49 protein-coding genes and 1 riboswitch (2 of these 50 cut by a window edge) are annotated in these 57,671 nt (G+C 62.9%); of the genes, 20 read left to right on the forward strand and 29 right to left on the reverse strand.

The genetic code is table 11. The features are described 5' to 3' along the window. The 3 genes from PCJ49_RS02155 to PCJ49_RS02165 form a co-directional block, all read left to right on the forward strand. A protein-coding gene (locus PCJ49_RS02155) for a class I SAM-dependent methyltransferase (protein ID WP_269909498.1) crosses the window boundary here: on the forward strand, positions 1 to 872 show its 3' portion. 343 nt of this gene lie to the left of the window's left edge; 872 of the gene's 1,215 nt are visible here — the last part of the coding sequence; the start codon falls outside the window, past its left edge; it ends in the stop codon at positions 870 to 872. A 69-nt stretch (positions 873 to 941) separates the two neighbouring features. After that, complete coding sequence (locus tag PCJ49_RS02160; RefSeq protein WP_269909499.1) at positions 942 to 1,277, forward strand: hypothetical protein; 336 nt, start codon at positions 942 to 944, stop codon at positions 1,275 to 1,277. Position 1,278: 1 nt separating this feature from the next. Then, a complete protein-coding gene (locus PCJ49_RS02165) occupies positions 1,279 to 2,847 on the forward strand; it encodes an FAD-binding oxidoreductase (RefSeq protein WP_269909500.1) in 1,569 nt (522 codons plus the stop codon). A gap of 31 nt (positions 2,848 to 2,878) precedes the next feature. Here PCJ49_RS02165 and PCJ49_RS02170 read toward each other — a convergent pair whose 3' ends face one another. The 6 genes from PCJ49_RS02170 to PCJ49_RS02195 form a co-directional block, all read right to left on the reverse strand. Beyond that, positions 2,879 to 3,970: a tryptophan 7-halogenase gene (locus PCJ49_RS02170; protein ID WP_269909501.1), complete on the reverse strand. Its 1,092-nt coding sequence runs from the start codon at positions 3,968 to 3,970 to the stop codon at positions 2,879 to 2,881. A gap of 5 nt (positions 3,971 to 3,975) precedes the next feature. Further along, positions 3,976 to 5,856: a LodA/GoxA family CTQ-dependent oxidase gene (locus PCJ49_RS02175; RefSeq protein ID WP_269909502.1), complete on the reverse strand. Its 1,881-nt coding sequence runs from the start codon at positions 5,854 to 5,856 to the stop codon at positions 3,976 to 3,978. Between the two features lie 115 nt (positions 5,857 to 5,971). After that, entirely contained in the window at positions 5,972 to 7,489 is a 1,518-nt protein-coding gene (locus PCJ49_RS02180; RefSeq protein ID WP_269909503.1) for a radical SAM protein, read from the reverse strand. A gap of 90 nt (positions 7,490 to 7,579) precedes the next feature. Beyond that, positions 7,580 to 9,130, reverse strand: a complete 1,551-nt coding sequence (locus tag PCJ49_RS02185) for a malonyl-CoA synthase (RefSeq protein ID WP_269909504.1) — start codon at positions 9,128 to 9,130, stop codon at positions 7,580 to 7,582. A 2-nt stretch (positions 9,131 to 9,132) separates the two neighbouring features. Further along, the gene (gene mmsB, locus PCJ49_RS02190) at positions 9,133 to 10,020 is read right to left on the reverse strand and encodes a 3-hydroxyisobutyrate dehydrogenase (protein WP_269909505.1); all 888 of its coding nucleotides are present in this window, start codon (positions 10,018 to 10,020) and stop codon (positions 9,133 to 9,135) included. A gap of 192 nt (positions 10,021 to 10,212) precedes the next feature. Next, positions 10,213 to 11,292, reverse strand: coding sequence for an enoyl-CoA hydratase/isomerase family protein (locus tag PCJ49_RS02195; protein ID WP_269909506.1), 1,080 nt, complete (start codon positions 11,290 to 11,292; stop codon positions 10,213 to 10,215). Positions 11,293 to 11,460: 168 nt separating this feature from the next. On the opposite strand from PCJ49_RS02195, the gene PCJ49_RS02200 reads away from it, so the two are divergent. Continuing rightward, positions 11,461 to 12,360, forward strand: coding sequence for a LysR family transcriptional regulator (locus PCJ49_RS02200; RefSeq protein WP_269909507.1), 900 nt, complete (start codon positions 11,461 to 11,463; stop codon positions 12,358 to 12,360). 9 nt (positions 12,361 to 12,369) lie between these two features. Here the strand turns inward: PCJ49_RS02200 and PCJ49_RS02205 are convergent, their stop codons facing one another. The 8 genes from PCJ49_RS02205 to PCJ49_RS02240 form a co-directional block, all read right to left on the reverse strand. Continuing rightward, complete coding sequence (locus PCJ49_RS02205) at positions 12,370 to 12,573, reverse strand: integrase (protein ID WP_153204842.1); 204 nt, start codon at positions 12,571 to 12,573, stop codon at positions 12,370 to 12,372. A gap of 66 nt (positions 12,574 to 12,639) precedes the next feature. Then, on the reverse strand, positions 12,640 to 14,415 hold the full coding sequence (gene atzF / locus PCJ49_RS02210) for an allophanate hydrolase (protein ID WP_269909508.1): 1,776 nt from the start codon (positions 14,413 to 14,415) through the stop codon (positions 12,640 to 12,642). Then, positions 14,415 to 18,044, reverse strand: a complete 3,630-nt coding sequence (uca, locus tag PCJ49_RS02215) for an urea carboxylase (RefSeq protein ID WP_269909509.1) — start codon at positions 18,042 to 18,044, stop codon at positions 14,415 to 14,417. The genes atzF and uca overlap by 1 nt, the downstream gene beginning before the upstream one ends. Positions 18,045 to 18,236: 192 nt before the next feature. Then, the gene (locus tag PCJ49_RS02220) at positions 18,237 to 18,884 is read right to left on the reverse strand and encodes an urea amidolyase associated protein UAAP2 (RefSeq protein ID WP_269909510.1); all 648 of its coding nucleotides are present in this window, start codon (positions 18,882 to 18,884) and stop codon (positions 18,237 to 18,239) included. A gap of 17 nt (positions 18,885 to 18,901) precedes the next feature. Continuing rightward, on the reverse strand, positions 18,902 to 19,717 hold the full coding sequence (locus PCJ49_RS02225; RefSeq protein WP_269909511.1) for an urea amidolyase associated protein UAAP1: 816 nt from the start codon (positions 19,715 to 19,717) through the stop codon (positions 18,902 to 18,904). An 11-nt stretch (positions 19,718 to 19,728) separates the two neighbouring features. After that, positions 19,729 to 20,562, reverse strand: coding sequence for an ABC transporter ATP-binding protein (locus PCJ49_RS02230; RefSeq protein ID WP_269909512.1), 834 nt, complete (start codon positions 20,560 to 20,562; stop codon positions 19,729 to 19,731). Further along, positions 20,559 to 21,380: an ABC transporter permease subunit gene (locus PCJ49_RS02235; RefSeq protein ID WP_269909513.1), complete on the reverse strand. Its 822-nt coding sequence runs from the start codon at positions 21,378 to 21,380 to the stop codon at positions 20,559 to 20,561. The genes PCJ49_RS02230 and PCJ49_RS02235 overlap by 4 nt, the downstream gene beginning before the upstream one ends. A gap of 200 nt (positions 21,381 to 21,580) precedes the next feature. Continuing rightward, complete coding sequence (locus tag PCJ49_RS02240) at positions 21,581 to 22,669, reverse strand: putative urea ABC transporter substrate-binding protein (protein WP_269909514.1); 1,089 nt, start codon at positions 22,667 to 22,669, stop codon at positions 21,581 to 21,583. Between the two features lie 74 nt (positions 22,670 to 22,743). After that, a riboswitch (guanidine-I (ykkC/yxkD leader) is annotated at positions 22,744 to 22,864 on the reverse strand. Between the two features lie 278 nt (positions 22,865 to 23,142). Here PCJ49_RS02240 and PCJ49_RS02245 point away from each other — a divergent pair. Further along, on the forward strand, positions 23,143 to 26,664 hold the full coding sequence (locus PCJ49_RS02245) for a LamG-like jellyroll fold domain-containing protein (RefSeq protein ID WP_269909515.1): 3,522 nt from the start codon (positions 23,143 to 23,145) through the stop codon (positions 26,662 to 26,664). A gap of 154 nt (positions 26,665 to 26,818) precedes the next feature. On the opposite strand, the gene PCJ49_RS02250 is transcribed toward PCJ49_RS02245, so the two are convergent. Both PCJ49_RS02250 and PCJ49_RS02255 read right to left on the reverse strand, forming a co-directional pair. Beyond that, entirely contained in the window at positions 26,819 to 27,355 is a 537-nt protein-coding gene (locus PCJ49_RS02250) for a GNAT family N-acetyltransferase (RefSeq protein ID WP_269909516.1), read from the reverse strand. Positions 27,356 to 27,361: 6 nt separating this feature from the next. After that, on the reverse strand, positions 27,362 to 27,664 hold the full coding sequence (locus tag PCJ49_RS02255; RefSeq protein ID WP_269909517.1) for a helix-turn-helix domain-containing protein: 303 nt from the start codon (positions 27,662 to 27,664) through the stop codon (positions 27,362 to 27,364). Between the two features lie 105 nt (positions 27,665 to 27,769). Between PCJ49_RS02255 and PCJ49_RS02260 the strand changes: the two genes are divergently transcribed. Then, positions 27,770 to 28,861, forward strand: a complete 1,092-nt coding sequence (locus PCJ49_RS02260; protein ID WP_269909518.1) for an NADH:flavin oxidoreductase/NADH oxidase — start codon at positions 27,770 to 27,772, stop codon at positions 28,859 to 28,861. Positions 28,862 to 28,865: 4 nt separating this feature from the next. Here PCJ49_RS02260 and PCJ49_RS02265 read toward each other — a convergent pair whose 3' ends face one another. Next, a complete protein-coding gene (locus tag PCJ49_RS02265) occupies positions 28,866 to 29,597 on the reverse strand; it encodes an alpha/beta fold hydrolase (protein ID WP_269909519.1) in 732 nt (243 codons plus the stop codon). 216 nt (positions 29,598 to 29,813) lie between these two features. Between PCJ49_RS02265 and PCJ49_RS02270 the strand changes: the two genes are divergently transcribed. Both PCJ49_RS02270 and PCJ49_RS02275 read left to right on the forward strand, forming a co-directional pair. After that, complete coding sequence (locus tag PCJ49_RS02270; protein WP_269909520.1) at positions 29,814 to 31,469, forward strand: DEAD/DEAH box helicase; 1,656 nt, start codon at positions 29,814 to 29,816, stop codon at positions 31,467 to 31,469. Positions 31,470 to 31,472: 3 nt separating this feature from the next. Continuing rightward, positions 31,473 to 31,715 carry an Lrp/AsnC ligand binding domain-containing protein gene (locus tag PCJ49_RS02275; RefSeq protein WP_089287085.1) on the forward strand — a complete coding sequence of 81 codons (243 nt, stop codon included), beginning with the start codon at positions 31,473 to 31,475 and terminating at the stop codon, positions 31,713 to 31,715. Positions 31,716 to 31,778: 63 nt separating this feature from the next. Here the strand turns inward: PCJ49_RS02275 and PCJ49_RS02280 are convergent, their stop codons facing one another. From PCJ49_RS02280 to PCJ49_RS02295, 4 genes are all read right to left on the reverse strand, one after another. Next, positions 31,779 to 33,260 carry a PAS domain-containing methyl-accepting chemotaxis protein gene (locus tag PCJ49_RS02280; protein ID WP_269909521.1) on the reverse strand — a complete coding sequence of 494 codons (1,482 nt, stop codon included), beginning with the start codon at positions 33,258 to 33,260 and terminating at the stop codon, positions 31,779 to 31,781. 658 nt (positions 33,261 to 33,918) lie between these two features. Continuing rightward, entirely contained in the window at positions 33,919 to 35,808 is a 1,890-nt protein-coding gene (locus PCJ49_RS02285) for a hydantoinase B/oxoprolinase family protein (RefSeq protein ID WP_269909522.1), read from the reverse strand. 29 nt (positions 35,809 to 35,837) lie between these two features. Further along, positions 35,838 to 37,895: a hydantoinase/oxoprolinase family protein gene (locus PCJ49_RS02290; RefSeq protein ID WP_269909523.1), complete on the reverse strand. Its 2,058-nt coding sequence runs from the start codon at positions 37,893 to 37,895 to the stop codon at positions 35,838 to 35,840. Between the two features lie 121 nt (positions 37,896 to 38,016). Continuing rightward, complete coding sequence (locus tag PCJ49_RS02295) at positions 38,017 to 38,928, reverse strand: hydroxymethylglutaryl-CoA lyase (protein ID WP_269909524.1); 912 nt, start codon at positions 38,926 to 38,928, stop codon at positions 38,017 to 38,019. 268 nt (positions 38,929 to 39,196) lie between these two features. On the opposite strand from PCJ49_RS02295, the gene PCJ49_RS02300 reads away from it, so the two are divergent. From PCJ49_RS02300 to fmt, 6 genes are all read left to right on the forward strand, one after another. Then, positions 39,197 to 40,438 (forward strand): CaiB/BaiF CoA-transferase family protein, encoded by a 1,242-nt coding sequence (locus tag PCJ49_RS02300; protein ID WP_200819838.1) that lies wholly within the window; start codon positions 39,197 to 39,199, stop codon positions 40,436 to 40,438. Between the two features lie 3 nt (positions 40,439 to 40,441). Next, positions 40,442 to 41,077 carry an isochorismatase family protein gene (locus PCJ49_RS02305; protein ID WP_269909525.1) on the forward strand — a complete coding sequence of 212 codons (636 nt, stop codon included), beginning with the start codon at positions 40,442 to 40,444 and terminating at the stop codon, positions 41,075 to 41,077. Further along, on the forward strand, positions 41,077 to 41,712 hold the full coding sequence (locus tag PCJ49_RS02310; RefSeq protein ID WP_269909526.1) for a GntR family transcriptional regulator: 636 nt from the start codon (positions 41,077 to 41,079) through the stop codon (positions 41,710 to 41,712). The genes PCJ49_RS02305 and PCJ49_RS02310 overlap by 1 nt, the downstream gene beginning before the upstream one ends. A gap of 82 nt (positions 41,713 to 41,794) precedes the next feature. Next, the gene (rmuC, locus tag PCJ49_RS02315; RefSeq protein ID WP_269909527.1) at positions 41,795 to 43,339 is read left to right on the forward strand and encodes a DNA recombination protein RmuC; all 1,545 of its coding nucleotides are present in this window, start codon (positions 41,795 to 41,797) and stop codon (positions 43,337 to 43,339) included. Positions 43,340 to 43,442: 103 nt separating this feature from the next. Further along, complete coding sequence (gene def / locus PCJ49_RS02320) at positions 43,443 to 43,952, forward strand: peptide deformylase (protein WP_269909528.1); 510 nt, start codon at positions 43,443 to 43,445, stop codon at positions 43,950 to 43,952. A gap of 42 nt (positions 43,953 to 43,994) precedes the next feature. Beyond that, positions 43,995 to 44,918, forward strand: a complete 924-nt coding sequence (gene fmt / locus PCJ49_RS02325; RefSeq protein ID WP_269909529.1) for a methionyl-tRNA formyltransferase — start codon at positions 43,995 to 43,997, stop codon at positions 44,916 to 44,918. A 6-nt stretch (positions 44,919 to 44,924) separates the two neighbouring features. Here the strand turns inward: fmt and PCJ49_RS02330 are convergent, their stop codons facing one another. Together PCJ49_RS02330 and PCJ49_RS02335 are read right to left on the reverse strand one after the other, a co-directional pair. Continuing rightward, the gene (locus tag PCJ49_RS02330) at positions 44,925 to 45,365 is read right to left on the reverse strand and encodes a thioesterase family protein (RefSeq protein ID WP_269909530.1); all 441 of its coding nucleotides are present in this window, start codon (positions 45,363 to 45,365) and stop codon (positions 44,925 to 44,927) included. A 12-nt stretch (positions 45,366 to 45,377) separates the two neighbouring features. After that, positions 45,378 to 46,193 carry a thioesterase family protein gene (locus PCJ49_RS02335; RefSeq protein ID WP_269909531.1) on the reverse strand — a complete coding sequence of 272 codons (816 nt, stop codon included), beginning with the start codon at positions 46,191 to 46,193 and terminating at the stop codon, positions 45,378 to 45,380. Between the two features lie 158 nt (positions 46,194 to 46,351). On the opposite strand from PCJ49_RS02335, the gene PCJ49_RS02340 reads away from it, so the two are divergent. Beyond that, on the forward strand, positions 46,352 to 47,569 hold the full coding sequence (locus tag PCJ49_RS02340) for a TetR/AcrR family transcriptional regulator (RefSeq protein ID WP_269909532.1): 1,218 nt from the start codon (positions 46,352 to 46,354) through the stop codon (positions 47,567 to 47,569). Here PCJ49_RS02340 and PCJ49_RS02345 read toward each other — a convergent pair whose 3' ends face one another. The 6 genes from PCJ49_RS02345 to PCJ49_RS02370 form a co-directional block, all read right to left on the reverse strand. Further along, on the reverse strand, positions 47,570 to 48,181 hold the full coding sequence (locus tag PCJ49_RS02345) for a 2-hydroxychromene-2-carboxylate isomerase (RefSeq protein WP_269909533.1): 612 nt from the start codon (positions 48,179 to 48,181) through the stop codon (positions 47,570 to 47,572). Between the two features lie 19 nt (positions 48,182 to 48,200). Beyond that, on the reverse strand, positions 48,201 to 48,881 hold the full coding sequence (locus tag PCJ49_RS02350) for an SDR family oxidoreductase (protein ID WP_269909534.1): 681 nt from the start codon (positions 48,879 to 48,881) through the stop codon (positions 48,201 to 48,203). Between the two features lie 54 nt (positions 48,882 to 48,935). Next, positions 48,936 to 49,343: an MAPEG family protein gene (locus PCJ49_RS02355; RefSeq protein WP_269909535.1), complete on the reverse strand. Its 408-nt coding sequence runs from the start codon at positions 49,341 to 49,343 to the stop codon at positions 48,936 to 48,938. Between the two features lie 90 nt (positions 49,344 to 49,433). Next, positions 49,434 to 50,027, reverse strand: coding sequence for a hypothetical protein (locus PCJ49_RS02360; RefSeq protein ID WP_269909536.1), 594 nt, complete (start codon positions 50,025 to 50,027; stop codon positions 49,434 to 49,436). A 180-nt stretch (positions 50,028 to 50,207) separates the two neighbouring features. After that, a complete protein-coding gene (locus tag PCJ49_RS02365; protein ID WP_269909537.1) occupies positions 50,208 to 51,020 on the reverse strand; it encodes an alpha/beta fold hydrolase in 813 nt (270 codons plus the stop codon). 138 nt (positions 51,021 to 51,158) lie between these two features. Then, positions 51,159 to 51,758: a TetR/AcrR family transcriptional regulator gene (locus PCJ49_RS02370; protein ID WP_089287070.1), complete on the reverse strand. Its 600-nt coding sequence runs from the start codon at positions 51,756 to 51,758 to the stop codon at positions 51,159 to 51,161. Positions 51,759 to 51,885: 127 nt separating this feature from the next. On the opposite strand from PCJ49_RS02370, the gene PCJ49_RS02375 reads away from it, so the two are divergent. The 5 genes from PCJ49_RS02375 to PCJ49_RS02395 all read left to right on the forward strand — a co-directional run. Next, complete coding sequence (locus tag PCJ49_RS02375; protein ID WP_269909538.1) at positions 51,886 to 52,260, forward strand: cyclic nucleotide-binding domain-containing protein; 375 nt, start codon at positions 51,886 to 51,888, stop codon at positions 52,258 to 52,260. 152 nt (positions 52,261 to 52,412) lie between these two features. Beyond that, positions 52,413 to 53,459 carry an aromatic ring-hydroxylating dioxygenase subunit alpha gene (locus PCJ49_RS02380; RefSeq protein WP_247878746.1) on the forward strand — a complete coding sequence of 349 codons (1,047 nt, stop codon included), beginning with the start codon at positions 52,413 to 52,415 and terminating at the stop codon, positions 53,457 to 53,459. 9 nt (positions 53,460 to 53,468) lie between these two features. After that, the gene (locus PCJ49_RS02385) at positions 53,469 to 54,203 is read left to right on the forward strand and encodes a GntR family transcriptional regulator (RefSeq protein WP_269909539.1); all 735 of its coding nucleotides are present in this window, start codon (positions 53,469 to 53,471) and stop codon (positions 54,201 to 54,203) included. A 34-nt stretch (positions 54,204 to 54,237) separates the two neighbouring features. Continuing rightward, positions 54,238 to 55,212: a PDR/VanB family oxidoreductase gene (locus tag PCJ49_RS02390; RefSeq protein ID WP_269909540.1), complete on the forward strand. Its 975-nt coding sequence runs from the start codon at positions 54,238 to 54,240 to the stop codon at positions 55,210 to 55,212. 225 nt (positions 55,213 to 55,437) lie between these two features. Then, positions 55,438 to 57,671, forward strand: partial view of a TonB-dependent receptor gene (locus PCJ49_RS02395; protein WP_269909541.1) — the 5' portion only. 508 nt of this gene lie beyond the right edge of the window; the window shows 2,234 of its 2,742 coding nt (coding positions 1-2,234); the start codon lies at positions 55,438 to 55,440; its stop codon lies beyond the right edge, outside the window.

Raw genomic sequence — 57,671 nt, forward strand, 5'->3', positions numbered from 1 at the left:
ACTCTGCCCGTAACAAGGGCCAGTTGCTGATCCCCGACAATTTCGAGGTGCCGAAATATGTCGCCGCCTTGGACATCCATTGTATGCCCGGCGGCTATCCGGGAGAGGAAAAGCCGGAAGAGATCAATGGCGGCGTGCTGTATGACCGCGGCGTCTATCTCTATTCCATGGGCTATACCGGCCCGAACAATGATGATATGGGCCGGTCGGTCTGTAACTATATTAAGCGCCGCCTGAACGGCTTCACGCCCAAGCGCATTCTCGACATGGGCTGCACCGTGGGCCATTCCACCCTGCCCTATAAGGAGCTGTTCCCGGACGCAGAAGTCTGGGGGGTGGATGTGGCGGCCCAGCAGGTGCGCTATGCCCATGCCCGCGCCGGTGCCTTCGGCCTGGATGTCAATTTCGCCCAGATGAACGCGGAGAAGACCAGCTTCCCCGATGGTCATTTCGATCTGGTGGTCAGCCATATTCTGCTGCATGAAACGTCCGGCAAGGCCATGCCGCGCATTTTCGAGGAATGTTTCCGCGTGCTGGCCCCCGGCGGCGTGATGATCCATGCCGATCTGCCGCCGTTCGACCTGATGGACCCGTTCACCCAGTTCATTCTGGATAACGAGACCTATTATAATAACGAGCCCTTCTGGGGGGCGATGCGTGAGGTGGATCAGGTGGGGCTGGCCCGTAAGGTCGGTTTCGCACCGGACAGCGTGCGCTTTGATACCGCCCCGATGGCGGTGATGGAGTTTGCCGCCCAGGCCGCCGGCTATAGCCAGGAAGCGGCTGAAGGCGTGGCTGACCGTGATTTCGTGGCGGGCGAATTTGCCCCCGGCGGCGGCTGGGAAGTGCTGATCGCCCAGAAGCCGGCCTGATCCGGCCGTGGGGCGGCACCAAGGCCGCCCCTGCCCGCCAAGCCCCCGCCCCCCATTCGGATGAAAGCCATGAACCGCAATTCCAAGGGCAAGCGCCCGCAATTTTACGACAACAACGCCAATGACCAGATGATGTCGATGATCATGGTGCTGGCCAGCGAAGTGTCGGTGCTGGCCGACCATATTGACAGCATCGAACGTGTGGCCGCCGCCAACGGGCTGGATCTGGCCGGTGGCATTGCCAAGCTGCAACTGGACCAGCCGGCGCTGGAGGCACGTGAAGCCCGCCGTCAGCAGATGCTGGAGCGCCTGTTCTATCTGATGCGCAAGGAAGCCGCCGAAGCCGCCGCCAACGAGACGGCGGAAGGCTACAGCGCCGTGATCGACGAAATCGCGGTCGCCTGACATGCCGCTCGACACCAGCCCCCTGCTGGCACAACTGGCCGCCATCGTTGGTGATGACGGCCTGATCACCGGCGATGCCATGTCGCCGCGCGCCACCGATGTCTATCGCCGGCTGGAAATGCCGCTGGCTGTGGTCCAGCCGCAAAGCGTGGAGGCCCTGCAGGCGGTGGTGCGTGCCACCGCCGCCGCCGGTATCGCCCTGTCGGTGCGCGGGGGCGGTGCCTCCTACACCGATGGTTATGTGCCGCGGGATGCCGGTCAGGTGCTGGTCGATCTCAGCCGGCTGAACCGCATTCTCAGCATCAATGAAGAAGATGCCTTCGTCACGGTGGAGGCCGGTGTCACCTGGGCGGAATTAAAGGCGGCCCTGGATGCGCGCGGTTTGCGCACCCCGTTCTGGGGCCCCTTCTCCGGCCTGCTGGCCACGGTGGGCGGGTCGGTGTCGCAGAACAGTATCAGCCATGGCTCCGGCGCCTATGGCATTTCGGCGGAATCGGTGCTGTCGCTGGATGTGGTGACGGCCGATGGCAGCCTGCTGTCCACCGGTTCGGCCGCTGTCGGCAGCAGCCCGTTTTCCCGCCATTACGGGCCGGATTTGACCGGCCTGTTCACGGGGGATTGCGGGGCGCTGGGCATCAAGGCGCGGGTGACCCTGGCGCTGCAGCGCCAGCGCGCCGCCCATCGCCCGATTTCCTTCGCGTTTCCCGATTTCGACCATCTGCATGAGGCCATGCGCCTGGTCTCCTTCGATCGGCTGGACGAAAGCGGTTTCGCCCTGGATGGCGCCCTGTCCCAGGGGCAGATCGCCCGGCAGGACCGGGCCGGCGCGCAGTTTGGCATGGCCCTGTCCATCCTGCGCAGCTCACCCTCCCTGGCGTCGGGCATTGTGCAGTTGGGCAAGGCCACCCTTTCCGCCCGGCGCGATCTGGGCAGCGCCCCCTATATGGTGCATTACATCGTCGAAGGGGTGGATGATGGGGAGGTGAAGGGCCGCCTGAACCGGATGCGCGAATTGCTGGGGCCGCTGGGCCGGGAAATTCCCGGCACGGTGCCGGCCGTGGTCCGCTCCATGCCGTTCGCCCCTTTCTACAACACGTTGGGTCCGGCGGGAGAGCGCTGGGTGCCGGTGCATGGTGTGCTGCCACATTCCAACACCAAGCCGTTCGACAAGGCGCTGGCCGCCTTCCTGGCCGAACGGTCGGCAGAGATGAAGCGGCTGGGCGTCTGGACCGGCACCATGTTCTCCGTCCCCAATGCCAGCGGTTTCCTTTATGAGATCGCCATTTATTGGCCGGATGTCATCACCGACTATCACCGGCAGGTGGTGCCCGCCGATTATCTGGAAAAGCTGCCCAAATATCCGGAAAGCCTGGAAGCGCGGGCCTATGTGCACCAGTTGAAGGCCGATCTGGCCGCCCTTTATGGTCAGTTCGGTGCCATCCATTACCAGATCGGCAAGGCCTATCCCTATCTGGATCGGCTTTCCGGCCCCGCCGCCGGGTTGGTGCGCAGCCTGAAGGCGCAGTTGGACCCGCAGGGTCGGATATCGCCCGGCGTGCTGGGGCTTTAAAACAGCCCGTGACGGGGGGATGTGGGGCGGTTCAGCCCATCCCTGCATCCCCCCGTCGCCGTGCCCAGAACGGATTATCCGGCCAGCGCCGTTCCAACCCGTACCAGGCCGATAAATGGGCCCGATACGCGGCCCGGATGCTTTCCATCCGGTCCAGATGCATGGCCATGGCCCCGGCAGGGTCACCGGAAAGGGCGCGGTCGGCCGCCTGACCGACGGCCAGCCCGGTATAAAGCGCGTTGAACAACCCCTGGGACGAAAGCGGATCAAAACAGCCGGCGGCATCCCCACAGGCGAACCAGCCTGGACCCACCGGCTGTGCCAGACGGGCGCCATGGGCGGCGGTGAAGCCGCCCGCCAGATCATCCAGCGCCCCGGCCCTTGTCAGCAAAGGGGCCATCAGCCCCATTTTCGCTGCCCGTGACAACAGCCCGGCCCGGTCACGGACATCACGCGCCGCCGGCAAATCAGCATCGGTATGGAATGCCAGGATACGGCGCTGGCCGGGTAGCGGGGCGCTGTACCACCATCCCTCTTCCTCCGCCTCAATCAAGGTCATGCCGGGATGCTGGCCCTGATCCGGCAGATGCGTCCAGGCACAGGCAAGCCCATCCTCCGCCAGCGGGCGCTGCCCCAGGGCGCGGGCAACAGGGGCCGTCCGCCCACCGGCATCCACCAGGATGCGCGCCGTCACTACCCCGGCCCCTGCCAGTTGTACCTGCCAAACACCGTCTGTCGATACCATACCAGCCAGTTCCGCCGGGGCCAGCAGTCGGGCACCCCGCGCCGTGGCTTCATCGCGCAACAGCGCATCGAAACGGGCGCGATCCAGATGCCAGCCGGGGCCATAGGGATCGCGCAGGGCGTCGCGTTCCACCAGCCGCTGCCCACCCCAGCGGGATAATTGCCCATGACAAGGCGCATGGCCCTGGGCCTGAAAGGCCGCCATGACCCCCAGATCGGCCAGGATACGGCAGGCAGCGGCGGGCAGGCTTTCGCCCACCCGCACCATCGCCCCTTCCCGCCGATCGATCAGCAAAACCGAGCGTCTGCCCGCCAGCGACAAGGCTGTGGCACAACCCGCCGGCCCGGCACCGATGATCAGTACATCGATATCGGCCAACCGCGTCAGTCCCGCCGGCGGTTGCGGCTGCCCCGCACCTTGTCGATATCGGACCAGTCGATGCCTTGGGTTTCAGCACCGGAACGGGCCGCCCCCAGCAGCCCGGCCTTGGGTGCCGCCTCCCGATCCGCCACCTGCATGACGGGCGGCAGGTGGATGCCATCGGTAGGGCCCGGCACGACATCGACCACAGCCACCAGATCGATATTATTGGCCATGGCGTTGATCTGGGCGATGTAGGTGCCGGCCCCCAGCGTGTCATCCCAATCCTGTCGGCTGGCAAAGGCGGACAGACGCTCTTCCGTCGACAGGCTGGTATCCATCACCTTGGCGTAGGCACTGGGCGTCAGAACCTGATTGGGCACGCGGGCCGGCCAGAAGGTGGGCAGATAGGGATCATATGTCTTGTCATAGCCCGAGCGGCAGCTGGCCGTATCGGTCTGCCATGGCACCGCCATCCAGCGGGTAATGGAGCCCGGCCGCTGACCCCAAAGCGGCCCTTGCGGAGTGTCGCAGATTTCCGTGGTCATGACGGGGCCATAATCCGGCTCCGCACTGCCGGCCGGGGCATGGAGGAAGCGGAAGGCCCCCATATACATATTAAGCGACCGTACCGGCCACGTCATTTCACATCCCGGATGGAAGGCATCGGCCAGACAGAATTCCAGCGCCGCGCGGGTCAGGGCTTCCGGCTGTTCGGCCACGGGCAATTCTTCCAGACTCTTAGGCTTATGAGCATCCGGATCATAATCGGCTATGAAATTCCCAGCGGCCCATTGCTGCAGGAAGGTCAGCTGGGTTGGCGTCAGTTCGGTGAACTGACGCGGGGTCTTGCCCTTCAATTCCCCCATCGCGTCGCCATAGATCCAGGGCCAGGGCACGGGTGACCAGCTGTCACGGTCGCTCTGGCGGAACTGGTTATAAAGCTGCCGGCGGTTCTCCGCATTCTCCGCCGACGGATCGGCGAGTTTCACCTTCCAGGCATCGCTGGTGAAATCAAAGGGCGAGCCCCAGCCGAAGCCCCGGTAGAACCCTTCATTCACCCATTGCAGGTCGCTCAATCGTTCAAAGATCGGCAGGATGTCAGCGGTGAAGGAGGGTTGCTTCAGCTTGGGCAGAAAGCCTGATGTAATGGCGATCTGGCGCATCAGGTCCCACATGGTGCGCACGGATTTCTGCTGCGGCCCGTAATTGGGCGGGCATGTCACAATCCAGGCCGGTGCCACGGTCAGGGACCGGCCATCCAGCTTCACGGTCGCCGTGACCGGCCCATCGGCCGTATCATCATGCCAACCATCATTATTGCCATAGGTCACGGCCGGGGCGCCATTATAGGACGCAGATTTGCCATAACCACCCAGCACCACCAGACGCCCGGCCCCATCGGTGCGCAATTCACCCAGATAAACCAGCTTGCCAACAAAATGACCGCTGTCAAAGGCCACCGGCGCATGATCCTTGCCGCTGATGGTACGCGAGCCGGGATCGATCACCAGGGAGGCACGATCCTCCACCTGGGCATTACGGCGATAGGAGGGGGCGGCCAACGCCGCCTCCGGAATATCCAGGGCGATCTGGAATTCGTACCAAGCGGCCTTCTGGTTTGCCAGATGGACGGTCCATTCAATCTCCACCCCTTCGCCAGCGGTCAGTTCCCGCACCGCAACACCCTGGGCGTTCAGGCCATAGATGCGGAACCGTGCGGCTTCCCGCTTCAGCGCCCCGGTGCTGTCACGGTAAAAACCCGGCGGGTGGGGCGGCGGCTCAGGAATTTCCGGCCCATAATACCATTCCGTCGGGCTGTTGCCGACGCGGGCAATGCCAATCGGCGGATAAATCGCCGCGCTGACAATCGTGTCATCCTGGGCGGATAAATGGCTGCTCATGACCGCTTCCTCGCCTTATTCCTACTCCCGTCCAGCGGGTACGCAAGGTTGTGCGAGACTGTTGAAAAATTCAACCATTAATAATGTTAAAAGTTATATGCCTGCGGTGCCAGGGTCACGCCGCCTTGGTGGTGACGCCGCCCCGATCCAGCTGATCCAGCATGTAGCGGATTTGGGCATAGCGGACGAGATAGGCCAGCAGATGCGGCTGTGCTGGTGGATATTCCTGGGCAATGGCAAGCAGGCGCAGCACCATGGCCTTTTCCGCCAAACCGAAACGGGCGATGAATTTCAGCAGGGTCCGCACATCATCCGCAATCGGCATCCGTTGCGGTTCCTGTTTAACCCCACCCTGGAATGCATTGAGAAAGTTCATTATTCTTTTCTCAAATGCCAATGGGGCATAGGCTTGGTGAACCAGATCGCGCACCCCTTCCAGCAGGGCCTGTCGGCTCATATGCAGGGGCTGGATATTGGTGGTGAAGCTGCCGGCGCTCTGCCAATCGGCCCCCACCAGGCGCCCCTCCGCCTTCAGCCGGTCATGCAGCGGCGTGCCGGGTGGGGCCACTAAGGCGCCGGTGCTGAACAGTGGCACCGGCGATGATTGCATGAAGTCATAAAGCGTGCCGAAGATGTCCGGCCTGTCACCATCAAAGCCGACCACCATGCCACCCTGTATGGCAATACCCGCATTCACAATGGCTTGCAGGGCGATATTTGTGTCCTGATAGAGGTTCTGACGTTTACCGGCACCGCGCAAACTTTCCTCATTTACAGTTTCAATGCCGATGAAAACCGTATCCAGCCCGGCGCTGACGCAGGCTTTCATCAGGGTTGCGTCGCGGGCCAGATCCAGCGATGCCTGGGTCATGAAGCGTAATTGTTCATGCGGTGCCCGCCCCACCTGCCATTCACGCAGCACATCCAATATGGCGTGGGCGTGCTGGCGATAGACGGTGAAATTATCATCGGCCAGGAAGATGCTGCGATAGCCATGGCGGGACAGCATATCCAGTTCGGCCCGCACCTGGGCGGCATCCTTGTGCCGCTGCTTGCGCCCCAGATACTGGATCACGTCGCAGAAATCACACTGGAACGGGCATCCGCGGGAGGTTTGCAGCGTCCCCATCAAGGCCCCGTCATTGTGATAGAGATCCCAGCGCGGTACGGGGGAGGAACGCAGGTCGGGTTTGCCGCCCTGGTAATGCGGGCGGGGCGTGCCGGCGGCCAGATCGGCGAACAGGCCGGCGGCAATATCCTCAATCTCCCCGGTCACCAGCACATCGGCATGGGGGCGGATATCGTCGGTGGAGAGCGAGGCATAAGAACCGCCGATCATCACCGTCCGCCCCCGCGCCCGGAAAAGGGCGGCCAGTTCGATCATCCGGTTGCGCTGCGTCACCTTGCCGGTAATCGCCACGGTATCACACCAGCCGGCGGCCTCCTCAATATCCAACGGCTGGATCATCTCATCCACCAGCCGGATTTCCCAGTCCGACGGCACAAAGGCGGCAACGGTGGTGATGGCAAGGTCTGCCACCGGCGTGCGAGCGGCCAAGCCGGCGGCGGCAAACACCTCCCCGGAATGATAACCGGGGCTTTCCGTGGCCGGATTGATGATCAGGATACGCATATAGCCCGCCGATAAACGCTTATGTCGGCCAGCAAACCATATTGGCAGCGGCAGGGCACGTCGCGTGGGGTATGGCGGGCCGGGTGCAGACTATGCGGGGCCGGTGAAGCTGGCCTTGTGCTGTTCCCGCAGGGCCGCCTTCTGCACCTTGCCCATCTGGTTGCGGGGCAGTTCCTCCACAAACCAGACGCGTTTGGGCACCTTGAAATTGGCCAGTGCTTCCTTTGCCTGGGCGATCAGGCTGACTTCCGTCACATCGTCACGGCCCGGCTTTTTCTGTATGATGGCGGCCACCGCCTCCCCGAAATCCGGGTGCGGCAGGCCGATGACGGCACTTTCCACCACGCCATCAAGCCCATCCAGAAACGTCTCCACCTCCTTGGGGTAGACGTTGAAGCCGCCGCAGATGATCAAATCCTTGGCACGGCCAACAATATGCACATAGCCGCGCTCATCCAGCTTGCCGACATCACCGGTGATGAAGAAACCATCGGCCCGCATATCCTCAGCCGTCTTCTCAGGTTTTTTCCAATAGCCCTTGAAAAGATTGGGCCCTTTGAATTCAATCTGGCCAATCGTGCCGGTGGGCACGGCCTGCCCTTGATCATCGGTGATGCGCAGTTCCACCCCCGGCAGGGGGAAGCCCACTGTGCCCGGCACGCGGTCGCCCGCCAGCGGGTTGGAGGTGATCATCCCCCCTTCCGTCATGCCATAGCGCTCCAGAATGGCATGACCGGTGCGATCGCTGAATTCCCGGTGCGTATCGGCCAGCAGTGGGGCCGACCCGCTGATGAACAGGCGCATATGCGCCACCAGATCGCGGGTGAAACCGGGATGGGCGAGCAGACGGGTATAGAAGGTGGGCACGCCCATCAGAACCGTGGCCTGCGGCAGCAGATCGACCAGCCGATCGGCATCAAACTTACCCAGGAACAGCATGGAACCGCCGTTCAACAACGTGGTGTTGGTGGCAACGAACAGCCCATGCACATGGAAAATCGGCAGCGCGTGCAGCAGCACGTCACCCGGCTGGAAACCCCAAAGCTGATGCAGGGTCAGGGCGTTGCTGGCCAGATTGCCATGGCTGGTCATCGCCCCCTTTGACCGCCCGGTGGTGCCAGACGTGTACAAGATCGCCGCCAGATCATCCGCCGCCATCGGCACGGTATCGAAATGATGGCTGAGATTCAGGGCCATATCCGGCAGGCTGCCATCGGCCGCAATGCCTAAGGTGGCCACTGCCGGCACATGATAGCGGGCGGCCAGTTCCCGCATCCCGGCCTCATCCTCCGGTCGGCAGACGAACAAAGCCGGTTCGGCATCTTCCAGAAAATAGGCGATTTCTGCCTTCTGATAGGCACTGTTCAGCGGCAGATAGATGGCACCCAGTCGCAGGGTGGCGAGGTAAAGGAACAGGTTTTCGGCACTTTTTTCCACCTGCACCGCCACCCGGTCACCCCGCTTCACCCCCAATTGCACCATGGCATGGGCGAAGCGGGCGGAGATGGAGACCAGATCGGCGTATGTGTACCAGACGCCCTGGCGCGGCCCGTCCATCAGGGTGATGAAACGGGCCTGCATATCGGCGGGAAAGCGGCTTTCGATCAGGTGATAGAGGTTGCCGCTTTTCACGCCGTCCATGGTCATTTCCCCTGCAGCATTTTCACGATGGCGGAGAAGTCGAGCCCGCCATGGCCCGCCGCCGAAAATAGCTGATACAGCGCCGCCGCCTGCGCGCCAAGGGGGGTTGATGCGCCAGCACTGGCGGCGGCCTGCTGCGCCAGCTTCAAATCCTTCAACATCATATCGACCGCGAAACCAGGCTGATATTCCCGGTTGGCAGGCGATGTCGGCACCGGCCCCGGCACCGGGCAGTAGGAGGTCAGCGACCAGCATTGGCCCGACGATTTGCTGGAAATATCGAACAGCTTCTGCCGATCCAGGCCCAGCTTGTCGGCCAGGGCAAACGCCTCTGACACGGCGATCATGGAAATGCCCAGCACCATGTTATTGCAGATTTTCGCCGCCTGCCCGGTGCCGGGACCGCCGGCATGAACGATGGTCTTGCCCATCAGTTCCAGATAGGGCTTGGCCTTGTCAAAGGCCGCATCCGACCCGCCCACCATGAAGGTCAGCGTCCCCGCCGCCGCCCCGCCGGTGCCGCCGGAAACCGGGGCATCCAGCATCAGGTGCCCTGCTTTTTCCGCCTGGGCCGCCACGGCGCGGGCGCTGTCCACATCCACGGTGGAACTGTCGATGAACAGGGTGCCGGGTTTGGCGCTCTCGATCACCCCGCCGGCATTACCATAAACGGCGCGTACATGCGGGCCGGCGGGCAGCATGGTGACAATCACATCGGCCAGGGATGCGGCCGGCCCTGCGGCCGGCCCGGTCTCAATCCCCGCTTCTGCGGCGGCGGCCAGATTGGCGGGGGCGAGATCGACACCGATCACCCGATGCCCCCCCTTCAACAGGTTCTTGGCCATCGGCAGGCCCATATTGCCAAGCCCGATGAAAGCAATCGTCGCCATGGTCTTCCTCCCGATCAGGTTATTATGTGAAGGGTGGGGCTGTCTGATTCAGTTTGAACCATCCTATCCCGTCACCCCGGCGCAGGCCGGGGTCCAGAACACAGGCCCCTTGCTTTACGAAACTGGACCCCGGCCTGCGCCGGGGTAACGGTTGTAAGAGCTATTCCTGTTCCACTTACACTGCACCAACACTCAGCCCGGAAAGGTCAAGTCGCCATCCGCTGGCGGGGCGAAATGGCGGGCGACGAAGGCGGGGTCCACCGCATCCAGGCTCGCCGGCTGCCATTTCGGATTGCGGTCCTTGTCTACCAGCACGGACCGGATGCCTTCATAGAAATCATGGCCATCCATCACCGCCTGGGTCATGCGGAATTCCAGCCGCATACAATCATCAAATTCCAGCTCGGCCCCCCGCCGCAACTGCTCGAATGTCACTTTCAGGCTGGTGGGGGACATGGTTTTCAAGCTGGCCAGTGTCTTGGCTGCCCAGTCGCTGCCCTCATTCTCCAGCCTGGCGAAAATGCCCTCGATGCTGTCGGCATCAAAGCAGCGGTCAATGGCGTCGCGGTGGGCCGGCAGGGTGGGTTCGTCCGGCGTGGCGGCATGGTGGCCCAACACCGCCTCCACCGCCGAATTGGCGTCGGGCGCACTGGACAAGGCCGTTTCCAGGTCGCGCTCCAGGTCATCCAATGCCTCACTGCGGCTATGGTGCGTGGCGATACAGGCATAGGCCAGATCGCCCGCTGTTATCCGCGCGCCCGTCAGCCCCAGATAGAGCCCCAACCGCCCCGGCAACCGGGGCAGAAACCACGTCCCGCCGACATCCGGGAACAGGCCGATGCCGGTTTCCGGCATGGCCAGCAGCGTCTTTTCCGTCGTCACCCGGTGGCTGCCATGAACGGACAGCCCGACCCCGCCGCCCATGGTGATGCCATCAATCAAGGCGACATAGGGCTTGGGGAAATGCTTGATCTGGCGGTTCAGCCGGTATTCCCCGGCGAAAAAGGCCGCCGTCAGGGCACCCGCCCCCTCCCCACGCTTGCGCTGCAACCCGGCATCCCAGACGGCGCGCACATCGCCCCCGGCGCAGAAGGCGCGGTCGCCCGCCCCCCGGATCACCACCGCCTTGATGGCGGGATCGGCAGCCCAGGCGGCAAGGGTCGGGGCAATCACCTCCACCATCGGCAGGGTCAGCGCGTTCAGCGCCTTGGGCCGGTTCAGCAGAATATGCCCCAGCAGGCCGCGCGTGGTGCAGATGGCATCAAGGGTCAAGGCCGTTCCTCCCGGTTTGGATCACACTTGTGAAGTGGGTGGGCTTATTCCACCACGGCAAGGGGGATCATGGTCTTCTGCCACAACCAACCCCTATCATTGCGGTGATGCGCACATCCATGCGAAGTTTACCCCATCCGTTGTGCGCTTTTCCACGCAGGTACATTGATGGCCGGGCAATTTGATTGGGATGATCTGCAGAGTTTCCTGGCCGTGGCCCGCAGCGGTCGGCTGACCCTCGCCGCCCGGCGCATGGGGGTGGATCACACCACCCTGGGACGGCGGCTGCAATCGCTGGAACGCGCGCTGGGGGCCAATCTGTTTGAACGCCACGCCACCGGCTACAGCCTGACCGCCCAGGGTGAAAGCCTGCTGGCCAGCGCGGAGGCGATGGAGGGGCTGGCCATGACCATCATGGAGGATCTGGCCGGCAGTTCCGGCAGTCTGTCCGGGGCGGTGCGCATCGGCACGCCGGATGGTTTCGGCAGCTTCTTCCTGGCCCCCCGCATCGGCCAACTGGCTGCCCGCCACCCGGATCTGGAGGTACAACTGGTGGCCATGCCGCGCCTGTTCAGCCTGTCCAAACGGGAAGCGGATATCGCCATCTCGCTGGCCCAGCCGGATGCCGGGCGGCTGCATGGGCGCAAGCTGACGGATTACGAATTGGGGCTTTATGCCGCCCGATCCTATGTGACGGCGAACCCACCCATTTCATCGGTGGCCGACCTGCCCGGCCACCGGTTCATATCGTACATTGACGATCTGCTTTACACGCCGGAGCTGGATTACCTGCCGCAGATTTCCCGCGATATCCGCCCGCAGTTGAAAAGCGCCAGCCTGGTGGCACAATTTCGCGCGGTGGAGGCCGGGGCCGGCATTGCCGTGCTGCCCTGCTTCCTGGTGGATGGCCATGCCGATCTGGTGCGGCTGTTGCCGACGGAGGTCAGTTTGATCCGCAGTTTCTGGCTGCTGATCCATTCCGACCTGCGTCACCTGTCCCGCATCCGGGTAACGGCGGAATTCATCGCGGAGGAGGTGCGGCGGAACAGCCGGCTGTTCCGCCCGTAATGTCACCGATCAGACCATGAACAGCTTGACGAAGATCGCCACCTGAAAGGCCAGCACGAAACCCATCATCCATTTGATGATGTTGACATCGGATTTCAGGCCGGTGACATCTTCATCCCGTTTGGACAGCGCCGATGCGGCCTTCAGCGCCTTTTCCTCCGGAATGTCGATGGCGCGGAAAGCCTCAAAGACCTCTGTCTGCATCGTGCTCATGCACATCCTCCGCCGGGCCGACCTGTCAGCATGATATCATATCGGCTGACAGGTAGATAAGCCCTATCAGGATAGGCTGGCCCGATAGGCCCGCCAGCCACCATGATGGGTGATCTCCGTCGCCCCCTCCAGGGCATAGGATTCACACAGGAAACTGGTAACCTGCCGCCCATCGGCCAGCGTAACCTTGCCCACGCCCAGCGGGGCCGGGATGCGGGCGATGAAGGCGCCCAAGGCGGCGGGCGGCAGCCACCATTCCTCCGCCAGAATCCCCGGCCCGGCAAAACCGGGATCGCGCACCAGCCCCGGCTTGGGTGGCACGGTGCCGGCCAGCGCATAAAGCCGGTAATCGGGGGCCGTCCGCACCACCCCCGCCAGCCGGCCGCCCACGCTGGTCAATTCATGGTTCAGCGGCATCCCGGACAGATGCGCGCCCACCGCCAGGATGGGCAATGCATCGGGGGCCGACACCGGGGCCAGCACCGGCCCAGGCAGGTCGGCCCGTGCCGCCCGGTGCAGCCGGTCGCCCAGCACCGCCAGATCGGCATCGGCAAAGGCCGGTGCCACCAGGGTGACGCCGAAGGGCAGACCCGCCGGGGTGAAGCCCCCCGGCACCGCCACCGCGCTGCAATCCAGCAGGTTCACGAAATTGGTATAGCGGCCGAGATTGCTGTTCAGCCGCACCGGATCGGCCAGCATGTCCGCCACCTTGTAGATGGTGGGGGCCGTGGGCAGCAGCAGAATATCAAGGTCTCGCCACAAGCCATTGATATATTGACTATAGGCAGATAGCGCATAGTGGCCGCGATAGGCCTCCACCGCTGTTTTGCCCTTCGCCCCCTCGATAATGGCCCTGACTGTCGGGTCCATATTGGCGGCGTGGTCGGCAATGAAATCTTCCACCGCTGCCAGCCGTTCGGCCACCCAAGGGCCGCCATAAAGCAGGTGAGCACATTCGCGTAAAGGCTTGTAATCAAATGGTACTGGCGTGCCGCCCAAGGTCACCAGCCGGTCAATGGCAGCATCGTAGAGGGCAGATGCTGCTTCATCGCCGTAAAATTCCCGCTCTTCCCCCGACAGCACCCCAAACCGGAATTTCTCCAGCTTCAGGGAATGGAACCCGGCGGGGCGGGAATAGGGATCGGCCCCATCGAAACCTTCCGCCACCTGGCGCACCAGATCGCCATCGGCGGCGGAGTGTGCCAGCACGGTGACGCAATCCTGCGACCGTACCGCCGGTACTACGCCAGCGGTCGACAGCAGGCCCTTGGTGGGCTTGATCCCCACCAGATCGTTGAAGGCGGCGGGCACCCGGCCCGAACCCGCCGTATCGGTGCCCAGCGCGAAGACCACCTGCCCCCGCGCCACCGCTACGGCAGAGCCGGAACTGGAGCCACCAGAGACATAATCCGTATCGAACACGCAGCGCGGCGCGCCATAGGGGCTGCGCGTGCCATTCAGACCGGTGGCGAACTGGTCAAGGTTGGTCTTGCCCACCAGCAGCGCGCCCGCCGCCCGCAGCTTCGCCACCACGGTACTATCCGCCGCCGGCTGATAGGCGAAGGCGGGACAAGCGGCACTGGTGACAAGGCCAGCCGTATCGATATTATCCTTGGCGGCAAAGGGGATACCCCAAAGCGGTTGATCGGCCTTGTATCCCGCCGCCGTCAGGGAGGCCGCCGCCGCGCGCAGTTCCGCCGCCGGCACCAGGCTGATCCAGATGGCGGGGTCGGGGCTGGCCGCCAGCCGGGCCAGTATTTCCTCCACCACCGCCAGCGGGGTGGTGGCACCGCTGCGATACAGTTCCGTCAGCCCGTGAATGGTCAGTTTTTCCGGGAACATCAGGCAATCTCCTCCAGAATGGCGACAGTCTGGCCGGCATTGACGGTGCGGCCCGGCTTGGCGGTGATTTCCCGCACGCGGCCAGCACTGGCGGCCTTCACGTCCATCTCCATCTTCATGCTTTCCAGGATCAGGATGGTGTCGCCGGCAGCCACTTGCTGGCCCGGCTCCACCAATATTTTCCAGACATTGCCGGTCACGCCGGTCTCCACGCCGATGCAGCCTTCCGGCAGGGCCGTTTCATCCCCCGTCGGGCCGCCATCGTCGCTGACGAAACTGTCCAGACCCTTGGCCTTCCAGTCTTCCCGCTCTGCCTCAAACGCCGCCTGCTGGGTGCGTTTGAAGGCATCGATGCTGTTGCCATTGTCGGCCAGGAAGCGCAGATGGTCGGCGTAGCTGAACTCGGTTTCCTCGATCTTGATCGGGTAGCGGCCATGGGGGAAGGCCTCGCGCGCATCGGCTAGTTCCGCCTCTGACACCGGATGGAACTTGATTTGATCGAAGAAGCGCAACAGCCAGGGCTTGTCCTGCTGGAACACGGGCGTGGATCGCCAGCTATTCCAGACCTGGATGGTGCGCCCGAACAGTTGGTACCCGCCCGGCCCTTCCATGCCATAGATGCACATATAGGCACCGCCGATACCCACGGCATTTTCCGGGGTCCAGGTGCGGGCGGGGTTATATTTGGTGGTCACCAGCCGGTGGCGCGGGTCCAGCGGGGTGGCCACCGGCGCGCCCAGATAGACATCGCCCAGCCCATAGACCATGTAATGCGCGTCGAACACGATGCGCTTCACATCCTCCTGGCTTTCCAAACCGTTGATCCGGCGGATGAATTCGATATTATCCGGGCACCAAGGGGCGTCCGCCCGTACCAGTTCCTGATACTTCGTCATGGCCAGCCGCACCTGGGCATCGTTCCATGACAAGGGCAGATGCACAATGCGGCTGGGAATGCGGGCATTGGCAATATCGCCCAGCCCGCCCTCAATCTCCGCCAGCACAGCCAGCAGGGTGGTGGTTTTCAGCCGGCGGCTGTCATAATGCACCTGCAACGACCGGATGCCGGGCGTCAGGTCAATGATGCCGGCCAGCTTGCGCGCCCGCAGTTCCGTGACCAGCAGATGCACCCGCAGCCGAATGCCCAGGTCCAACGCCATCGGGCCATATTCGACCAGCAGATAATCATCCCCCGCCCGGCGATAGGTGACGGGGATATCGCCATCGATACGGGACAGGATGGGGGATGGCAGGGTGGCGTGGGTGATACGCTTTGCTGCTTCATTTCCGTCACCCCGGCGCAGGCCGGGGTCCAGTTTCGTAGAGCAAAGCGCTTGTGGCCCCTGGACCCCGGCCTGCGCCGGGGTGACGGTAAGGGCAGTGTCAGTGTAGACGGTGGATGCAACCGGCACAAACCGCACCTTATCCCCTGGCCGCAACTGGCCGACCTTCCACAGCTCATCCCGCGCCACCACCACGGGGCAGACGAAGCCGCCCAGGCTGGGGCCATCGGGGCCCAGGATGATGGGCATGTCGCCGGTGAAATCCACTGCCCCGATGGCATAGGCATTGTCATGGATGTTGGACGGGTGCAGCCCCGCCTCCCCGCCATCGGCCCGCGCCCAGGCCGGGCGGGGGCCGATCAGCCGCACGCCGGTGCGGGCGGAATTGAAATGCACCTCATATGACGCGGCAAACAGGTCGGCAATGTCGCTTTCCTGGAAAAAATCTGGCGCGCCATGCGGCCCATAGTGCACGCCCAACACCCATTCATGGGTCAGGGGTGGAGCAGCAAATGGCTCGGCCTGCCCCACCGGCCCACCGGCCAGCGCCAGCGTGTCGCCCGCCTTCAGGCAGCCGGTGGCATGGCCGCCGAAACGGCCCAGCGCGAAGGTGGATTTCGATCCCAGATATTCCGGCGCATCAAAGCCACCAGCCACTGCCAGATAGGTGCGCTGCCCCGGCCCCTGGATGCGGCCCAGCGCCAGGGTTTGCCCTGCCGCCACGTCAAAAACCACGCCATGTGGCACGGCCACGCCATCCAACGTGGCCACCATCGCCGCCCCGGCCAGCGCCACCCTTGCCGCATGGTTGAAGCGCAGGCTCGGCCCCGTCAGCGTGCATTCCAGCGCCGCCGTCCCCTCCGGGTTGCCCAAAAGCCGGTTGGCCAGCCGAAAGGAGAGATCATCCATCGGGCCCGATGGCGGCACGCCAACATCCCAATAACCCAGCCGCCCCGGCCAATCCTGGATGGAGGTCTGGGCACCGGGGCTCAACACCTCCACCGTCGCGGGCGTGAAGGGGAAATCCTTCAGCACAGAGGTGGCGACCTTGCCCTGCCGGAAAATATCCGACCCGATGATGGCGCGCAGGTAGGAGAGATTGGTTTCAATCCCCGCCACGCGCGAAGCCGCCAGTGCCGCGGACAACTGATCAATCGCCGCATCCCGGCTGTCGGCATGAACGATCAGCTTGGCCAGCATGGGATCGTAATTGGCCGTCACCTCTGTGCCCGTATTCACCCAGCCATCCACGCGGATGTTGTCGGGGAAACGCACATCCGTCAGGAGGCCGGTGGAGGGACGGAAATCAGCGGCGGCGTTTTCCGCATAAAGCCGAACCTCAATGGCGGCCCCCTGCGGGGTCAGGCTTTCCGGGGCCGGCAGGGTGAATTCCCCTGCCGCCTGGCGGATCATCCATTCCACCAGATCAACGCCGAACACAGCCTCCGTCACCGGATGTTCGACCTGCAGACGGGTGTTCACCTCCAGGAAATAGACCTGTTCACGCGCCACATCATAGATGAACTCCACGGTGCCGGCGGAGGCGTATTGCACGCTTTGCCCCAGCGCCACGGCGGCATCCCGAAGCTGCGCGCGTACCGCATCGGGCAGGCCGGGGGCGGGTGTTTCCTCCACCACCTTTTGATTGCGGCGTTGCAGGGAGCAATCGCGCTCGCCCAGGGCCACCACACCACCCTTGCCATCACCGAAAATCTGCACCTCGACATGGCGGGCCTCCGCCACGAAGCGTTCCAGATAGACGCGGGCATCGCCGAAGCTGCTGGTCGCCATGCGCTGCACGGCGGCGAATTTGGCGGCCAGTTCGTCGGCGCTATGGCAAAGTTGCATCCCGATGCCGCCGCCGCCGGCCGTGCTTTTCAGCATGACGGGGAAACCGATGCGCGCCGCCTCCGCCTGGGCCTGTTCAACATCGGCCAGAATGTCGCTGCCGGGCAGCAGCGGCACGCCGGCAGCCCTGGCCAGGGCACGCGCGGTATGTTTCAGGCCGAAATCGCGCAAATGTTCGACACGCGGGCCGATGAAGGCGATGCCGGCCGCGTTCAGCCGTTCCACAAACCCGGCATTTTCCGACAGAAAGCCATAGCCGGGGTGAACCGCTTGCGCACCGGTGGCCTGACAGGCGGCGATGACGGCATCGATATCCAGATAGGACTGTTTGGCCGGCGGCGGGCCGATGCGCACCGCCTCATCCGCCGACAACACGGGTTGGGTGAAGCGGTCGGCATCGGAATAGACGGCGACCGAGGCAATGCCCATGCGCCGCAGGGTCTTTATCACCCGCGCGCAGATCTCACCCCGATTGGCGATCAAAACCTTGGTGAACATGGGGGGATTCCTTTGGGGGATGGGGGGAGGGATGGCGTTGGGTCATTCCCATGCCGTCTTGGGGCTGCCGTCCGCGCTCTCTCACCCGTCACCCCGGCGAAGGCCGGGGTCCAGAGGCCACGAGCGCATTGCTCTACGAACCTGGATCCCGGCCTTCGCCGGGATGACGGGTAATGGAAAGGCCGGCTCCCCTCACCCCTCCCAAACCAAAATCTCAATCGGGGTCGGGTCAAACGCGTTGCAGGGGTTGTTCACCTGCGGGCAGTTGGAAATGACGCACAGCAAATCCATCCGCGCCACCAACTCCACATAGGCCCCCGGTGCCGACACGCCATCGGCAATGGCAAGCCCGCCTTCGGTATCGAACGGCACGTTCATGAAGAAATTGATGTTGGGTACAATGTCCCGCTTGGTCATGCCATGGCGTGACACGGCGATCAGGAAGTTTTCCCGACAGGCGTGCATGTAACGGGTGTGCTGGCCAAAGCGGACCGTATTGCTTTCACAGGAACAGGCCCCGGCGGATGTATCATGCTGGCCGCAGGTATCGGCCACCAACTCGGCCATCACCTGACCGCGATTGGAATAAAGCACCGATCCCGGCCCGATATAGGGCGTACCCTGGGCCAGCACCGTATCCTGGGCGCTGTAGCGTTCGGTATGGTCGGCGGTGCTGTAGAATAATGTGTCCACCGCCTGACAGCCCTCGCTGTCGACAATGCGGATCACCTGCCCCTTTTTCACAAAACCGGACCAGGGATATGTTGCCGGCACGGTTTCGCGGAAAATGGCGCTGGCCGGGTCACGGGGGGAAAGCACGGGCGTAAAGCTGCTGGTCATGATGGTGCCTCCCCCTCTCAGGCCGACAGATAGCGGTCGGTATTGTCAAACCCGCGCACGGCCTCTGCCGTGGCGGTACGGCACAGATCGTCGACAGCCGGTGCCGCCCCCTGGTGGATCACCAGATCAATCGGCAGCGGTTCCACCGCCGGGGCCAGCGGATGGGGCGTGTTGGAGACAGCGATGATCAAATCCATCTCCACCCGCAAATCGACGAAATCACCCGGCACAACGCCCGCCGCATCCCAGGCAAAACCGCCATCAGCCTGCACCGACACCGGGGCAAAGAAACCGATGCAGGGCGGAATATCGGCCAGCCCCAGCCCATGCTTGCCGGCAGCCAGAATGAAATTGTCGCGCGCATTGCGCACGCCGCTATCGGCCCCATAAAGCCGGGCGACACTGGCCGGGGTAGAGCCGCCGATCACCGTGTCATGCCGGCCGCTGGTATCCTCCACAATGGAGAGCAGCACGCGGCCCATGTCGGAGAACAGCACGCGACCCTTGCGCAGGGCAGCGGTCCATTGAATCTTGATCGTGTCGGCATGGTTGAACCGTTCCGACGGGTCCGCCTTGTTCCAGGCCAGCAGGCTGACACCGGGCGTGCCCTGGCTGTTCAGGATGCGCAGCACCTGGCCCCGGCGGATCACCCCGGTCCAGTACCAGCCGCCCGGCACCTGTTCGCGCAACAGCACGGCAGCATCGGCGATGGGGGCGGCATCGCGCGCCGTGGGCGGGGGCAGCACCAGGGGGGCCGCGCCCTGGGCTGCCTGTTTCAGTTCCAGATAACGCGCCCGGTTGGCGGCGATCTGTGCTTGGGTCTGGCGTGGCATCTCCACACTCCTCACGCAGCGTCGGCCGGGTCGTCCCGGTCAGGGTGCCCAGGGTCAAGCGCCGGGTCGTCCCGGCGGGGCAGATGGGCGGGGTCGCGCCCGAAATCGGGCTGTCCGGCCACCCGTTTGGGCCAGACATCAATATCGTTGGTGATGCACGCGCCATAACGCAGCCGTTCTTCCGGCAGGGTACGCGTGCGGTCAAAGGCGATGACGCGGGTGGCCAGATGGAAGGCTTCCGACAGATCGTGGGTCACCATCACCACGCTCATCGGGTGCTGGTGCCATAATTGGCGCATCAGCTTATGCACATCGGCGCGAATGCCGGGGTCCAGCGCGCCGAACGGTTCATCCAGCAACAGCACCTTGGGCCGGGCGATCAGCGCCTGGGCCAGGGCCAGACGTTGCTGCATCCCACCGGAAAGCTGGGCCGGATATTTATCCAGCGCGTGCGACAGGCCCACCGCGTCCAGCAGTGCCGCCGCATCATCGCGGGCCTGTCGGTGGGCGGCCCCGAACAGCCGGCCCAGCAGCCGGCTGCCGCGCAGTTCCGCCCCTAGCATCACATTGCCCAGCACCGTCAGGTGCGGAAACACGGAATAGCGCTGAAACACCACCCCGCGATCGGGCCCCGGCTCCGGCGACAGGGGCACACCATCAATGGTGATCTCCCCGCGTGTCGGCAGTTCTTCGGACAGCAACATGCGCAGAAAGGTGGTTTTGCCACAGCCGGAAGGGCCGACCAGGGCCACAAAGGAACGCGGGGCGATTTCCAGGTTGATGCGTTCCAGCACCACCTGTTCCCCATATTCCTTCCAGACATTCTTGACGCTGATCGCGGTCATTGGCCGGTCCTCGCACGATCAAACCAGGGGAAAGCGCGGGACTGAGCGGCCCGCAGGCCCCAATCCATCAGGAAGCAGAGCAGCGTGATCCAGGCGACATAGGGCAGGATGACATCCATCGCCAGATAGCGGCGGACCAGGAAGATGCGGTAACCAAGCCCGCTTTCACTGGCAATCGCCTCTGCCGAGATCAGAAACAGCCAAGCGGGGCCGAGATTGAGGCGGATGCTGTCCATCAGACGCGGCAGGATTTGCGGCAACACCACGCGGATGGCAATCGTCCAGCTATTGGCCCCCAACGTCTGCGCCTTGATCAGCTGCTGGCGCGGCAGATCGTCGATCTTCAGCATCAGGTCACGGATCAGACCGGGCATCACGCCGATAACGATCAGGGTGATCTTCGATGCCTCCCCCAGCCCCACCATAATGAACAGGATGGGCAGCACGGCCAGCGGCGGCACCATCGACACGACAGTGACAAAGGGAGAGAGCGCCGCGCGGGCCAGCGGCAGCAGGCCGGCGAGCATCCCCACCAGCAAACCGCCCGCCGCCGCGATGGCGATGCCCGCCACCAGCCTTGTCAGGCTGGCGCCGGTATCCACCCAGAGCAGGATATCCCCGGTGCGTTTGTCGGGTTCCAGGGCCATACGGTCAATGGCATCGGCAAAGGCGGCCAGCCCCGGCAACAGCTTGTCCGCCGGATTTTCCGCCAACCGGACGGCGGAACCGGCGGCATAGGCGATCAGCAGCGCCAGAAAGGGCAGCACCGCCAGGATCAGCCATAAGGACCGGTCCGGCCGGCGATTAATCAATCGCATGGGGGTGGTTCCTTGGGGGGAAGTTGGGGGTGGCGGAAGCTTGCGCATTTTTGCTGTCATCCCGGCGAAAGCCGGGACCCAGGGGCCAAGCGCCCGACCTCTCCACAGCGTTGATCGATACTGTATTGACGGTTGATTTTGTGACCCTGGGTCCCGGCTTTCGCCGGGATGACGGGCAGAGGGCAGAAACCTCCCCCCCCTTACAGCTTCCCTTCCGCCGCAGCGACCATGAAGCTGTCCGTGAAGCGGAGCTTCACGTTCTTGGCGTCGCCATAGATGCTGCCATCGGGAAAGGCGATGCCCACGGCTTCCGCCGACGGCGCGCCATTGCCCAGCAAACCATGGTCGAACAGGAAGCCCGCCACCTTCTTCATCGTCGCCTTCGGCTCCGGCCCGCGCACAAAGGCCAGCGCCTCATCCGCCTTATAGAACATGCGGGTAGCCGCCAACTGCGCCTCGTATCCCGCCAGATCGCTGCCCGATGCCTTGCCCATGGCAGTACGGGCGGCCGTGCCGGCCGCATTCTTGGCCGACATCAGGGCCATGGTTTCATACCAGATGCCGGCCAGCGCCTTGCCGAAATTGGGGTTGTCCTTCAGCACCGCGCTGTTGGCCACGGCCAGATCAATGATCTCCCCCGGAATCTGGCTGCTGTCGAACACCTTCTTGGCGTCGGGCGATTTCAGGATTTCCGCCACCAACGGGTTCCAGGTGACCACGGCTGACACGTCCGGGGTGGACCAGGCGGCCACCAGATCGGCGTCAGAGGTGGAAACCACCTTGATATCCTTGGCCTCCGTCATTTTCACGCTTTCCAGCGCGCGGGCCAGCAGATAGTGGGAGACGGAGAATTCCACCAGATTGACCTTCTGGCCCTTGATATCGGCCAGCTTGTCCTTGCCCTTCAGGATCACGGCATCATTGCCGTTGGAGAAATCACCGACGATCACGGCGGTGCTGTCCACGCCGCCCGCAGCGGGGATGGACAAAGCATCCATATTGGTGACGGTCACCGCGTCAAAGGCGCCAGCGGTGTACTGGTTGACGCTTTCCACATAATCGTTGAACTGCACCACATCGATCTTGATGCCGTATTTATCGGCCCATTTCTTCACAATGCCCTGTTCGGCCGCGTACTGCCACGGCATCCAGCCCACATAGATGGACCAAGCGAGCTTGAATTCCTTCTTCGGCGCGGCCATGGCCGGCAGGGTAAAACTGCCCGCCAGCATGGTGGCGGCAACAAAACCGGCGGTGATCTTTGCAAGGAAGCGGCGCGTCGTCATCATCCAACCCCTTCTGGTTCCAAACCATCTCTGGGGGGTTGGCGAGACCGAACGGAGGTTATAGCCAACCCTCCTCGATCTCCCGGGCTTTTGTCCCGCCGTGTACCCGACCGGGCCTGTCATCCAGGCGGGATCGGGCGGCAGCTCTCGGACCAGACATCCCCTGCATCAGGGACCGGAACCCTAGCCACCATTCGGAACTTACCTTGCAAAGGGCGTGCCAACCGAAAAAAGCTGCATTCCCGTGCAACGGAAAGCAAAACGCCGTGCAATTCAGCAGCAGGTGCAGGCAACTGCCTATTCTATGCGCAGGAAAAACCGAGGCCGATTGCACATCCCATTTCGGAAAGACGTTTTATTTATTGACCCGGTGATGGTTCCTGTCACAAAATTTCCCGATAAAGAGGGGGCAAGGCAGTTGCCCCGCAAACATGAATGACAGCCGGCAAAGCTGTCGCCTCCGGGAAGGAACGTCGATGAGTAAGGTTGCCAGCCGGCTTTTCCGTGCCTCTCTTTTTGCCTCATTGACAGCGCTTACCGCTGTTTCGGCCATGGCGCAGTCCCATCAGGGGCTGGGCGGGACCGGCGCCTTCGGTCCTGGCAGCTTCGGTCCGTTCGATGCGGAATTTCCCCGTGGTGGCGATGGGTTGACGAAACCGGTACTGGAGGAAAAGCCGACTTTGGGGCCGGCGATACCTGCCGGTTCGCCCTGGACCCTGCAAGGCTGGGTACAGATTGACAGCGCTGACAGCGGGGTGACGCTGGTGGGCGGCCTGCCTGCCGCCGACGGGCGGGCACCAGGCCGATTCCTGGCCCTGGAGAATGGCAAGCCGGCCTTGCTGCTGGATGGCAAGCTGATCAGCGGTGGCAAGGCATTGAAGGCCGGGCAATGGGTGGCCCTGGCCGCCAGCTTCGCCGATGGCACTGCGCGGCTTTATGTTGATGGAGCGGAGGTGGCGAAAACAACGGCCACCTCTGCGGCGGCCCTGCCCCTGTTATCGCTGGCGCCGCGTCGTTCAAAAATGGTGCCCTTCATCGGGTCGACGAATCCACCTTTCGCCGGCCGGGTGGCCGGCTTTACCAGCCTGCCGCGTGCCCTGACGGCGGCGGATATCAAGGCCGCGGCTGCCCAGCCCCCCACCAATGCACTGACCAATTTCGAATCCGGTGCCCCCGTCTGGCCGGTGCAGGTGCGCCAGCAATATGGCCAGTTGCGCCCGCAAGACCCGTGGACGCGGCCCCGGCAGCAGGTGGATTTCAGCAAGCCTGTCGCCAAGCCCTTGGTGGAAACCCCTGCCCTGCGCCCGGATGGCACGGGGGAATGGGTGCTGGGTTCCTGGCGGCTGGCGGAAGCGCCGAAGGTGACCGCCCCCGGTGCCACCCTGTCGCAGCCCGGTTTTGACGCCCGCAACTGGATTGTCGCCACCGTGCCGGGCACGGTGCTGACCACGTTGGTGGATCGCGGGGTCTATCCCGATCCCGATTATGGGCTGAACAATCTCGCCATCCCGGAAAGCCTGAACAAACAGGATTACTGGTACCGCACGGAATTTGAAGTGCCGGCCGATCAGGCCGGCAAGCATCTGCAAATCCTGCTGAAGGGCGTGAATTACAAGGCAGAGGTCTGGCTGAACGGCGCCAAACTGGGTGACATGAAGGGGGCCTTCATCCGGGGCCGCTTCGATGTCACCGGGCTGGCCAAGCCGGGGCAGAAGAATGCCTTGGCGATCAGGGTATCACCACCCAGCCATCCCGGCATCCCGCATGAGGAATCGCTGACCTCTGGTGTGGGGGAAAATGGCGGGATGCAGGCCCTGGACGGGCCGACCTTTGTGGCGTCGGAAGGTTGGGACTGGATTCCCTCGGTCCGCGACCGCAACACCGGCCTGTGGCAGGATGTGAAGCTGATCGCCACGGGCGATGTGCGCATCGGCGATACGCAGGTGGTCACCGCCCTGCCCGATGCGGACAATTCCCGCGCCAGCATCGATATCCATGTGCCGGTCGAAAACCTTTCCACCCAGCCGGTCAATGCGACGGTGACGGCCCGTTTCGACGGCATTACCGTCACCAAGCAGGCGATGCTTCAACCGGGTGCCGGCACCATCAGCCTGACACCGGCGGAATTCCCGCAATTGCTGGTGCAGAACCCCAAGCTCTGGTGGCCCAATGGCTATGGGGAGCCGGCGCTGCATGATCTGAAACTGACGGTCACCGCCAATGGGGCGGCGTCGGACAGCCAGGATGTGCGTTTCGGTATCCGGCAGGTGACCTACGAACTGTCCTTGATGGACCAGCAGGGTGACCTGCGCCGGGTTGAGGTCGACCTGACCAAGGCCAAGGTGCGGGGCGAACGGCTTGTCGACAGCAGCCATGAAGGCATCCGCAAGGTGCCCGATGGCTGGGCCATGTCGCTGCGGCCGGGTGCGGAAAACTCGCCCGCCGTGAAGCCGGTGGAGGCGGCGGAACTGTCGCCGCATCTGGTGATCAAGGTCAATGGCGTGCGCATTGCCGCCAAGGGCGGCAATTGGGGCACGGAGGATTGGCGCAAGCGCATCGACAAGAAGCGGCTGGAGCCCTATTTCCGGCTGCACCGTGATGCCCATGTCAATGTCATCCGCAATTGGGTCGGCCAGAATACGGAGGAGGAATTCTTCGAACTGGCCGATGAATATGGCTTGATGGTGCTGAATGATTTCTGGGCCTCCACCCAGGATTATCAGTTGGAGCCGCAGGATGTGCCGCTCTTCATGGCCAATGCGGCCGATACGGTACGCCGCTACCGCAACCATCCGTCCATCGTGCTCTGGTTCGGCCGCAATGAGGGTGTGCCCCAACCGGTGCTGAATGAGGCGCTGGACGATATGCTGCAGGCCGAGGATGGCACGCGGCACTATATGGGCTCATCGAACCGGATCAATCTGGCTGGCTCCGGCCCCTATAATTACCGCGAGCCGGAAAGCTATTTCACCGACCATGCCCAGGGTTTCTCGGTGGAGGTCGGTACCCCCTCCTTCCCCACGGCGGAGGCATTCAGGGCGGCTGTGCCGGCCAGCGAGCAATGGCCGATCAGCGACAATTGGGCCTATCATGACTGGCACCAGAGCGGTAATGGCGATGTGAAAAGCTTCATGGACGCCATTGCAACCAAGTTCGGCCCGGCCAGCAGCCTGGACGACTTTGACCGTAAGGCGCAGATGCTGAATTACGAAGGCTATCGCGCCATCTTTGAAGGCATGAATGCCCAGCTTTGGCGCAAGAATTCCGGCCGGATGCTGTGGATGACCCAGCCGGCCTGGCCCAGCACCATGTGGCAGATTTTAAGCCATGATTACGATACCCATGGCGCCTTCTATGGAATGCAGAAGGCGGCGGAGCCGGTGCATGTGCAGATGAACCTGCCCGACCATGGCATCAGCGTCATCAATAATAGCCGCCAGCCCCTAGCGGGGTTGACTGTCACGGCCAAGGTCTGGACCCTGGCCAACCAGCCACTGGCGGAAAAGCGTCAGGCGCTGGATGCGGCGGCGGGCAGTGTTTCCCACCCGTTCGGGCTGGATCTGGCCCCGCACCTGGAGGCCCAGGGGCTGGTGCTGGTGACCCTGGAACTGGCGGACAAGGCCGGTGCCGTGCTGTCGCGCAATTTCTATTGGGTGGCCAAGGATGCGGCGGCGAACCAGAAGCTGAACAACCTGCCCGTCGCCGCCGTCTCCATCACTGGCAGCGGTCAGAAACAGGGGGGCGAGGTGAAGCTGCGCCTGCGGCTGACCAACAGCACTTCTGTCCCCGCCATCCTGACCAAACTGACGCCGCTGAACCCGGATGGCAGCCGCATTCTGCCCGCCTATATCAGCGAGAATTATCTCTCCCTGCTGGCGGGTGAAAGCCGGGATGTGGAGGTGACCTATCCCGCTGAAGCCGCCAAGGGAGCCCCCGCCGTTGCGCTGCGCGGCTGGAACCTGCAGCCGACCAGCGTGACGGTGAACATCACCCCCTGATCCAAGCCTTTCGGGGTCTGCGCCCGCCGGTTCCGGTGCTGTGCCGCAACTGACCCCAAAGCCCGCCATGGTGATCGCTGCGGTACTCCCCTGCGGCGATGTCTCTCATGGCGGGCTTTCTGTTTTTCAAACAGTACAGCGCAGCACCAGCGGATCACCCCTGCCCCGGCTGGATGCGATAAAATACGTGGCGGCGCAACGGATGGCCGGGCGGCAGACGCGGATGGTCGAAATCCATGGCCGGGTCGTGACGCATCCCGATCCGTTCCATCACCGCGCGGGAGGCGCGGTTGTGCGGCACGGTGAAGGAGACAATTTCTCGCAATCCCGCCCTGCTGAAACCATGGGCCAGGGCTGCCTTGGCCGCCTCTGTCGCGTAACCCCTGCCTTGGAAGCCGGGTGACAGGCGCCAGCCGATCTCCACTGCTGGCAGGAAGCCAGCATCGAAGGTCACGGGCATAAGGCCAGCCATGCCGATCAACCGACCCGACACCCGTTCCAGCATGGCCCAGTAACAATAGCCATATTCGGTCTGGAACGCCTGCTGCCGCGTGATGCTGGCGGCATTCATCTCGCGGGTGAAGGGGCCGGCCAGCCATTCATAAACCGCCGGATCGGCATTGATCGCCGTCAGATCATCAAGATCGCTGTCAAGCCAAGGGCGCAGGGTCAGGCGGTCGGTCTCAATCATCCCGGCTCACCCGATGGCGGCCAGCACGGCATCCAGCAGGCCGGGAAAGCGGTGTTCCAGCTCCTCCCGTCGCAGGGAGTTCATGTGCGTCACCCCGGCGGGCTTGGTGTAGACCAGCCCCGCCTCCCGCAATACGCGGAAATGGTGGGACATGCTGGATTTCGGCCGGCCGCCATCCAACGCGGCGCAGCTTGCCTCCTGCTCCCGCGCCAGATGGCGAATGATCTCCAGACGGACCGGATCGCTGAGCGCGTGGAAGAAGTCCTCCGGCCGGACATCCTCGATGGCGGGGTGTTTATAGCTTCGCATGATGGCGACACCTTAGCACCGAAAACGGGCTATTGCCATTGTTCGAATAATATCGTACAAGCGAACTATCGAAGGACGATACCGTCCCTTATGGAGTTTGTCGATATGCCCACCTTGTTTGATCCGTTCAGCCTGAAGGATGTCACCCTGCGCAACCGCATCGCGGCGTCGCCGATGTGCCAATATAGCGCCACCGATGGTGTCGCCAATGACTGGCACGCCGTGCATCTGGCCACGCTGGCGCGCGGTGGTGCCGGGCTGGTGGTGGTGGAGGCAACGGGCGTTTCGGCGGATGGCCGCATTTCCCCCGGCTGCCTGGGCCTGTGGAATGATGATCAGGCGGCGGCCTTGGAACCGATCGTCGCCGCGATCGTGAAGGCCGGGGCCGTGCCCGGCATCCAGATCGGCCATGCCGGCCGCAAGGCCAGCGCCAACCGGCCTTGGGACGGCGATGACCATATCCCCGCCGGCGATCCGCGCGGCTGGGAAACCATCTCGCCCTCCGCCATCGCCTTTGGCAGGGGCCTGCCGCGCGTGCCACGGGAAATGACCAAGGCCGATATTGAACGGGTAAAGGCGGATTTCGTGGCGGCCACCATCCGCGCCCGCGATGCCGGCTTCAAATGGTTGATGCTGCATTTCGCCCATGGCTATCTGGCGCAGAGCTTCTTTTCCGTCCATGCCAACCAGCGCACCGATGAATATGGTGGCAGCGCCGAAAATCGCGGCCGCTTCCTGTTGGAAACGCTGGCCGCCGTGCGCAAGGTCTGGCCGGAGAACCTGCCCCTGACCGCCCGTTTCGGCGTCATCGAGTTCGATGGCAGGGATGAGGAGACATTGGCCGAAGCCATCGGGCTGGTGAAGGGCTTCAAGCAGGAAGGGCTGGATTTCCTGGATGTCTCCATGGGCTTTTCCACGCCCGATGCGCAAGTGCCGTGGGGCCCCGCCCTGCTGGCGGAGACAGCGCGCCACGTGCTGCGCGAAACCGGCCTGCCGGGTTCCAGCACCTGGAATATCGGCCCGGCAGAACAGGCCGACCGGCTGATCCGCGAAGGGTACATCGACCTTGCTATGATCGGCCGTCCGCTGCTGGCCAACCCGCATTGGCCCTATGAGGCGGCAAAGCAGCTGGGCGTCGAGAAGGCCGCCTGGACCCTGCCCGCCCCCTATGCCCACTGGCTGGAGCGTTACCGGTAACGAATCACTTGGTGTTCCGCAGCCCGATCAGCCATGCGCGCATCAGCGCAGATGTCTGATCGGGCTGTTCCAGCGGGGCCAGATGGCCGCAATGGTCCAAGACTTCGCAGCGGCCACCGGGCACGGCGGCCGCCACCTCTTCCAGCCGGTCGGGCGGGGTGATCGCATCATCCCGCCCGACGATGCAGAGCGTGGGCACCTGGATGGTGTCCAGGAAGGGCCGGCTGTCGATCCGGCCCAGAATGGCACTCTGCTGGCGCAGGAAGGCGTCGCGGCCCACCCGCTCCGCCATCTCCAGCACCACCCCCGCCACGTCCGGGTCATTGGCCCGGTCCGGGTGGATCAATGCTGGCAGCAGGCGCGGGGTGACGCCCTTGAACTTGCCCATTTTTGCCAGCTTGATCAGGGCCATGCGGCGTTCGCGCTGTTCATCGGTATCCGGCCGCGCGGTGGTATCCACCAGGCACAAGCCCAACACCCGTTCCGGCGCGCGGCGCATGATTTCCATCGCCACATAGCCCCCCATGGACAGGCCGGCCAGGGCAAAGCGCGCGGGGGCAGTGGCCAGAACCTGGGTTGCCATCGCCGCCACGCTGTCCGCCTGGGTCAGGTCCGCCACCTGACTATCGGCGATATCGGCCAGTGCGGCGGCCTGATGCGCCCACAGCGCGTGGTCGCACAGCAGGCCCGGCAACAGAAGGAGGGGCAGCCTTGCGTCCTGCGGTGGGTGCATCATCGCCCGAAATCCTTGCTCTTAAAGGCTGGAATTGTTATCGAAGATGCCGACCCTAGCTGATGCGTAAAGTCCGGCCAAGCCGGCGACGCGGTGGTTTTGTCTGGTCGGCGGCTGGCGCATGGCAAACGCGCCCTCCTTCGGCCATTTGGTCGTCCATCCATGCCGCTGACGTCACGGTCTTGATCGACGTCGTTTTACCTGCCTGACGAAGGTCGAATGCTGTTTTCGGAACTGGGGCTCGGGCCCGACGTCCTCCGCGCTGTTGATGAAGTTGGGTATAAGAACCCGACGCCGATCCAGGAGAAGGCGATTCCCTGGGTATTGCAGGGGCGCGACGTCCTGGGTTGTGCACAAACAGGCACCGGTAAGACGGCGTCCTTCACCTTGCCCATGATTGATATTCTGGGCCGTGGCCGCGCCAAGGCGCGGATGCCCCGCTCCCTGATCCTGGAGCCGACGCGCGAACTGGCCGCCCAGGTGGCCGATAATTTTGAGCTGTATGGCAAATATCACAAGCTGAACATGGCCCTGCTGATCGGCGGCGAGTCGTTCGGCGACCAGATCAAAAAGCTGGAACGCGGCGTCGATGTGCTGATCGCCACGCCCGGCCGCATGATGGACCTGTTTGATCGCGGCAATATCCTGCTGACCGATATCAAGGTGCTGGTGATCGACGAAGCCGACCGTATGCTGGATATGGGCTTCATCCCCGATATCGAACGCATCGTCAGCCTGCTGCCGCGCAAGCGCCAGACCCTGTTCTTCAGCGCCACCATGCCACCGGAAATCAAGCGGCTGGCCGACAAGTTCCTGGACAAGCCGGAAGAGGTGACGGTCAGCGCGCCCGCCTCCACCGCCACCACGGTGGCCCAGCATCTGCTGGTGGTGCAGGAGGAAGACAAGCGCGAAGCGCTGCGCCAGTTGCTGAAGAATGATGATGTGAAGAACGCCTTCATCTTCTGCAACCGCAAGAAGGATGTGGACATCGTCTATGGCTCCCTGGCCAAGCACGGTTTCAATGCCGGTGCGCTGCATGGGGACATGATGCAGTCCAAGCGGATGGAAACGCTGGAAGCCTTCAAGAATGGCAGCATCGACCTGCTGGTCTGTTCCGACGTGGCGGCACGCGGCATCGATATCTCCAATGTCAGCCACGTGTTCAATTTCGACACGCCGCACCATTCGGAAGATTATGTCCACCGTATCGGCCGCACCGGCCGTGCTGGCAAGACGGGCCGTGCCTTCACCATCGCCACGCCGGAAGATGGCAAGCTGGTGCAGGCCATTGAAAAGCTGATCAATCAGGAAATCCCGCGTTTCAGCATCGAAGGGATTGAGACGGCTGAGCTGTCCTTTGATGATGATCCGCGCCGCCGCCGTGGCCGTGGCCGCAAGGAAGAAACACGCCGTCCGGAACCGCGCGCCAGGCGCACCCGGGAAGAGGCGGTGGAAGCACCGGCAGCTGCTGTTGAGGCGACGACGGAGTCGCGTGAACCGCGCCGCGAGCGGGTCAACCGTGACCGGTTCGAAGCCCGCCATAGTGAAGGCCGTCCAGAGCGCAACGGCGATAACCGCTCGGATCGTAACGGCGAGGGTCGTCCGGATCGGGCGGAAGCCCCGCGCCGGGAGCGTGATGATCGTCGTGACCGCGATGACCGGCGTGATCGTCGCCCCCGCCGCGATGATCGTGATGATGATCTGGTGCCGGTGCTGGGCTTTGGTGACCATGTACCCGCCTTCATCCTGCGGGTTGCCCGCCCGCGCAAGGCCGGTGCGGAGCAAGCCGAATCCCTGCCGCTGGATGTGGTGGAGAGCGGGGAGGACAGCGTTTCCCTGCCCACGACCGCGATTGAAGCGGTGGCAGAGGTCTGAGCCATGCAAACCATCTTCGTCCAGGTCAAATGCGAACTCGGCCGCGCCTATGACGTGGCCGACCGCGCCGTCCAGGATGTGGAAGAGGTTTCAGAGGTGCATTCCATCTCCGGCCAATATGACCTGATGATGAAATGCTTCCTGGCTGACGATGCCGATATCGGCCATTTCGTCACCGGCCGTATTCAGACCCTGGCCGGGGTGAAGGACACCTTCACCATCATCACCTTCAAGGCGTTCAACTGAACCGTCTGGCTTGGTTATGATGGCCATGTAAAAAGGGGCGCCCGATCAGGCGCCCCTTTTTTATCAGCGAACCAGCACTTCCGCCGCTTCCTTGGTTTTAGTCACCGACTGGGCGACTTCGCGCACCGCGTCGGAAATGCTCACCACATTGGCGGAGACTGTGCTGACCGCCTTGGACGCACGCTGCATGTTATCCGACATGCCGCGCGTGACAGCACTTTGTTCTTCCACGGCAGACGCCGTCGTCGTCACCAGATCGCGTACCGAATTCACCGCATCGCGGATCGCATCCAGGGCCCCGGCCACTTCGCCAGAGGTGCTCTGGATACCATCGATTTCGTTGGAAATCTGGTCAGTGGCACGGGCGGCCTGGTTGGCTAGGTTTTTCACCTCCGACGCCACAACAGCAAAGCCGCGACCCGCCTCCCCTGCCCGTGCCGCCTCGATGGTGGCATTCAGGGCCAGCAGGTTGATTTGGCCGGCAATGTTCTGGATCAGGGCAACAATGCCATTCATTGCCTGGGCCGCATTGGTCAGGCGCTGGGTGCTGGCCTCCGCCGCCTGGGCGCGTTCGAACACGCTGTCGGCGGCTTGGCGGGACTGAACCATGGAGCGGGCGATCTCATCCACCGATGCGGCCAGCTCGCCGGCACCCGCCGCCACCGCCTGCACATTTTCCGACGCGTCCCCGGCCGCCTTCTTGGCATTGCCGGCCTCATTCATGGAGCGGTCGATCTCGCTGTTGATCTCGCCAAAATTCTTGTCGATCAGGGACTTCAGATTGCCCAGCAGTTCCACCTGCGCGGTGATGTCGGTGGCAAACTTCACCACCTTGGCTATTTTGCCATTGGCATCGAAAATCGGGTTATAGGAACCTTCGATCCATACCGGCTTGCCGGTCTTGGACAGGCGCTTGAATTGTGCCGCGCGATATTCGCCGCGGCGCAGCCCTTCCCAGAAGGCTTCATAATCCCGGCTGTTCTTATAGTCCGGTTCCACAAAGATATTGTGATGCTTGCCCTTGATCTCCTCCAGCCGGTAACCCATGGCTTTGAGGAAATTCTCATTGGCATCGATGATGGTGCCATCGACACTGAACTGGATCACGGCCTGCGACCGGCTGATCGCCGTCATCTGGGCGGCATAGTCCAGGTTCAGCAGTCGCTCATGGGCATTGGACCATTCCACCACGAAACCAATGCGCCGCCCGGCTTCGGAAAGCGGGGTCACCAGCAGGTCGAAGGTCCATTTCCCGACCCTGATGGTGGCAGCATGGGGCTTGGTTAGTGCAGCCAGCATCTTGCGCTGGTGCGCCGGGTTCTTGTGGAATACGTCGATATTGCTGCCGATCAGACGGTCAGCGCGGAAATGCGGCAATTCCTTGCGCAGATCGGACTCCGCCTCCTGCATCAGCGCCATGACCGACGGATTCATGTAGATGATGTCGAGATTGGGATCGGCAACCATCACATTGCCACGCAGCGCATCCAAGGCCGCAACCCGCGCCGTCAGATGGTCATTTTTCTTTGTAAAGCGGCCCAGCATACTGAAAGTCCCCGTGAGTGATCGTTGCCTGGACCATAAGGTTGCATAAAAACACCCCTTATGATGCTACACATAAGATTAACCTATCTTTCTGTATAGGTTGCCGAATGACCTATCGGCATCAGCCCATGTCGCTATATCGTGAAGTAGGGGTTATACATAATACGTCCGTATTTCGGGATGTCCTGTCAGTACCCCGCTTAAGGCGTGGCCTCCTCTACAACATGCCGGGGTAGATTTACTCCGGTGGACGCAACCTCCCCGGCTTCTTTGCCCCTCCCTACTTCCATCCCGTCCTTGTGTTTGTCGCCAAGGCAGTGTCTTCGTTGTTCTATCGGTTGTACTACAAAAAATATATGTTGAAAATTAGAAACAATTCAATAAGAAAATGATTTTCTATGAAACTTTCTGATACTGCGCTGCCTTTGCAGCAAAGGCTTAGAGCGGATCGCGGAAAAGCGAAATCGCTTTGGAGCGTGAATCCGCTCGCTGAACAAGGATTTAGAGCCGGGTGCGTTTCCGGTTAAACGCACCCGGCTCTAGCGGCTGAGAACGCCGCCGCCCGATGATGGCCCCATGATCAACTCGATAAAAAAGCCCTGCGAAACCGGGTTTCGCAGGGCTTTTTCGCTGTGAATCAGTCTATGTCGACCGGGGATCAGGCCCCCGTCGTCTCCAGCTGCACACTGTTCTGCAGGGATGGATCCTTCGGCGCCGGCAGACCGGTTTCCGTCAGACAGCGCTCCCGCAGCTCTTCGATGGTGCCGCCGAAATTGAACAGGCCGATTTCACCGCGCTTGGTGGCCAGTTCGTCACGCAGCGCCACGGTGGCGGCCGCATCCACCGAACCATCAGCCGCGATGACAACACCATAACGCTTGGCGCCGTCCCGGGTCACCAGACCGCGCTTCACATCGGTTGCCACCAGGGCCGGATCGCGGGCCAGCGGGTCGCCCCAGCCGCCGCCGCCCCAGGTGTCGAAGATCAGCAGGTCGCCGGGGCGGACCTGGATATCGTCGATCTTGGCGGCCAGCACCTCTTCCACACCATTGGCGCGGATCAGCACACGGCGGGAACGCCAACCCGGCTCACCGCCATTCACACCCCAGGGATAGGTGAACCAGCGGTCATCATGGATGGCAATGGCCCCCGGCTCCAGGAAGCGATAGGAGATGCGCACCCCATTGCCGCCACGGTGCAGGCCCGGCCCGCCGCTGTCAGGGATCGTCTCGTAACGCTCAATCCGCAGCGGGAAATAGGCTTCCAGAAACTCGTTCGGCACATTGGTAAAGTTTGGCCACAGGGAGTGACCATCCGGCCCGTCGCCGAACGGACGGCCGGGGATGCCGCCGAAGCCGATCTGGAACAGCTGGTAATACTTGCCCGACCCGCGATAGGTGCCCGAGAGCATCAGGTGCGGGGAGGAGGAGAAGCCGGCAGCGTTGAGGAATTCCGGCGTGCGCTGGCCCAGCAGGGCCCCCAGCACGTCGAACACGCGACCGATACCATGGGTACGGCAGGAGAGTGCCGCCGGGTATTTCGGCTTCAGCAGGGAGCCTTCGGGGATGCGGGTTTCAACCAGATCATAGAACCCATCGTTGAACAGGATCTGCGGGTCGAACACCATGATCATGTAAATGCCGAAGAACATCTTCAGCATGTTTTCATTCAGGTAGAAATTGATCGAGCTTTCCGACTGGGGCGAAGTGCCGTCCCAGTCCAGGATCACCTTCTCCCCCTCACGCCACATGGTGGCCTTCAGCTTGAAGGGACCGAAGCCGCGACCATCATCGCAGATATAATCTTCAAAGCTGACCTTCTCCGTGCTGATCGAGGTTTCGATCAGCTTGGCCATGGCGCGCTTGTTGCGCTCCAGCAGCTCATCCACGGCAGAGATATAGACATCGGTCTGGAAACGCTTGCACATTTCCACGATACGGCGACCGGCAATGCGGCAAGACGCGATGATGGCGTTCAGGTCCGACCGGCACCAGTCGCGGGTGCGGGTGTTGTTCAGCACCAGTTCCAGCACATCCTCGTTCAGCACGCCCTTGCGGTACAGCTTGATCGGCGGGATGCGGATGCCTTCCTGGAAGATGGAGGTGGCATCGGTCGGCAGGGAGCCGGGCACCTTGCCGCCCACATCGGTCTGATGGCCAAAATGGCAGGTCCAGGCGACCAGACGCCCATCATGGAACACGGGCAGGATGATCAGCCAGTCGTTCAAATGGCTGATGGCCCCTTCGACGGAGTACGGGTCCGACAGCCAGATGACATCGCCTTCCTCAATCGTGTTCTTATAGTTCTTCAGGAAGCCACCCAGGAAGGAACCGAACTGGCCAACAACCATCTTGCCTTCATGGTTGGCGATCAGCGGGAAGGCGTCGCCCTGTTCGCGGATGCCCGGCGACATGGCCGTGCGGAACAGGGTGGCATCCATCTCCGCGCGGGCATTGCGCAGGGCGTTTTCAATAATGTCCAGCGTGATCGGGTCGATGGCGATCTTCTGGAACGGGGTCGGGTTGGTCTGAATGATCTGGGCAACCATGGGTCTATCCCCTTCTCAGAAGCTGGAAATCACTGGGCGGCGAGCGGGCGGATCAGGATCAGCCCATAGGGATCGACCTCGGCCACATGCTCGGGCAGCAGCACGGTGGTGCTGTCCATCTCGCAGATGATGGCCGGGCCGATGACGCGGTCGCCCGCCTTCAGCTTGGCACGATCATAGATGACCGCTGGATGTTCCTTGCCATCGGCCCAGATGGCATGGTCGCGCACCTTGGCGGCAGACGGGTCGCCATTACCTTCCGGCAGCTTCTCCAGCTTGATGGCTGATGCCTTGCCCAGGGCCGTGGCACGCACCGTCACCAGCTCGCGGTCCGATTCCAGGCAGAAGGTGAACAGGCGCTCATGCTCCTTATCAAAGGCAGCGCCCAGGTTTTCCAGGCCAGCAGCCGCGAACCCATCCAGGGTGACCGGCAGGGAAACCTCGAAGGCCTGACCGGAATAGCGCACACCGGCTTCGAAAGTGATTTCCTGCTCGGCCTCCGGCACGCCTTCGGCCAACAATTCCTTGGAAACAGCGGCGTGCAGCTCGCGCAGCACATCGGCCACGTTTTGGTTGCTGACATCCGGGAACGGCTTGCCGATAGACTTGGCGCGTTCGGCGCGCAGGCGGGTGGTGGCATCGCCAAAGGCGCAGAGCACGCCGGGGCTGGGGGGCACGATCACCGGCCAGCTGCCCAACAGCTTGCCCAGCGCGTTGGCGTGCAGCGGGCCGGCACCGCCAAAAGCCACCAGCGCAAAATCACGTGGATCATAGCCCTGCTGGACGGAGATCAGGCGCAGCGCGCCCATCATCGTTTCATTGGCGATGGAATAAATGCCGTTGGCGGCCTCCTGCACGCTGATGCCCAGCGTGTCGGCGATGACCTGCACTGAGGCGGCCGCCGCCGGACGGTCCAGGCGCATGGTCCCGCCCAGCAATTCCTCGGGCAGATAGCCCAGCACCACATTGGCATCGGTCACGGTCGGCTTATCGCCGCCACGGGAATAGCAGACGGGGCCGGGAACGGCACCGGCAGAGGCCGGGCCGACGCGCAGCGCCTTGGTCAGTTCCGGCACGAAGGCGATGGAACCGCCACCGGCACCCACGGTGCGGATATCCAGGGAGGTGGCACGCACCTTCAGGTCACCGCATTCGGTTTCACGCGCCAAACGCGGCTGGCCATTTTCAATCAGCGCCACATCGGTGGAGGTGCCGCCGACATCCACGGTCAGCAGATTGCCAAAACCGGACTTGCCGCACACCCACATGGCACCGGCCACGCCGCCGGCGGGGCCGCTCATCAGCAGGTTGACCGGGTGGTCCTGCGCCTTCTCAAAGCTCATCAACCCGGCATCGGAGCGCAGCAGGTTCATCTGCCCGTTCATGCCGGCCTTGTTCAGCTCCGCCTTCAGGTTGCGCACATAATTGGCCACGCGCGGACGGACATAGGAGTTGGCAACGGTGGTCAGCGCACGCTCATATTCCTGCATTTCCGGCAGGACTTCAGATGACAGCGAGATCGGCAGGTCGGGGAAGACTTCCCGGGCGATCTCACCGGCGCGCTTTTCATGCACGTCGTTGCGATAGGCGTTGATGAAGGAGATGGTCAGCGCCTCGATCCCCTCCTTCTTCAGCCCTTCCAGGGCGGTGCGCAAGGCGGCTTCATCCAGCGGGGTGACGATTGAGCCGTCTGCGCCAATGCGTTCCGGCACTTCCACCGTGGATTCCAGCGGGGCGGTCAGCGGCGGCTTGTTCCAGACGATCCAGCCGGCCAGACCGCCCGGCACGAAGGAACGGGCAATGTGCAGTACCTGGCGGTAACCATCCGTCGTCACCAGGCCCACCTTGGCGCCGGTGCTGGTCAGCACCGTGTTGGTGGCCACCGTGGTGCCGTGCATGAACAGCTGCACATCCTTGGGGTCGATCTTCGCCTTGGCACAAATCTTCAGCGTGCCATTGACGACGGCAACCGACGGGTCGTGCGGGGTGGACGGCACCTTGTCGCGGAACGTCTCACCCGTCTCATCCTCGATCAGCAGAAGGTCGGTGAAGGTACCCCCCACATCCACGCCCAGCCTGTAAGCCATCACTCTCTCCTGTTCGACCCGATTTGTTCGCATGGGGGCATGAGGCCCCATTCATTTGCGGGCAGCACTGCGCCCGGCAACGCCAGCCACAAGGCGGTTAAAGCGCCGGTTGAACGGCCGATCAGGCCGCCTTTGCCACCGGCGGGAAGATGCCGGCCCGGCCCAGCATGGCCGGGTTCTGCCGCCCCAGAACCCCTTCCAGCCACTTGGCCCCCTCAATGGCGGTGACCAGATCGACGCCGGTTTCGATCTTCATGCGGTTCAGCATGTAGACCAGATCTTCGGTCGGGATATTGCCGGTGGCGGCGGGTGCGAAGGGGCAGCCGCCAATCCCGCCCAGGGAGCTGTCCAGCACCGTCACGCCAGCCGTGATGGCGGCATAGGCATTGGCGATACCGGTATTACGGGTATTGTGGAAATGCGCCCGCAGCCGCATCCCCGGCAGGGCCTTGGCCACGGCGGTGAAGCGTTCCACCACATCGGCCGGGCTGCCCACGCCGATCGTGTCGGCAAGGGCGATTTCATCCGTGCCGTGCTCGGCCGCCCGTTTGGCGATTTCCACCACCCGTTCCACCGGCACTTCCCCTTCAAAGGGGCAGCCAAAGGCAGCGCCGATGGTGATGCTGGTGGGGATTTTGGCGGCCCGCGCGGCGGCGGCCACTTCGGCCCAGCCGGTCAGCGTGTCCAGCGTCGGCGCGCCATTATTGCGGGTGGAGAAGGTGTCGGAGGCGACCAGCACATAATTGACTTCCGAAGCGCCTGCCGCCAGCGCCCGATCAAAACCGCGCCCGTTCAGCGCCAAGCCAATATAGGAAACACCCTTATCCTTGGGCAGAGCGGACAGCACAGCCTCCGCATCGGCCATCTGCGGCACGCGCTTGGGGTTGACGAAGCTGGTCACCTCAATCCGGCGTACACCTGCGGCAATGGCCCGGTTGACCAGTTCCACTTTGGCTTCCGTGCTGACCAGCACGGCTTCGTTCTGCAGCCCGTCGCGCGGGCTGACTTCCACGATTTCGATCGAACCAGCCATCTGTCCCTATCCTTGGAAAATCCGGCAGAGGCGCGCAAAAGGCGTCGGCCCCGCCCTGTCTTTATGTATACAAACATGAGGCTGATGGACTGACAAGCGGAAAACCGTGACGATTTCATCCACGACCACTCCACGGTCAGAAAGGCGGCTTATTCCTTGTATACTGGCTATGTTCGGTGCATTCTCCCGCTTGACGGCCGGTTTTCGCCACGCGGCGCGCCTTACCGGCCCCATCCGGTTTATGTATACATTGAATGAGGAGAACGCCGTGACCGAGAAGGCCACTGAAACCCTGGGTGAAGGTCAGGTCGCCACCCGTCAGGGTCCGCTGACGGATCTGCGCGTGATCGAAATGGGCCAGCTGCTGGCTGGCCCCTTCTGCGGTCAGCTGCTGGCCGATTTCGGCGCGGAAGTGATCAAGCTGGAACAGCCGGGCGTGGGCGATCCGATGCGCGAATGGGGCCGGGAAAAGCCCCATGGCAAGTCGCTCTGGTGGCCGGTGGTGGCCCGTAACAAGAAGTCGGTCACGCTCAACCTGCGTGAAAAGGCGGCCCAGGATATCGTGCGCGATCTGGTGGCCAAGTCCGACATCCTGATCGAGAATTTCCGTCCCGGCACCATGGAACGCTGGGGCCTGGGCTATGATGTGCTGTCCAAGATCAACCCGAAACTGGTGATGGTGCGCGTCACCGGTTTCGGCCAGACCGGTCCCTATTCCAGCCAGGCCGGCTATGGTTCCATCGGTGAAGCCATGGGCGGCCTGCGCTATGTGGTGGGTGATCCCTCCACCGCTCCGTCGCGCATGGGCATTTCCATCGGTGACAGCCTGGCCGCCACCTATGCGGCCCTGGGTGCCTTGATGGCCATCCATGCCCGTGAACGCACCGGTCGTGGCCAGGTGGTGGACAGCGCCATCTATGAAGCCGTGCTGGCGATGATGGAAAGCCTGATCACCGAATATGATCAGACCGGCTATATCCGCGAACGTACCGGCCCGATTCTGCCCAACGTCGCCCCGTCCAATGTCTATCCGGCCAGCGATGATCAGATGATACTGATCGCCGCCAACCAGGATACCGTGTTCAAGCGTCTGGCAGAGGCGATGGGCCAGCCGGAGCTAGCGACCAACCCGCGCTACGCCACCCATTCCGCCCGTGGTGCCGTGCAGCAGGAACTGGATGACCTGATCGCCGATTGGACCCGCACGGTGGACAGCGCCACCCTGCTGGAGCTGATGGAAAAGCATGGCGTGCCGGCCGGCCGTATCTATCGCACCCCGGAAATGCTGGTCGACCCGCATTTCCAAGCCCGCCAGAACATCATCAAGGTGGCCCACCCGATCTTCGGCAAGCTGGCGATGCAGAATGTCGCCCCCCGCCTGTCGGATACACCGGGCGGCGTTGTTCATGCCGGCCCGGAACTGGGCCAGCATACGGAAGAAATCCTGTCCGGCGTTCTGGGCCTGAATGGCGAGAAGCTGGCCAGCCTGAAAGCCGCAGGGATCATCTGAGCCATGACGAAAGATCTGAATGCCGATTACGCGCAGGCCGGTTTCGGCAACCGGCTGGGTTGGGGCAAGCGCCCCGCCCTGCTTATCATTGATTTCGTCAAAGCCTATCTCGACCCGGCCTGTCCGCTTTATGCGGGGGTGGAGAAGACGCGCGACGGGGCGGAAGCCCTGTTGCGCGCCGCACGCGCCGCCGGCATCCCGGTGATCCACACCAATGTTGCCTATACGCCCGGCGGCGTGGATGGCGGGGTGTTTTTCCGGAAGGTCAAGGCGCTGAGCTGTTTTGAACGCGACAAGCACCCGCAATGGGCTGCCTTCGCCGACGGGCTGGAACCGTTGCCGTCCGAACCGGTGGTGACCAAGCAATATGCCAGCGCCTTTTTCGGCACCTCCCTGGCCGCCACCTTCACCGCCATGGGCGTGGATACGGTGCTGATCGCCGGGCTTTCCACCTCGGGCTGTGTGCGGGCCTCGGCCCTGGATGCCTGCCAGAACGGGTTCATTCCCCTGGTGGTGCGGGAAGCCGTGGGCGACCGCGACCCGCGCATCCAGGAAGCCAACCTGTTCGACCTGAACGCCAAATATGCCGACGTGATTGCGTTGGAAGAGGCGATCAGCCATTTGGCAGGTAGCGTGTGATGAGTGCGACGGCCAGGGCCTATCAGGCCGTCCGGGGGCTGATCCTGGATGGCACGCTTCCACCGGGCAGCCGGTTGAAGGAAGAGGAACTGGCCGAGCGGATCGGCGTCAGTCGCACGCCGATCCGCGAAGCCCTGCGCCGTCTGGTGGCCGAAGGTTTGGCCGCCAAACCGGACAGCGGGGCCGGCGTGCTGGTACCGGACTGGTCCTATCGGGAGCTGGAGGAACAGTTCCGCCTGCGCGGGCTGATGGAGGCCCATGCCGTCACCCTGGCGGCATCCCGCATCAGTGATGAAGAGATTGAGCGGTTGCAGGCCCTGGCCGACGCCATGGAAACCTGCGTGGCCCATAAGGGGGATGATTATCTGACCCTGAATGGGGAGTTCCACCACACCATCCTGTCAGCCGCCGGCAGCCGGCTGCTGGCAGCATTGATGCCGCATCTGGTGGAAGCGCCGGTGATCAACCGGACCTTCCATGCCTATGATCAGGCAGCATTGGAACGCAGCAACCGGCACCATCGGGAACTGGTGGCGGCCCTGCGGCTGCGCGATGCCGATTGGGCAGCGTCCGTCATGCGCTCCCACATCGCCAATGCCTGGCATAGCTGGTCCAGCGGCATGGCCGCCCCGTAATTTGTTCGTATTCTGTTCCCATTTTAATTGGTTGCGGTTATCATGACGCGTACCCGTGCGTTGATAACCGGAACCTCTGCCCTTGCCCGCCAGCTTCTCCCTTGATCCGTTATCCCTGATCCTTGGCGCCCTGTTGGCGGCCAGTCTTGTCGCCCTCTGGCTGCGCCAGGGGGCGGCCCGGCGGCTGGCCGGCTTGCGGGCGGAGGTGGCGGGCCTGCGGGCCGAACGCGACCATATGGGCCGGCATCTGGGGGAACTTCGCCATGAATTGGCGGAGCGAGACCGGCTACTGGCCGATCTCCGCCGGCAATGGATGGGCGAACAGGCGGCACGGGCAGCGGCAGAGGCGGTGGCGGAACGCGTGCCGCTGCTGGAAGAGCGGTTGGCCGAGGCCCAGGATGAACAATCCCATCTGCAAGCAGCTCTGGCCGAAACCCGCACTGAGTTGGAACAGGAACGGCGCGGCAATACAGAGAAGCTTGCCCTGCTGGATCAGGCGCAAGCCCGGCTGGGGGATGCCTTCAAGGCCCTGTCGGCAGAAGCACTTTCCGCCAATAACCGCGATTTCCTGACGCTAGCCCAGGCGCAGCTGGAAAAATTCCAGGAATCGGCACGCGGCGACCTGGATAAGCGCAATGCCGCCATTGACGCTCTGGTCACCCCCATCCGCGACCACCTGACCAAGTTCGGGGAGGCGGTGCAGGGCATCGAACAGGCGCGGGTGGGTGCCTATGTGGAGTTGAAGACGCAGATCGCCCATCTGATGGAGGGGCAAGGCCAGTTGCGGGCGGAAACCGGCAATCTGGTGAAGGCCCTGCGCAGCCCGGTGACCCGGGGCCGCTGGGGCGAAATCCAGCTCCGCCGCGTGGTGGAAATGGCCGGGATGCTGGACCATTGCGATTTCTTCGAACAGGCCAGCACCCAGACCAGCGACGGCGCGCGGCTGCGACCGGACCTGATCGTCCGCCTGCCCGGCGGCAAAAGCATTGTCGTGGATGCCAAGGCCCCCCTGGAAGCCTATCTGGATGCCACGCAGGATGGCGATGACCGGGCCAAGATGGTGCATCTGGCCCGCCACGCCCGGCATATCCGCGACCATATGAAGGGGCTGGGGGAGAAGCGTTATTGGGCGCAGTTCGATCCGGCCCCGGAATTTGTCGTGCTGTTCCTACCGGGGGAGAATTTCTTCTCCGCCGCCTTGGAGCAGGATCCCGGCCTGATTGAAGCCGGGATTGACCAATCGGTGATCCCGGCCACCCCCACCACCCTGATCGCCCTGCTGCGCGCCGTCTCCTATGGCTGGCGGCAGGAGGCGCTGACCCGCAATGCCCAGACCATCAGCCAGTTGGGGCGGGAGCTTTATGAGCGGCTGGCGGTGATGGCCGACCATATGGGCCGTGTCGGCAAGGGGCTGGGCGGGGCGGTTAACAGCTATAATGCCGCCGTGGCCTCGCTGGAATCGCGGGTGCTGGTCACCGCCCGGCGCTTCAAGGATTTGCGTGCCGCCCCCGATGGCGCCAGCCTGCCCGAACTGGCCCCGCTGGACCATGCGCCGCGCCAGCCCATGGCCCTGGCCGACCCCTTGCCGGAAAATGATGGGCTGCCGGCCCCGCTGGCGGGGGAGTAGACCCGCACCCATGGCGCTTGACGCCAAAGGGCTTGGGGCCTATCTGCCCACAATGTAATAATGCCATCCGCGTTCCACCCCCGCCCGCCGGACCGAAGAAGAAATGTCTCTGCTGCCCATCCTCACCATCCCCGACACCCGCCTGAAGGCCAAGTGCAAGCCGCTGGACAATGTGGACGGTCGTGTCGCCGACCTGATGGATAATATGCTGGAGACGATGTACAAGGCGCCCGGCATCGGTCTGGCCGCCCCGCAGGTGGGCATCCTGGAACGGCTGATCGTGGTCGATGTCACCGACCACAAGAACGAAAAGCCGAACCCGCTGGCCATGGTCAACCCGGAACTGATCTGGACCTCGGATGAACTGGCGGTGACGCAGGAAGGCTGCCTGTCCATCCCGGAAATCTATGCCGACGTCACCCGCCCGGCCCAGGTCCGCGTGCGTTATGTTGACCGCGCCGGGGAGGTGCAGGAAATGGATGCCGATGGCCTGCTGGCCACCTGTATACAGCATGAAATTGATCACCTGAACGGCGTGCTGTTCATCGATCATCTGTCGTCGCTGAAGCGCAATATGGTGCTGCGCAAGTATAACAAGGCCAAGCGCGGCTGATTCGCGCCGACCGCCCCTTTCCCGTTGCCTGGATATTCCACAATGTCGCTGCGCCTCGCCTTCATGGGCACGCCGGATTTTTCGGTTGGCATCCTGGATGCGCTGGTGCAGGCCGGCCATCAGGTGGTCTGTGTCTATAGCCAGCCGCCCCGCCCCGCCGGGCGCGGCCAGCAGCTGCAGGCATCGCCGGTGCATCGCCGGGCGGAAGCCCTGGGTATCCCAGTGCGCACGCCGAAAAGCCTGCGCCATGCCGACGCCCAGCGGGAATTTGCCGAACTGGGGCTGGATGCGGCCATTGTCGCCGCCTATGGGCTGATCCTGCCGCAGGTGGTGCTGGACGCGCCGCGCCTGGGCTGCATCAACGTCCATGCCAGCCTGCTGCCGCGCTGGCGGGGAGCCGCCCCTATCCACCGCGCCCTGCTGGCCGGCGACGCCGAAACCGGCGTGACAATCATGCAGATGGATGCCGGGCTGGATACCGGCACCATGCTGTTGAAGGACAGCATCGCCATCGGCCCGCGCATGATTGTATCGGAACTGCATGACGCGCTGGCCGCCATGGGCGCCCGGCTGATGGTGGCGGCCCTGCCCGGCATCGCTGATGGCAGCCTGAAACCGGAACCCCAACCAACCGAGGGCGTGACCTATGCCGCCAAGCTGGTGAAGGATGAAGGCCGGCTGGACCTGTCGCGCCCCGCCCTTGAACTGGATCGGCAAATCCGGGGGCTAAACCCCTGGCCCGGCTGCTGGATCGACCTGCCCAATGGGGAAAAGCTGAAGGTGCTATCCGCCGAGCCGGTGGCCGGCAAGGCGGCAGCCGGCACTCTGCTGGACAGCACCGGCACGCTGGCCTGTGGCGAGGGGGCGTTGCGCCTGTTGCGGGTACAGCGGCCCGGCCGCGGCCCGGTGGATGCCGCCGCCTTCCTCAATGGCTTTCCGCACAAGGTCGGCGAACGGCTTGTTTAAGCTGGATTAATTATCCACCAGCAATCGTGTCAGCGCTGCCCGGAAATCGTCGGGCAGCGGCGTCGGTCGCCGGTTTTCCCGATCCACATAGACATGGATGAAATGGCCGGCGGCGGCGGCCTCCTCCGTCCCCTGCCGGAAAATCCCCACCTCATACCGGACGGAACTGTTGCCCAGCTTGGTGACGGCGATGCCGATATCCAATTGATCGGGAAAGGCAACGGGGGCGAAGTAACGGCAGCCGGTTTCCACCACCAGCCCGATCACAGCACCCCCATGAATATCCAGCACCCCGGCGCGGATGAGATATTCATTCACCGCCGTATCGAAATAGGAATAATAGGTCACGTTATTGACGTGACCATAGACGTCATTATCCATCCAGCGCGTGCCCAGCGGGGAGAAGTGCCGGTATTGCGCGCGGGTGGGCGTGGGTTCACGGGCCATGTTTGCTACCCCTTAAAAGAACAGCGCCACATGCTGCATACCGGCGGCCACCGGTAAACCGTCCCGGTTCCAGATGCCCATCTGTTGGCTGCTGTTGCCATCCACCGCATTCTGCAGGGTGGAGCGCAACAGCCACCAGCCATCCGTGGTCACAGGCGGATGCTGCATGAAATTGATCGTCCAGTTGGCCGAACTGGTCGGCCCCGGCCGGCGGGCCAGCGGCATGGCGGCCGGGGGAAGCGCGTCGGCCAACGCCAGCAGGCCGACAGAAGGATCGATATCCCGCCCATCGCGCAGGCGGACCCAGAAGGCAAAGTCGCTGCGCGGCGTGCCATCCTTGGCCTGCCAGAAAATGGCCGGCCGGTAATCGAAATTCTCCGTGAAGGCCGGGCGCTGTTCCACCGGGAATTCCAGGGGCTTGGCCCCCGGCGGCGGCACATCCGGCATCGGATGCCGGGTGACATCCACGCTGGAGGATTGGGCGGCCATGAACAGAAAGATCGCCCGCAGGCCCAGCCCATTCTCCCCCATCACATCGGCCTGGATATAAGCGCTGGAACGGCCCCGCCGCAGCAGTGACGCCGTAACCTGCACCCGGCCCCCCAGCGGCCCGATAAAGGCGATCTGGGCAGAACGCAAAGGCGGCAGGTCCGGGGCAAAGCGCCGGGCCGCCTCCAATGCCAGGGCCGCCGACAGGCCGCCATAGGCGGTGCGCCCCTGGGCCCAGCTGGCCGGCACCGTGACGGAGAATCCCGTCCCCTCCCACGCGGCGGCATTCAACAAGGCAGCCAGGGACATGGCCGCCCCCTCCCCATTCTCTTCAACCATCGATATTTGATTCCGGGTTGTTTAATACTGAAAATTCTGCCCAGTCGCTTGATTATTGGCAAACAAAATCATCCAGCCATACTAATTTTACGATAAAATTGCACTGCACCTGTATGCGGGCCATGACGACATGAAGATGACATGATAACTTCATCGCCATGACTGATCTGACCGCCGCCAGCCGCCAGCGCAACAAGCGCGACCTGATCATCGCCGCCGCTTCCGGCCTGATCTATGATCAGGGGATTCGCGGCATGACACTGGGGGAGGTGGCGGCCCTTGTCGGGCTCAGCACCACCAGCGTCACCTATTATTTCAAACGCAAGGATCAACTGGCGGAAGCCTGTTTCGATGATACGCTGGAACGGTTCCGGGCCCTGGTGACCGGTGCCGGGCGGCATGGCGGCGGGCCGCGCGCCCGGGTTGCGGCGCTGGTGGATGGTTTTTTTGCCACCTACCATGCCATCCGGCGGGGGGTAGAACCGGCGGTGGCGCGCATCTCCGACATGCGCGCTATGGAAGAACCGCAGCGTGAGCGGCTGCTGAACCAGTATCATGACAGTTACCGCACCGTGCGCGACCTGTTTGGTGATAACAGCCAACAGGCGACCCGCTGGGCCAATACAGCCCGCACCCATGTGCTGCTGGAATCCCTGTTCTGGGTACAGGCCTGGCTGCCGCTGCATATGCCGGAAGAATATGACCGGGTGCGCCATCGCCTGCTGGATCTGTTCGCCCAGGGGCTGGCCCCGGAAGGGGGGGGCTGGTCGCCCAGCATCCTGTCCCTGCCGGCGCTGGAGGAGGATGGCAGCAAGCGGGATTTTCTGGCCGCCGCTACAAGGCTGATCAATGCGCGCGGCTATCGCGGCGCCTCGGTTGACCGAATCGTGGCGGAACTGAACGTCACCAAGGGCAGTTTCTACCATCATCTGGATGCCAAGGATGATCTGGTCTATGCCTGTTTCCAGCGCAGTTTCGCGGTGGTGAAACAGGCGCAGGATATGGCCATTGCCCTGCCCCGCGTCAGTCAGCGCGACCGGCTTGCCGCCGCCGTCGCCACCCTGCTGGACCTGCAATTTGACAGCCGGCGCGCGCCCCTGTTGCGCAGCGTGGCGCTGCAGGCTTTGCCGAATGATCTGCGGGATGAGGTAATCAAGCAATCCAACCGGCTGGCACGGCGGTTTGCCGGCATGGTGATTGACGGCATCATCGAAGGCTCGATCCGCACGGTTGATCCGTTGGTTGCCTCGCAGACCATCATGGCGATGGTCAACGCCGCCTATGAGCTGGCGCCCTGGGCGGCAAAGCAACCGCCGGGACAGGCGGTCACCACCTATGCCGCCACGCTGTTTGACGGGCTGTTCGGCCGGGGCTGATCACCAGCCACCGGCCCGCAGCCATTCCGCCATCTGGTCCAGCCGGTCGGCCCCCCAGAAGGGTTCGCCATCAACCAGGAAGAAGGGGGCACCGAAGACACCGCGCGCAATGGCAGCATCCGTTTCCGCCCGCAGCCTTTCCTTGATGGCCGTCTCCGCCATGCCCTGTTCCATGGCATCACGGTCAATGCCAAGGCCGGCCGCAACATCCAGCACATTTTCCGGCAACGCCATATCCCGCCCCTCGGCCCAATGCGCATTGAAAATGGCACGGGCAAAGGCCGCCGGCAGATGCCCGTCGCCGCCCTGCCCCTCCAACCAATAGAATCCGCGCGACGCAGCAAGCGAAGCAAAGGGCATGGGCAAAGGGTGGGCCACGGTAATACCCCAGTGGCGGGCACAGCGCGGCACATCATGGCGCAGATAATCGCCCTGCAGCGGCTTCATCAGGTTGGGCTGGCCGGCCGTCACCTTGAACACCGCCCCCAGCAGGATGGGCCGCCAGCGAACCACCCGGCCCAGATCGGCGGCCACGGCATCCACCCGGCAGGCCGCCAGATAGGCATAGGGCGAAGCGAAATCGAAAAAGAACTCAATCGGTGAGCGGTCCATCGCCATGTCTCCCAGACATTCACCAGGGAATGCGCCGCCCGTCAAAGGCGATGAAGCTGGCAGTATCGGTGGGTCCGGCAGCGGCAATCACCCGCCGCAGGCCGGCCACACTGTCCCCCACCGGCAGCGGCGCCTTCGGCCCGCCCATATCGGTCTGCACCCAGCCGGGATGCAGGGCCAGCAGGATGATCCCCTGATCGGCCAGATCGGCCGCCAGGCTGCGGATACCCATATTCACCGCCGCCTTGGAGGCGCGGTAGGCATAAAGGCCGCCGGATACATTCTCAGCCAGCGATGCCAGCTGGCTGGACAGCGTCGCCACCTTGGCTCCCGGCCGCAGATTATCCTTCAGGGCCAGGGTCAGCAGGATGGGTGCCAGGGCATTGACCTGCATGGTTTCCAGCCAGCCGGCCGCATCAATCCCATCCTTTGATTGCCGGGTCGGGTCCGGCCCCATGGTGCCAGCATTATGGATCAGCAGGTCGATGGCACGGCCTTGCATCAAGGCGGCAAAGGCGGCGATGGACTCCGCCGCATTCACCGCCAAGGGCTGGACCTCCACCCCAGCCAAATCGGCCAGACCGCCTTGGTTGCTCCCATCCCGGCGGGTGGCCACCACCTGCCAGCCATCGGCGGCATATTGGCGGGCCAATTCCAGGCCGATCCCCCGATTGGCCCCGGTGATAACGACAAGCGGCATAATGCCTCCCTCCCTGATGTCCAAACCTGAGATTGTGGATGACAATCGGGCAGATCAAGCCGCCAGCAGGTGATAAACCGCCGCAATGATCAGCAGGACAGAGGCCGCCAGCATGGGAATCCAGGTCAGCAGAATGCCCCACATCCGCCCGAAACTGCGCCCCTCCGGCCGGGTGGAGATGCCATAGGCGTGCAGCACCCGGCCCAGCACCAGGGCAATACCCAGCCCATGCAGCAGATAAAGGGAATGGTGCGTCAGTTCCAGCAGTGTCAGCAGGATCAGCGTCAGCGGCACATATTCCACAAAATTTCCCTGGGCACGGATGGCCCCGATCAGGGCGGGCACGCCGCCATCACCGACCGACACATTGTGCCGCATCCGCTGGCGCGAGACCAGAAAGCTGAGCACAAGCAGCACAATCCCCAACAGGCCGGCATAAAGCGGCGTCACCATGAACGGCATCTGACATTTCCCCTGATTTGTTGTTTATCAAGAACAGTTTATAGTCTGGTACGCTACCCCTTGCCCCCAAGTGATCGTCCAAACCTTCTATTAAGGCTGTGTTCTAAGTGCTCGAAGTTGAGCTACTTCCTCTGGCGTCACTTTGGGCCAGGCTTTCGACTGGCCGCAATTATAATTGACCCACAAGGCATTCTTGGCTGCGGATGGATCTGTCTTCGGCCAAGGGCGGGGTATGAGAAAGAGTAGATACTCCCCCGCCAGGTCCGGTGTGCCGCCTTCGGCATCCATATAGAATCCGCCGCTGTCTCGGTACGTAAAGAACGTGAATTTCGCCGGTAGTTTCCCCTTAAAGCTCTCGACAGTTTCGAGTTTGTAAAGGGTCCAGGAATCGTCTTCATCCGACCAATGGTAATCGGCAGCAATCACCCTGGCACGAACGACCCATTTTGAATCAGCAAACTCCTGCGCAATGGTTGTTTTAGCGGAAAATACACCATGATAAAGGCAAAATGCGTGAGCTGGCAACACAAAAACGCAAGAAAATCCGATGGATATCAAAGTTATTACAAAAATATATTTTTTATAAATACAGAAACTGTGTATACTTATATCTCTGTAATTTAATTTAAAATTTAATTTAATATCCATCAATTTTTTATTTCTTGAAATTACCATTTTTTCCATAGGATTATCCTTCATAGATTCTTATTTTACTATAATTTACGACAATTCATCGGTGTTTTTCCAGGAAATTACTGTATCTTCTGAAGCCTTTCTGTCTCTCCACCGTCATTCCGCGCAGGCGGGAATGACGGTGGAGACTGGAAAATAGTCAGATGTTCATGGGCGACCTCTCACCATAACTTAGCCTAAATCGGCGTGCCGGTCGACGCTGCCCTGCCCGTCAAAGGCGAAACGGATGATCAGGTCGGCTACAGCGCGATCCGCCAACAGCCGGCGATGGCCCAACCCATCCACCAGATGCCGACGCATTCCTGGCCAGAAGGCGGCCAGATGCAGCGCATCGGCGACCGGGGCCACCCGGTCGTCACTGCTATGGATCAGCAGGCCAGTCACAGTCCCCACCGGCGGATGCAGGGTCAGCCCATGCAGCGGCTGCCCCAAGGCCTGATCGATCCGCTGCAACATGGCCGCCTGTTCCGCCTCTGTCAGGGCCAGAACCTGGGCAATCTGCTGCACCGGCCAGCGGACATCCGCCATCGGGGCCAGTAAGGCCACGCGGCCGGGCTGAAACCCGTCTGCCATGGCGGCAACCATGGCGCTGCCCCCCAACCCATGGCCGATGGCCAGATCAACCGGCCCCCCTGCCGCTTTGGCCACGGCCTGGACGGCGGCAGCCATGGAAAGAACATGGGAGACATCGCCGCCGCTGCGCCCATGGGCCGGCGCGTCGAAGGCCACCACCCGCGCGCCGGCATCGGTCAGCGCGATGATCAGCGGCATCATGTCCTGTATCTGCCCTTCCCAATCATGGGCCAGCAGGATCAGGGGGGCCGCCACCCGCTCCGCCCCCCAGAGCCGGGCATTCAGGTGGGGAACCATGCCCGGCACCGCCAGCACCATTCCACCCGCCGGTTCCGGCAATGCCGGCGGCGCCACATGCCGTTCGGGCACCAGATAGAGATCCGCCGCCCGCTCTGCCCGCGAGAGCGGCATCAGCCAGTCCGGCAAATGGGGCAGTGCCGACCATAAATTAAACCGATCGTTCGTGCTTTTTTCGGAGTAAAAACTCACATGGGCCATGATTGTCCCCCATTTCCCTGATGAGCGTCTGCAACGCCCGTTGAACCCGAATTACGCCCCAACCGGTCGGCTGCGCTCAATCAACTGATTGATGGCCGTCCGCACCCAAGCCTCCGCCCGTGGATCTTTCAGCAGGCGATAGGTTTGGGTGAAACCGAAGCACAGCGAAATCCCCTCAAACGCGAACTGTTCCACATCCAGGTCAGCGCGCAGATGGCCTTCATCCACAGCGCGCTTCACCGCCCCGGTCACCAGATGGCGCAAATCTTCCTGATGGCGGATGATCATGTCGCGCAAGGGGCCGGGCCTGTCGTCAAACTCAATCGACGCGGCCTGGATCGGACAGCCGCCGGGCAGAACCGGGGCCAGCGTCCAGGCGATCCAATTCTCAAACAGGCCCAGCACGCGCGGCAACCCGCGCGGCAAAGCCATGGCCGGGCGCACCACCGTATCGGCATACAGCTCCGCCGCCCGCCCCAGCACGGCGGCCTGCAACATCTCCTTGCTGCCGAAATGCGCGAACAGCCCGCTTTTCGACATGCCCAGCCGTTCCGCCAGCGTGCCGATGGTCAGGCCCGTCAACCCGTCCGTGCTGGTCATAGCCAGCGCTTCGTCCAGGATGGTGGCGCGTGTGCGTTCCCCTTTGCTCATGGAGAAAATAATACGAACGGTCGTGCTATTGTCAATCCCCTACGCCCAACATGGCAGCCTATAGCCAAATGCCGGTGTCGGGCGTAATGATGGCGCAGCCGTTAATCATTGCGGGAGCGCCTTGCCCATGTCCGCCGCGTTCGAACGCCGTACTTTCGCACCCGGTGAGATGATCTTCAAGGAAGGCGATCCAGGCGACAGCCTTTATGTGGTAGAAAAGGGCCGGGTGCGTATCTGGCGGGGGGAGATCGAGCATCCCACCATCATCGGTGCGGTCGATGAAAAGGGCGTCTTCGGCGAAATGGCCATTTTCGACCGCAAACCCCGTATGGCCAATGCGTCGGCCGAGATGGAGTCGGTGCTGATGCGGATGCCGGCCAGCGTGCTGCGCGAAAGTCTGTATGGCGCCGATCCGCTGTTGCGCCAACTGGTGCAATTGCTGATCGACAATATCCGCACCATGGCCAAACGGCTGGATGAGCTGGAGGCCAAGCTGGGCTGAAGCCCTGGGGCCCCTGCCCGATCAGGCCGCCGCTGTCCCTGCCTTATTGTTTCTGCTGAGTGAATATATCGGCGTGAAAATCGTCTCTCGACTCATGCCCTGGATAGCTGTATACAGGTATGAAGAATAACATACACCCAGGGAGAGATTTGATGACGGGCTTCCCCCTTAACGCCTGGTATGTCGCCGCCTATGATGTGGAACTGGGGCGCAGCCTGCTGGCGCGCACCATCTGCAACAAGCAGGTGGTGATGTACCGCAAGCTGGATGGCACCCCGGTGGCGCTGGCTGATGCCTGCTGGCACCGCTTATTGCCGCTGTCGTTGGGCCGGCTGGAGGAAGACCGGGTGGTCTGCGGCTATCACGGACTGAAATTCGATGATACCGGGCGATGTGTATACATGCCGTCGCAAGATACCATCAACCCGTCGGCTTGCGTGAAAAGCTATCCGCTGGTGGAACGCTATCGTTTCCTGTGGATCTGGCCGGGCGATCCGGCCCTGGCCGACCCGGACCTGATCCCCGATATCCATTGGGCCACCGATCCCGCCTGGGCCGGCGACGGCAAGGTGATCCATGCCAAGTGTGATTACCGGCTGGTGGTCGACAATCTGATGGATCTGACGCACGAAACCTTTGTGCATAGCAGCTCCATCGGCAATCAGGCCGTGGCGGAGGCACCCTTTACCGCCACGCACAGCCAGAAGACGGCCACCATCACCCGCTGGATGATCGATATTGATGCACCCCCCTTCTGGGCAGAAAATCTTGGCCAGAAGGAACATGTGGACCGCTGGCAGATCATCAATTTCACCGCCCCCTCCACCATCATCATTGAGGTGGGGGTCGCCCCCACCGGCACCGGCGCGCCGGAAGGCGACCGCAGCAAGGGCGTAGATGGCCGCGTCATCAACTGCCTGACGCCGGAAACCGACAAGACCTGCCATTATTTCTGGGCCTTTGCCCGCAATTTCGACATCCACAATCAGGCCCGCACGCACAAGATCCGCGAAGGCGTGTCCGGCATCTTCCGGGAAGATGAACGCATCCTGGAGGCGCAGCAGCGGGCCATTGATGATAATCCGGGCCATGTCTTCTACAATCTCAACATCGATGCCGGTTCCATGTGGGCGCGCCGGCTGATCGACAAGATGATTGCTGACGAAAACCGCCCCGTCGCCTCACTGGCAGCCGAGTAAGACACCCACATGAGCTACAACAAGGACGCGGCGCAGACGGTGCGGGCCCTGGCTGGCATCCGGGATTTGATCCTGCGCGGGGCGGTGGAACCGGGTGAACGCCTGTCCGAACCGGGACTGGCGGAAAAACTCGGGCTCTCCCGCACGCCCATCCGCGCCGCCCTTGCCCGGCTGGAACAGGAAGGTCTGCTGGAACGGGTGCCGGCGGGGGGCCATATCCCCCGCCGTTTCACCCTGGATGAGGCGATTGACGCCATTGAGCTGCGCGGCGTGCTGGAAGGTACCGCCGCCCGGCTGGCGGCCGAACGGGGGGTGGAACCGCGCCGGATGCTGGCCATCAACCGGGTGCTGGAAGCCATTGATCTGGTGGTGGTCCAGAACCCGGCCGACCCGTCGATGGAACGCTATATCGCCTTGAATGAGGAGTTCCACAACCTGCTCTCCGGCCTGTCCGGCAGCGTAACCATCGAGCGGGAGATCGAGCGGATTACCCGCCTGCCCTTCGCCTCCCCCAGCGCCTTTCTGGAAAAGGCGGGGGCGAAACCGGTGGTGCCGCATTCGCTGGTGCTGGCCCAGGCCCAGCACCGGGCGATGGTGGAAGCGATCAGCCTGCGCGAAGGGGCGCGGGCGGAATCTGTGGCGCGTGAACATGCGCGGCTGGCCCGCCGCAATCTGGAAACCGTGATGGAAGGGGGCAGCGAGGCTTTGCGCCGGTTCCCGGCGCTGGCGCTGGTCGCCGGCTGACGCAGCCCCACCAATAATACAGGGAGGAAATATAATGAAGAATGATGTCACCTGGCTGGATGCGCGGGTAACGCGCGTTGACGATATCGCTGAAGGCATCCGCCGTGTTGAATTTGCCGCCCCCGTCGTGCTGGCGGCGTTCGATCCCGGCTCGCACATTGCCATTCGGGTGGCGATCGAGAATGGCCACGCCCTGCGCACCTATAGCTGTCTGCCCGATGCCGCCCCCGGCCATGTTGCGGTGGCGGTGAAGCTGCATCCGCACAGCCGGGGCGGCTCCCGCTTCATGTTCACGCTGAAGCCGGGTGATGCGGTGCGCATCACCACGCCGGAAAACCGCTTTGATCTGTCCTGGCGGGCCACCGACTATCTGCTGATGGCAGGCGGTATCGGCGTCACCCCGATTTACGGCATGGCGCTGGCGCTGAAGGCACGCGGTGCCAAGCTGCGCATGGCCTATGGTGGGCAGAGCCTGGGGGCGATGCCCTTCCTGGAACCGCTGCGCGCCGCGCTTGGCGATGATCTCTCAATCCATCCGCAGGACCAGGGGTCCATGGTGGATATGGCGGGGGAAATTGCCAAGCTGTCCCCGGATGGGGAGCTTTATATTTGCGGGCCCCTGCCCATGCTGGAGGCAGCAAAAAAGGCCTGGACCGCCGCCGGCCGCCCGATCAGCCGCCTGCGCTTTGAAGTGTTCGGCGATACTGGCCGCTTCACCGAAACCCCCTTCCAGGTGGCGGTGAAGGGCTATGACCTGACCGTCACCGTTCCGCCCGACCAGTCGCTGCTGGATGCGCTGATGGAAGCGGGCGTGGCCATGATCCATGATTGCAAGCGGGGGGAATGCGGCCTCTGCGCCGTTGAGGTGCTGGACCATGACCAGCCCATCGACCACCGGGATGTCTTCCTGGGGGATGAGGAAAAGCACGAAGGCAAGCGCATGTGCGCCTGCGTGTCCCGCATTGCCGGCGGCCATGCTGTGATCGATACCGGCTATCGTCCGGCTTGAGTTGAATGAACGGGCCGGCGGTCGGCAGGGGGCGTATCAGCCCCTGGCCGACCGCCGGTTATTCTTTATGGAAGACAGCATATCTGAAGATGTCATTTTCGTTACACCTTGATTTGATTTAAGAAAGTTCTGTGACACGCGGTTATTGCGGTGCGGGATGCGTCTTGGCTGATGAGGGGTGGTGACATCCCTCCAAACCCAAGTACGGAGCCTTTGAGGATCATCATGCATCGCCCCGCCCTGAAATCGGTGCTGCTGGCCACCGCCGTCGCGCTTGCCCCTTTCGCCGCCGCCCATGCGGATGAACCCCTTGTCCTGGAAGAGATCCTGGTCGTCGCCACCCGCTATCAGGCGAGCGACGCGCAGATGCAGTCCAAGAACAGCGTCGCCATCCTCTCCAACGAGGATCTGGAACATACCGCTGTGCACAATGTGGCCGAAGCACTGGGCCTGCTGCCGGGCGTGACGGTGGTGAATACCGGCCAGTCCTTCTTCGGCGGCATTGATGGTGCGGCCCGTGGTGAAGGCATGTTCGCCGCCGTGCGCGGCATGAACAGCGAATATAATGTCAACATGATCAACGGCATCACCGTGGCCCAGGGGATGCCCTACAGCCGCGGCGTGAAGCTGAGCCTGCTGCCGCCGTCGGGCCTGCACACCATCGCGCTGAACAAGACCTCCACGCCCGATATGGATGGCGATGCCATCGGCGGCACCATCGATTTCCGCACCCCCACGGCCTATGATTTCAAGCAGGATGTCCATGCCAGCATGACCGTCTCCGGTCGCATGGAAAGCCGGGCGCGTGATTATGGCGATAGCGGCCTGGGCGGTGGCACCGCCGGCGATCTGGCCTTCAAATTCGGCCAGGATGACCAGTTCGGCGTCTATGTCAGCGCCTATTACGACAAGCGCAACTATGCCAACAGCCAGATGGCCGGCGCCATGGCGGCCCGCAGCGATGGCGGCTGGGCCTATGCGCTGACCGGCGATGCCGGCGGCTCCAACAGCGCGCCGGGCCTGGACCCGCTCTCCAACGTGGTGCAGACGGGCGTCAATCTCGGCGTGTCGAACGGCAGCACCGCGCGTTACGGCGGCAACCTGTCGCTGGACTGGCACCCGGATGAGACGCTGCAGGCCTATTTCCGCGCCTCCTACGCCTTCGCCAAGACGGTGCAGAACAGCACCTTCAGCCAGATTGTCAGCACCAACAAGGGGCGTATCAAGCAGCCCAGCGGGCTCTACGGCCTGGACATCCAGAAGTTCCGCACCTCCATCTGGTATGAAACCAACCCGGAAAAGGCCGATCTGTCGACCTTCCAGTTGGGGGCAGAAAAGAAGATCGGTGCCTGGACGATCTCCCCGCAGCTTTTCTACAGCATGGGCAACAATAACCGCCCGGACCATCTGGAAGCCTCGGCCCGTAACGACCAGTATAGCTCCAACGACCGCTGGAACTATGGCGGCGGCGTCTCCATGGGCTATGAGAATAACTTCCCCATCCCGCTGCTGACGCCGGAAATGTTCAATGCGCTGGATAATGCCGGCACCGCACTCTATGCCCGCCGCGCTGGTCAGTTGACCTCCCAGGCCAGCGGCCAGGACAAGCGCGGCGGCAAGATCGACGTGCAGCATGATTTCGATGAAGGCAGCCTGCAATATGTCAAGTTCGGCGCCAAATATATCGACAGCCAGCGCAAGGTGACCAACCGCGACTGGACCAACGACCATTTCTCCAATCTGGTCGGCGGCCGTCCCACCTGGTCCAGCCTGGGCATTGCCAAGGACAGCTATGACGAGATTTTCCCCGGCAAATATGGCTGGTCGGTGCCGAAAATCGATCACGAGCGGATGTTGGAACTGTTCCGCAAGTACCAGAATGCGGCCAGCTTCGATAGCTGCGGTGGTGGTCGGCCCTATGTCGATAATATGAACTGCAACACCCAGAAGGGCCGCGAAGCCGTCAGCTCCGCCTATGTCATGGGTCAGTGGCAGTTGGGCGATCTGGAACTGATCCCGGGCCTGCGCTTTGAACATACCGAGATCAAGAACACCTTCTGGCAACTGCCGGCCAGCAGCAGCGTCGGCGGCAACTGGGCCAAGACCGACACCACCTATAATGAATGGCTGCCCAGCATCCACGCCAACTGGCGCCCGGATGACAGCAGCGTTTACCGCGCGGCGGTCTGGACCTCCTACACCCGTCCGGCCTTTGTGCAGTTGGCCGGTGGTGCGCGCTATGACCTGTCGGATGACGGCGTCACCACCATCACCATGGGCAACCCGGACCTGAAGCCGATCCGTTCGCTGAACGCCGATCTGTCGGGTGAATGGCGCAGCGATTGGGGCGGCTATGCCTCCTTCGGTGGCTATTACAAGCACCTGTCGGATTATCTCTACGAGAACGGCTCCGACGGCGTGAATGCAGCCCTGGGCGGCAGCGGCCGTACCCGTACCTT

This window comes from Niveispirillum sp. BGYR6, assembly GCF_027568365.1.
Classification (GTDB): domain Bacteria; phylum Pseudomonadota; class Alphaproteobacteria; order Azospirillales; family Azospirillaceae; genus Niveispirillum.

Coding starts and splice junctions, on each gene's coding strand:
- PCJ49_RS02160 (WP_269909499.1), top strand. CDS start 942: ATGAACCGCAATTCCAAGGGCAAGCGCCCGCAATTTTACGACAACAAC.
- PCJ49_RS02165 (WP_269909500.1), top strand. CDS start 1,279: ATGCCGCTCGACACCAGCCCCCTGCTGGCACAACTGGCCGCCATCGTT.
- PCJ49_RS02175 (WP_269909502.1), bottom strand. CDS start 5,856: ATGAGCAGCCATTTATCCGCCCAGGATGACACGATTGTCAGCGCGGCG.
- PCJ49_RS02180 (WP_269909503.1), bottom strand. CDS start 7,489: ATGCGTATCCTGATCATCAATCCGGCCACGGAAAGCCCCGGTTATCAT.
- PCJ49_RS02185 (WP_269909504.1), bottom strand. CDS start 9,130: ATGGACGGCGTGAAAAGCGGCAACCTCTATCACCTGATCGAAAGCCGC.
- mmsB (WP_269909505.1), bottom strand. CDS start 10,020: ATGGCGACGATTGCTTTCATCGGGCTTGGCAATATGGGCCTGCCGATG.
- PCJ49_RS02200 (WP_269909507.1), top strand. CDS start 11,461: ATGGCCGGGCAATTTGATTGGGATGATCTGCAGAGTTTCCTGGCCGTG.
- PCJ49_RS02205 (WP_153204842.1), bottom strand. CDS start 12,573: ATGAGCACGATGCAGACAGAGGTCTTTGAGGCTTTCCGCGCCATCGAC.
- atzF (WP_269909508.1), bottom strand. CDS start 14,415: ATGTTCCCGGAAAAACTGACCATTCACGGGCTGACGGAACTGTATCGC.
- uca (WP_269909509.1), bottom strand. CDS start 18,044: ATGTTCACCAAGGTTTTGATCGCCAATCGGGGTGAGATCTGCGCGCGG.
- PCJ49_RS02220 (WP_269909510.1), bottom strand. CDS start 18,884: ATGACCAGCAGCTTTACGCCCGTGCTTTCCCCCCGTGACCCGGCCAGC.
- PCJ49_RS02225 (WP_269909511.1), bottom strand. CDS start 19,717: ATGCCACGCCAGACCCAAGCACAGATCGCCGCCAACCGGGCGCGTTAT.
- PCJ49_RS02230 (WP_269909512.1), bottom strand. CDS start 20,562: ATGACCGCGATCAGCGTCAAGAATGTCTGGAAGGAATATGGGGAACAG.
- PCJ49_RS02235 (WP_269909513.1), bottom strand. CDS start 21,380: ATGCGATTGATTAATCGCCGGCCGGACCGGTCCTTATGGCTGATCCTG.
- PCJ49_RS02240 (WP_269909514.1), bottom strand. CDS start 22,669: ATGATGACGACGCGCCGCTTCCTTGCAAAGATCACCGCCGGTTTTGTT.
- PCJ49_RS02245 (WP_269909515.1), top strand. CDS start 23,143: ATGAGTAAGGTTGCCAGCCGGCTTTTCCGTGCCTCTCTTTTTGCCTCA.
- PCJ49_RS02250 (WP_269909516.1), bottom strand. CDS start 27,355: ATGATTGAGACCGACCGCCTGACCCTGCGCCCTTGGCTTGACAGCGAT.
- PCJ49_RS02255 (WP_269909517.1), bottom strand. CDS start 27,664: ATGCGAAGCTATAAACACCCCGCCATCGAGGATGTCCGGCCGGAGGAC.
- PCJ49_RS02260 (WP_269909518.1), top strand. CDS start 27,770: ATGCCCACCTTGTTTGATCCGTTCAGCCTGAAGGATGTCACCCTGCGC.
- PCJ49_RS02265 (WP_269909519.1), bottom strand. CDS start 29,597: ATGATGCACCCACCGCAGGACGCAAGGCTGCCCCTCCTTCTGTTGCCG.
- PCJ49_RS02270 (WP_269909520.1), top strand. CDS start 29,814: ATGCTGTTTTCGGAACTGGGGCTCGGGCCCGACGTCCTCCGCGCTGTT.
- PCJ49_RS02275 (WP_089287085.1), top strand. CDS start 31,473: ATGCAAACCATCTTCGTCCAGGTCAAATGCGAACTCGGCCGCGCCTAT.
- PCJ49_RS02280 (WP_269909521.1), bottom strand. CDS start 33,260: ATGCTGGGCCGCTTTACAAAGAAAAATGACCATCTGACGGCGCGGGTT.
- PCJ49_RS02285 (WP_269909522.1), bottom strand. CDS start 35,808: ATGGTTGCCCAGATCATTCAGACCAACCCGACCCCGTTCCAGAAGATC.
- PCJ49_RS02290 (WP_269909523.1), bottom strand. CDS start 37,895: ATGGCTTACAGGCTGGGCGTGGATGTGGGGGGTACCTTCACCGACCTT.
- PCJ49_RS02295 (WP_269909524.1), bottom strand. CDS start 38,928: ATGGCTGGTTCGATCGAAATCGTGGAAGTCAGCCCGCGCGACGGGCTG.
- PCJ49_RS02305 (WP_269909525.1), top strand. CDS start 40,442: ATGACGAAAGATCTGAATGCCGATTACGCGCAGGCCGGTTTCGGCAAC.
- PCJ49_RS02310 (WP_269909526.1), top strand. CDS start 41,077: ATGAGTGCGACGGCCAGGGCCTATCAGGCCGTCCGGGGGCTGATCCTG.
- def (WP_269909528.1), top strand. CDS start 43,443: ATGTCTCTGCTGCCCATCCTCACCATCCCCGACACCCGCCTGAAGGCC.
- fmt (WP_269909529.1), top strand. CDS start 43,995: ATGTCGCTGCGCCTCGCCTTCATGGGCACGCCGGATTTTTCGGTTGGC.
- PCJ49_RS02330 (WP_269909530.1), bottom strand. CDS start 45,365: ATGGCCCGTGAACCCACGCCCACCCGCGCGCAATACCGGCACTTCTCC.
- PCJ49_RS02335 (WP_269909531.1), bottom strand. CDS start 46,193: ATGGTTGAAGAGAATGGGGAGGGGGCGGCCATGTCCCTGGCTGCCTTG.
- PCJ49_RS02340 (WP_269909532.1), top strand. CDS start 46,352: ATGACTGATCTGACCGCCGCCAGCCGCCAGCGCAACAAGCGCGACCTG.
- PCJ49_RS02345 (WP_269909533.1), bottom strand. CDS start 48,181: ATGGACCGCTCACCGATTGAGTTCTTTTTCGATTTCGCTTCGCCCTAT.
- PCJ49_RS02350 (WP_269909534.1), bottom strand. CDS start 48,881: ATGCCGCTTGTCGTTATCACCGGGGCCAATCGGGGGATCGGCCTGGAA.
- PCJ49_RS02355 (WP_269909535.1), bottom strand. CDS start 49,343: ATGCCGTTCATGGTGACGCCGCTTTATGCCGGCCTGTTGGGGATTGTG.
- PCJ49_RS02360 (WP_269909536.1), bottom strand. CDS start 50,027: ATGGAAAAAATGGTAATTTCAAGAAATAAAAAATTGATGGATATTAAA.
- PCJ49_RS02365 (WP_269909537.1), bottom strand. CDS start 51,020: ATGCCGCTCTCGCGGGCAGAGCGGGCGGCGGATCTCTATCTGGTGCCC.
- PCJ49_RS02370 (WP_089287070.1), bottom strand. CDS start 51,758: ATGAGCAAAGGGGAACGCACACGCGCCACCATCCTGGACGAAGCGCTG.
- PCJ49_RS02375 (WP_269909538.1), top strand. CDS start 51,886: ATGTCCGCCGCGTTCGAACGCCGTACTTTCGCACCCGGTGAGATGATC.
- PCJ49_RS02380 (WP_247878746.1), top strand. CDS start 52,413: ATGACGGGCTTCCCCCTTAACGCCTGGTATGTCGCCGCCTATGATGTG.
- PCJ49_RS02385 (WP_269909539.1), top strand. CDS start 53,469: ATGAGCTACAACAAGGACGCGGCGCAGACGGTGCGGGCCCTGGCTGGC.
- PCJ49_RS02390 (WP_269909540.1), top strand. CDS start 54,238: ATGAAGAATGATGTCACCTGGCTGGATGCGCGGGTAACGCGCGTTGAC.